Source organism: Pseudomonas paraversuta (assembly GCF_904063065.1).
GTDB lineage: Bacteria > Pseudomonadota > Gammaproteobacteria > Pseudomonadales > Pseudomonadaceae > Aquipseudomonas > Aquipseudomonas paraversuta.
Genome location: NZ_CAJFCL010000002.1, coordinates 288,358 through 344,550 on the forward strand (window position 1 = coordinate 288,358; position 56,193 = coordinate 344,550).

Here is a 56,193-nt window from a genome sequence, read left to right on the forward strand (position 1 = left end):
TTGACGTACTAGAGGTCTTTGCCAACCTTGAAGAAATGCCCGGCCTGAGGCCCTACGGCGCTGACTTTTGATTTGAAGTCGCCCAGGGTGGCACCGCTGCCGCTATCCCCTGTGATCTGATTGAAGAAGTAGCCGACCACGCCCAACTGAGTCTGGCTTGTGATGAAGTGCGAAGCACTCCAATCCAGGTGGGCGTCGATGCCATTTTTATAATGGGTGTCCGGGTTCTTCCAGTTGTAGGTCATGCCCGCCACAACGGAAAACTCGTTGGTTTTGTCGAAGTAGGTGTAACCACCGCCGGCGTCCAGCGCGGCATGGCCGAGCCCGATGTTCACCAGGCGGTCAGGGTCATAGGCACCGACCGGCAGGTTACCCATGCTGTACGCCATGAGATTGTGCACGCCGTGGTTCCACTTCAGGGTACCCAGCAAGTAAACGTCGCTTGCACCCTTTAAACTGTCGTCCGTGCCACCGGAAAAACTTTTGCCACGGGGGCCGCTCAATGTTGCATCAACGCTGGCTTCGGACCTTCCAACGGCGGCTACCATCGAGATCGCCGCTTGAGCCCCGAGCAAAGGCTCGGCGAATGTGTAGGTGGGACTGGCAAATAACAAATCAGCTTTCGCATCCAGCCCAAGTGTGGTTCGGCCGCCCCTTGGAAATGGCTTGCTGCCGCCATCGCTGGCGTTAACGTGGTAATAGACCAGTGGCAGGCTCCAGCCCGGGGCAGTGGGCGCCGCCGCTAGTGTGCCGAATTGGCCCGGTAGCCAGAAACTGATGCCACCGTCATCAGCGTGGGCGGTGCAAGCAGTAAGTAGGGCAATAAAGCCAATCAGTCTGTTTGTTGTCATCAGGGGGCTCTTTCAGGCGAACGATGATGATTCTTACGAGTAGGGCAATCGAGTCAGGAGCGCACTGAGAAGTAGCGTAGGCGAATTTGCGTTTTTCGCCGCTGGCTTGCATGAAGGGCCGCAACTGGCCGACCTCTTAGATTGAGCGCTGGTTGACCCTGGCCATCAACTGTTCGGCCGACTCCTTACGCTCTGAATAGCGATCCACCAGAAACTCCTGTCGGTCGCGAAGCAGTACGGTAAATTTCACCAGCTCTTCCATCACGTCGACAACGCGGTCATAAAAAGGCGAAGGTTTCATCCGCCCCTCTTCGTCGAACTCCATGTAGGCCTTAGGTACCGAGGACTGATTGGGGATAGTGAACATACGCATCCAGCGCCCCAATACGCGCAGTTGATTGACCACGTTGAACGACTGCGAGCCTCCACACACTTGCATCACCGCCAGGGTTTTGCCCTGGGTGGGGCGAACTGCGCCGAGCTCCAGCGGAACCCAGTCGATCTGCGCCTTGAACACTGCCGACATCGCGCCGTGGCGTTCCGGAGAACACCAAACCTGGCCTTCCGACCACAACACCAGATCACGCAACTCCTGCACCTTGGGATGATCCACCGGGGCGTCATCAGGCAACGGCAACCCCGATGGGTTGAAGATGCGTGTTTCAGCGCCAAAGTGCTCAAGCAAGCGCGCGGCTTCCTCCACGAGCAAGCGGCTGAAGGAGCGTTCGCGGGTCGACCCGTAGAGCAACAAGATGCGCGGTTTGTGCGATGCCGACGTAGAAGCCCGAGAGCCGTCGAACAGAGTCAGGTCCAGATTGGGTAGATGTTCAGACATACATTTTCCTTAAAGCACGCCGATCCGATCGAGCTCGGTTTTGAGCTCGTCGCGGCTGAGGCGGTTGAGGGGCAGTTCGAGAAAGGCTTTGCAGCGTCGTTCGATATGCGCCAGCGTGGCGCGGAAGGCAGCATCAATCGCAAATTCATCACCCGTCACTTCGGACGGATCCTCCAGACCCCAATGGGACTTCAGTGCCGGGCCGAAATACACCGGGCAGCTTTCGCCTGCGGCTTTGTCGCAGACGCTGATCACGATATCCGGCGGGTGGCCTTCGAAGGCGTCGTTGCCTTTGCTGTACAAACCGTCGATCGAGATGCCGGCCTGCTGCAAGGTAGACAGGCTGCGAGGCAGCACTTGGCCCTTGGGCAAACTCCCGGAGCTCACTGCTTCGAAACCCAGCGGTGCCAGGTGATTGAACAGGGCTTCTGAAAGGATGCTGCGGCAACTGTTGGCCGTGCACATGAACAGAATTCGCATGGGTTTATCCTTCCGCTTCAGGCGGACGTCAGAGGCTGAGGCACCGAGCCAGGGCACAAAGGCTGATCAACTAAACCGGGAAGGTCAGCAGAGCACCGCCCTTGAAGTCATTACTTCAAAGCTCGAAACATATGGATAAACGAATATATGCATTTCCATATATGATGGCAATACATGAATGTATGCGCCTGCGCATCTCCAGCGCTTGAACGTCCATTTTGGTCGAACCCACACCTTCAGGAATGGCTGCTGTTGAGCAGGTATTAACGCATCAACGTTGGCCAGGATGGCGCGGCCTATCGGCAGGCGCTGTACGCCCGGGCGCACAAGGTGTTGGCGTGAAGATCGATGCGGCGAAGTGGGGCGGGGGGCTGCTGATCATCCTGGCCCTGATGGCTGGCAGCGCGTGGGCCGCATGGGCATGGCAGGCCAACGCTTATGAACGGCGACTGGCCGCCAAGGACGCCGCCCTCCAAACAGAGCGCACAAATCTGGCCAATGCCGCGTTAGTGCCGGGCGAGCAGGGCAAGCGCTTTGCCCTTGAGCAGTGGCTGGCAGCGCGTGACCAAGCACGTTACGCAATGAGCTTGCAAGGTGTCTAGAGAATACGGGGCGGTTCAGCGTCCGGATGACAACACCTGCCCAAGCAGGATGTTGTCATTCTCAGAAGTGCGTAGCTTACATGCTCCACTTCATGGTCACGGCCACGTTACGCGGGTCGCCGAAGATGTTTGCGCCCGCCGGGTTACTGATGCTCTGGTAGTAATGCTTGTCGAACACGTTGTTCAGGTTGGCTTGCACCTTGAGTTTTTTGTTCACGTTGTAGCCGGTCATCAGGTCGACGATGCTGTAGCCGCCCTGAGATACGCCGTAGGTTGTGTATGTGCTGCTCTGGCTGCGGAATGAACCGCCGATCGACCATTTTTCGAGATCGCCCGGCAATTGATAGGTGGTGGACAGCTTGAGCAGGTTGTATGGCGTGTCGCTGTCGAAGCGACCGCTGCCGCCCTTGACGTTCTTGGCGCCGGCATAGGTGTAGCCCGCCGAGGCCTGCCAGCCAAGGGCAAGCATGCCTTGCAGTTCAAGGTCAACGCCTTTGGTTTCCACTTCGCCGGAGGCCACGGAGCAGGAAGCAACACCCTCGGCACAGGCATCAAGCCCTTGGGAGAGGTTCTCCTGGTTCAGTTGGAAGTAGGCCAGGCTGGCGTTCAACGCACCTTCAAAGTACTCGCCCTTGATCCCGATTTCGCGGTTGGTGCCGGTGACCGGCGGCAGCAGGCTGCCCTGGAAGTCCACGTTCGCTTGCGGCTGGAAGATTCTGGTCCAGCTGGTGTACACCGAGTAGGTATCGTTGATGTCGTAGATCAAGCCGGCGTAGGGGGTGTATTCCCGCGTCGCCTTGTAGTCGGCGCCGAATGTGTAATCGCCGGAAATAGTGTTCTGTTCGTATTCGTACCAGTCCAGGCGTGAACCGAGGATCAGTTTTAGGTCGTCGCGCAGATGGAAGCGTACGGTGGCGTAAGTGCTGTATTGATCGACCTTGCCCTTGCGTGACCAGTTGTAGTTGATAGCCGGTTTCTCTACGCCGTGATAGTCGAAGTTTGATGGATCGAGCACGATATTCGGGTCGTTGAGGAAACCACCGCCGGGGCCATCGTCGGTTTTATCATTTCGATAACTGCCACCGAGCACCAGTTCGTGGGTCGCACCAAGCAGGGTGAAGGGGCCGGAAACGTAGCCGTCGACGCTTTTTTGCGTGTGCTGGTAGGTGTAGCGGCCCACGTTCAGGTTCAACTGATCTGCACTGGGATCCAGTCGATAGAAACTGGTGCCCAGCATGTCCAGGTCGCCTCGCAGCCACGTGGTATTGAGGCGCAGTTTCCAGTCGTTGTCGAAGCGGTGCTCAATTTCGGCAAATGCGCTGGTGTTTTTCTTGTTCCAGTAGGTCCAGTTCGGGCTCATGCGCGTCGAACGGGATATTGGCAGGAACGTGCCATCGGCACGGGTCGGAATGCCTGACCAGTCGGCCCCCGGGTTGTCCTCACGGTTGTAATACGCTCCGAGGGTCAGGGTAGTGGCTTCACTCAGGTCAAACTCGGTGATGCCGTACAACAACTGGCGCTTGCTGCTGTAGCCATCGGTAAAGCTGTCTTTGTCCTGGAAGGCACCGACTACGCGGCCCCTGATCGAACCGCTGGAATTGAGGGCACTGCTGGCATCGATTTCGGTGCGATAGTTGTCCCATGAACCGGCACCCAGGGTGACAGAAACTTGCGGCTCGACAGTGGGCCGTTTGCGGATCAGGTTAAGGGTGCCGGACGGGTTGCCGGCACCGAGCATCAGGCCCGACGCACCGCGCACAACTTCAACCCGGTCGAACATCGCCAGGGTCGAGGTGCCAAGGGTGTCGCTGTCATACGCGACTGGCAGTCCGTCGATCATAATGTTGTCGATGGCAGAACCGCGGGAATAGAACTCAGGGCGCTCACCACCGGTTTTGCGCATGGTCAGGCCTGGGGTGTATGTCGAAATGTCCTCCAGAGACTGCATGTTCTGGTCATCCATGCGTTGGCGAGTGATTACCGTGACCGATTGCGGCGTCTCGCGCATGGAGGCCGCCAGTTTGGTCGCGGTACTCATGGAGCTGGTAGTGTAGGAACCGGTGTTTTCGCTGATTGAGCCCAGGGCCTGGCCGGAGATGGTTGTAGCGCCCAATTGCAGCTCATCACTCTTGGGCACGGGCACCAGCACATAAGCACCATTAGCCTGGCGTTGAGCCTGCAAGCCACTGCCCGCGAGCAAGCGTGCCAGGCCTTCGTCGGTGCTATAAGTGCCGCTCAATCCCGGTGTGGTCATGCCTTGGGTCTGCTCGGCGTTGAACGACAGCGTGACATTGGCCGCTGTCGCGAACAGGCTCAACGCCGCGCCGAGCGAGCCCGCATTGATTTGGTAAGTGTGGGTCTGGTTTTGCGCCAGCGCATGGGTTGGCGCCAGGCTCAAGGCCGAAAATACACCAAGCGCCACAGCCAGGTGAACGGCATGCGCAAGCGGCCGGGCGGCGTTGAGGGTGAATCGTGACATACAGGTTTCCTTCCGTTGGCAGGGCAGGCAAGCAGTCGTAAACGCTGCTTTCTGTACATGGCCGAACGAAAATAGGAATCGGCAACCCGGGATGGGAATAATTCGCAAAAAACTTCAGGCCGCTTCGACACTGGCCCAGTAACGCGTCACGAAACGTACGCTGACCGGCAGGGATTGGCTGAGGTTTTCCAGAATGGTATCGGTGTCGTCGATACGGAATGCACCACTCAACCGCAGGCTGGCAACGGACGGGGCACAGCGCAGCACGCCGCGACGGTAACGGCTGAGCTCGGCGATAAAATCCCCCAGGCGCCACTCGATGACAGTCAACATGCCTTGGCTCCAGGCACCGACACCTGCCGGGGAGGGGGTCACGGCGCTGATCTGGTCGCGGTCGAAGTGGGCCTGCTGGCCGGCATTCAGGCGCTGAACCCGTGAAGGATGATTCAGAGGGCGTAGCTCTACCGCCTTATCCAGCACGCACACATCGGTGAACGTCGGCCCGCAACGCACGACAAAACGCGTGCCCAGGGCACGCACCGAGCCTTGGGGGGCTTCGACGATAAACGGGCGACTATCGCTGGCTGTGTCTACCAGGATTTCGCCGCGGTGCAGGCGGATCAGACGCAAGTCGGCGCTGAAGGCAATGTCTACGGCGCTGTCGGTATTGAGGTCCAGTTGGCTACCGTCGTCCAGACGCATGTGCCGACGCTGGCCGGTGGCGGTGCGTTGATCGGCAAGCATCGCCTGGTAGGGCAGATGCTCGGTGGCCAGCCAGCCACTGCCGCCCACGGCGAGCAACAGTCCAAGGGTCTTGAGTACAGCGCGGCGGCGGGCCTTTACCCCGGCCAGCGTCGGCAGTGACACGTCTGCGGGCAACCGAGCCCATTGGCTTTGCAGTTTTTCTACGCGTGCCCACGCTCGCGCGTGCTGTGGGTTGGCGGCCAGCCAGTGGCGCCAGGCCTGTTGATCAGCCTCTGTGGGCGGCATGCTGTTAAGGCGCACATACCAGGTGGCTGCGGCTTCGAGGGTGAGCAGATCCAGGGGCGCAGCCATCAGTCCTCCGTAAGCAGCAGGCAATGGGTCATTGCGCGGATCACGTGTTTCTTGACGGTGGTCACCGAAACGCCCAGGCGTTCGCCAGTGGCCACATAACTCAGGCCTTCCAATTGCACGGCGAGGAATATCTGCCGTGTACGCTCGCCCAGGCCATCAAGCATGGTGTCGATGGCTACCAGGGTTTCGAGAATCATCAGGCGTGTTTCAGGTGAGATATCCAGCGGTTCCGAGCGCAGGGCCAGGACTTCGAGGTAAGCCTGCTCCAAGGCGCGGCGACGGAATTTGTCGATCATCAGTGCCCGGGCGATAGCGCTCAGGTAGGTGCGCGGTTCGCGAATCTGTTCGACGTCGCGGGAAGTCAGCAGACGCACAAAGGTATCCTGGGCCAGGTCTGCTGCATCGGCGGCGTTGCCCATGCGGGCGCGCAACCAGCTTTTGAGCCAGCCGTTATGTTCGCTGTACATTAGATGCAGGGCATAATAATCGGGAGCAGGCATGAGAGGACAAACCAATAGCAACAATTGATAATGATTAGCATTATCCTTGTTGCTCCAGATTTGCGCAATGTCGGTGCTAATGGAACGCCAAGCAGGCTCCAGACCACGGCTTTAAAAGACTTCCAGCTCGGATTGCAAATCCGTTGTAGTGGACATGAGTTATTTCGGGTTTGTGTTCATTCGGCAGGACGCCAAGGGGAGGGGTAAAAAAGGAATTGCGCAGCGGTTTGAATTTTTGCGGTGCAAAACAAAGGGCCTGCACGAAGAATCTCATGCAAGCCCTTGATTTGTTTGGTGCCCGAAGCCGGAATCGAACCGGCACGTCCTTTCGAACGGGGGATTTTAAGTCCCATGCGTCTACCAATTTCGCCATTCGGGCGGTAGCGCTATAAAGCGGGTCAGGAAGGAAGGTGCTTCGGGATCAAAGTACTCAAGAGCCTGCGTGACAGGTGGACGAATATATAGAGCCTGCACCGATGAGGCAAGTTGGTTAGTGCTGATTGAGTGAGTTTTTTTTGCTCCTTGGCTTAATAAAACCGTCGAAAAATCATAGGGCTAGGTAACCAGTGGGGGTTTGAGGGAGGGATATGGCTCGTCCATTGCCAGAAAGCCGTGGGTACCAAGGGGTAATGCCAAGTGCTGCCGCTGGCTGCTGCTGATTCAGGTCGCTTTGCCTGCGCGCTGGTCTAGGCTGCTTGCACGACTGAAACAGAAGTGGATGTGATGAATACAAGTGTGATTTATGCCTTGGCGGCGGCGGCGCTGTTCGGGGCCAGTACCCCGCTGGCCAAGTTGCTGGGCACAGAAATCCCGCCAGTGCTGTTGGCCGGGCTGTTGTATCTGGGCAGCGGCACAGGCCTGGTGTTGCTGCGTTTGCTTCGCGATCGGGGCTGGAAAAGGTCCGGGCTGAGTGTCAGCGAGTGGCCGTGGCTGGTCGGGGCGGTTGTGTTCGGCGGGATTCTTGGCCCGGTCGCACTGATGGTGGGGCTGACTCTGACCAGTGCCGCCACGGCGTCATTGATGCTCAATCTGGAACCCGTGCTGACCGCCGTGCTGGCGTGGGTGGTGTTCAAGGAAAATGCAGACCGCAGGATTGTCGTGGGGATGCTGGCAATTATTGCCGGGGGCATTGTTTTGTCGTGGCCGTCCGGCCAGGCAGCGGGTGTCGCGCAATCCTGGCTTGGGCCCTTGGCCGTGGCGTTTGCCTGTTTGTGCTGGGCGGTGGACAACAATCTGACGCGCAAGGTATCGGCTTGCGATGCGCTCTTTATTGCCGGGGTAAAAGGGTTGTTTGCAGGGCTGGTCAACTGCGCGATCGGGTTGACCCTGGGGGCCAAAATCCCGCCTCTGGTGGCGCTGACGCCCACTTTATTGATCGGCTTTCTGGGCTACGGCGTGAGCCTGGTGCTGTTTGTGCTGGCCTTGCGCGGACTGGGCGCGGCGCGCACGGGGGCGTACTTCTCGACCGCGCCTTTTCTGGGCGCTGCGATTGCAATTGTGCTGCTGGGGGAATCAGTCTCGCTGCTGTTCTGGCTGGCCGCCGCGTTTATGCTGTTCGGGGTCTGGCTGCACCTCACCGAGCGGCACGAGCATATGCATCAACACCAGCCGCTGCAGCACACCCATCGCCATACCCACGATGAGCACCATCAGCATGAGCATGCCGAGGATGTACCGCCGGGTGCCGCCCACAGCCATGGGCATGTGCATTCTCCCGTTCGGCATAGCCATCCGCACTTTCCGGATATTCACCACAGGCACCGGCACTGACTGGCTGCGTGTTAGATTGCGCCGGCTGGATGCAGCAATACTCTCTTCCAATGGAGCTACAGAGTGCACATGTTTGAACACATCGATTTCAACTACTTGCTGGCGACCTATGGTTACCTGGCCATCTTTATCGGCTGTTTGCTGGAAGGTGAAACCATCCTGATTCTGGGGGGCATGGCAGCCCATCAACATGTGCTCAAGCTGTTGCCGGTCATTATGTATGCGAGTCTGGCCGGGATGCTGGGTGACCAGTTGCTGTTCTGGACCGGTCGCTACTTCGGTGCCCGGCTGTTGCCCAAACTGCACAAGCATCAAGCCGCCATCGAGCGGGTGACGCAGTTGATCAACAAGTACCCTACGGCGTCGATTTTCTCCGTGCGCTTTCTGTATGGCATGCGTCTGGTGGGGCCGATGGTCATTGGTGCAAGCCAGGTTTCACCGGTCAAGTTTACCTGCATCAACCTGGTGGGCGCGGCGGTATGGGCGACGCTGTTCGTCAGCGGCGGGTACTGGGCCGGAGAGTTTCTCGAGGGCTTGCTGGGGGATCTCAAACCCTATCGTTTGCCGATTGCCCTGGGCGTTATCGTATTGATGGTGGTGGTAGCCCTGGTGCGTCACTTCAGGGCGAAAAACCGGTCGCCGGCCAAATCGCTTTGAGCCTTGGGGCGCCAGGTTTCTGGTTGCCGGGCATGGCTTGTGATGAGCATTTCGCCATGGGCGACAGATCCGGATGCTGTTGCAAAAAACAGGCTTGAAAGGCAAAGTCCGGGTACCCGGTTGCGTGATCAAGCCCGTGGCCTACGCTTTGAATGACAAGCTCAACGCCACGGGTTTCAAGGTATTGGCAGCACACCCACGAACCCGGTCCGCTAATAAAAGGAGTTCTGGATGTTTATCCGTTTATTGATCCTTACCGGCCTGCTGGTGACTGGCATGGCGCAGGCTGTTGAAGTTCCAAGCCCCCTTGAACAGGATCGCGGCAAATTTCGCCCATTGATCATCGTTGCTCGTACAGAAGTCGATCCAACCCTGACCACACTCAAGCAAGCGCTGGCCGATCCGGCCAATCAGAAGGGCTTCGAAGAGCGCAACATGGTGCTCTATACGATTGTCGGCATTACCGGCAAACGTGATGGCAAAGACCTTGAACCCCAGAGCACCATGTCGCTGATTCGCGGACTCAAGCCGGGGATGATTATCGACAAGGCCAAAGTGATTCTGATTGGCAAGGATGGCGAAAAGAAGCTCGAAACCGAGGGTGATGCAAACCTCGCTGAGTTGTTCAAAACCGTAGACGCCTTGCCCGCTGCCGAAAACCAGATTCAGGCCCAGGCCGAGGTGGTGACGCCGGATAAAACAGCGCCGGCCGGCAAGCCGGGCAAGGCTGCAAAACCGGTCAAGGCTCCTGCACAGCTGGATGATTGAGGCCTGTTAAATCAGGGCCAAAAAAAGGCCCGCTGAGGGGAGCGGGCCAAATGGGATTCACAAAAGGAGTGGATCCAATTTAGGCCAGTCGATGTGAAAGTGGCGTGAAAAGCATGTAGGCAAAACGCTATTAATTCTCAATTTATGACGATTTCAGATCCGGCCTGCACGGCCCTGATGATGGCCCGGGCTCAGCCCCCGGCCTGTTCGTTCATGACTCCTCAGCGCCCGCATCATTAAGCCATTCCTGGCTCAGGGTGGGCGTGTCCCCCAAATATTCCAGCAACCAGTTCATCGCCGGAGAATGATTGTTCTGTACCCAGGCTAAGCATGACGGGCTGGCCGGGAAAGGGCGTTGCAAATGCAGCGCCTGCAATCGGCCTTGCTCGATCAGGGGCTGGGCCAGGTGGGCAGGCACCATGCCCACGCACAGTCCATCGCTAAGGCAGGCCAGCCCTGTAGTCCAGTCGGGCACCATCATCCGGCGCTGGTTATCCAGGGTCCAGGTGTCACGTTTGGGCAGGTTGCGCGAGGTATCGTCCATGCACAGTGAAGGGTAGGGGCGCAGTTGCTCATCGCCGAGCAAGCCGTCAACCCGGGCCAGTGGATGCTGCGGGCTGACCACGCACAGCCAGTGCAGAAAGCCCATGTCGCGAAAGGCAAAACTGCCTGCCACCGGCACTGCCCTGGTGGCGCCGATGACCAGGTCGGTACGGCCATCCACCAGCGCATCCCACACTCCGTTGTATACCTCGTACTGAACAATCAGCTCCACATCGGGAAAGTGCCGATAGAAGTCGATCACCATTTGCCGGCAGCGCGGGTGTTTGATGATCGAGTCCACGCTCACCCGCAACTGGCCGCTCCAGCCATTGGCGACCTGTTGGCACAGGCGCCGGGTGCCGAGCATTTTCTTCATCACATCACGGGCTTCTTTGACAAACACCTGTCCGGCCGGGGTCAGTTCGACATCGCGATGGCGACGCACAAACAGGGGTACGGCCAGCCACTGCTCCAGTTGGCGCACTGTGTAGCTGATGGCCGAAGGCACACGGTGCAGCTCCTGGGCGGCACCGCTGAAGCTGCCGTGGCGGGCGACGGCATCGATTACGTCCAGCGAGTATTCAGACCACATGGTTTGCCTTCAAAATAATTGATGTCATTAGGCAATTATTATCGCTTCACAAGCAAATGTGCAGCTGGATAATGCACGCCAGTCAACAAATTGTTTGATGGCAAGTTTTGGAAGCCCATGAAGAACTCTTTTGGTTTTACCTGTTACCTCGCGGGGCTCAGCATGCTGGGCTACCTGGCCATGGATATGTACTTGCCGGCCTTCGGCACGTTGCGCAGCGAGCTGGGGCTGTCTTCCGGCGCGGTTGGCGCCAGTCTCAGCATCTTTCTGGCCGGTTTTGCCTTTGGCCAATTGCTCTGGGGACCGCTGTCTGACCGCCTGGGTCGCAAGCCGGTGCTGCTGGCGGGGCTGTCGATGTTTGCCCTGGGGTGCCTGGGGATGTTGTGGGTCGATAACAGTGTGTTGCTCCTGAGCCTGCGGTTTATCCAGGCGATCGGCATCTGCGCGGCGGCTGTGACCTGGCAAGCATTGGTAATCGATCGCTTCCCGGCCGATAAAGCCAATCGGGTGTTTGCCAGCATCATGCCGTTGATGGCCTTGTCGCCTGCGCTGGCACCGCTGTTGGGGGCTGTGGTGCTGAGCCATTTGGGCTGGCAGGCGATTTTCAGTGTGTTGCTCGGTTTGGCGGTGCTGTTGATAGTGCCGACCCTGTTGCTCAAAGAAAAAGCCCGCGCCCCGGCAACAATCGTCACCTCTAAAGTGAGCTATTGGCAGCTGCTGCGCTCGCCCGGTTTCAGCGGCAACGTGATGATCTTTGCCGCCTGCTCGGCCAGTTTCTTTGCCTGGTTGACGGCTTCTCCTTTCATCCTTGGCGATATGGGCTACAGCCCCAGTGATATCGGCTTGAGCTACGCGTTTCCGACCCTGGCCTTCATGATCGGCGGTTACAGCTGCCGCAGTGCCTTGCAGCGGATCAAGGGCCACACGCTATTGCCGTGGCTGTTGCTGGCGTATTGCATCAGCATGGTGGGCCTGTACTGCGTTGCCACAATGACCGAGCCCACCTTGACCACGTTGCTGATCCCGTTTTGTTTGATGGCATTGGTCAACGGCGCGAGCTACCCCATCGTCGTGGCCCATGCTCTGATGCCGTTTTCGGAAAACTCGGGCAAGGCCGCCGCTTTGCAAAACACCCTGCAACTGGGTCTGTGTTTTCTCGGTAGCCTGCTGGTGTCGGGTTTTATCACCGAGCCCCTGCAGATCACCGTTGAGGTGATGTTGGCCACGGCTCCCCTGGCTGTGTTGGGGTATCTGATCCAGCGCCGCAAATCACCTGCAGCGAGCTGTGTCACAGGCTGAACTTTGTAATGGACGGGTCTATCCAACAGTGTTCGAGACATTGCCCGGGCGCTGCGGATGAACAAAATAATTACGTCGCACAGTGAGTTACAGATTCAGAGCGAGCACGATGCCAAAATGTTCGGCTCGCCCAAGGACCGGCTGGATTTCTACCGGCGTGAAATCCAGTACGAGACCAGCATCCTGTCCCACCGTACTGATGCGTATCTGGCGGCCCAGTCATTTCTGGTGATCGCCTTTGCATCCTGCATGGCTAACCTCAACCCGGAGTGGGGCAAGTTTTTCACCCTCACAGTACCGCCCATGCTGGCGGTGCTCGGGATACTGATCTCACTTAATGCGTGGCCGGGGATCCGGGCGGCCTACGACATCATCGATCACTGGCACTTCAAACAGAGCGAACTGCTCAGCAGTCAGCCGGTCATGGGCATGGCCTACGATGAATCACCGTTGTTTTGCGAGATGGAGTCCACCCACAAGGGTTATAAAAAATCCTTGATGTTTTCCGTGCGCTCGCCTTGGTTGTTCGCCTGTTTCTGGCTGGTGCTGGGTGCATTTTCTCTCTACATCCAGATCGACAATCCCCTGAGCTGAAGCCTGTCGCCGGAACGGCCGACGCAAGCGTGCAGGCTATAAAAAAGGCCGGACACCCGTGAAGGTGCCGGCCTTTTTTCAAGTTATCAATCAGGCGATATCCACCAGCACGATCTCACTGTCTTCAATGGCCGTGACTCGCAACCGGGTCTCATCAACCACGGCCACTCCATCCCGGGCGCCGGCGCGCAAGCCGTTGACTTCAATCATCCCGGTGGCAGGCACCAGATACGCCCGGCGGCCGCTGTCCAGTGCATACTCCGCTGTTTCCCCGGCCTTCAGGTTGGCCGCCACCAGGCGTGCATCGGCGCGGATGCGCAAGCTTTGGTCATCGCCGTCCTTGCCACTGGCCAGGGTTACAAAGCCTTCGCGCCGGCCTTTGGGGAAGGGTCTGGCGCCCCAGGCCGGTGCGTCACCTTGCTGATTGGGAATGATCCAGATCTGGAAGATTTTGCTCGGCGTCGACTCCATGTTGTATTCGCTGTGGGCAATCCCGGTGCCTGCGCTCATGACTTGCACATCACCGGCTTCAGTCCGGCCTTTGTTGCCCAGGTTGTCTTCATGGCTGATGGCGCCTTCGCGGACATAGGTAATGATCTCCATGTCGCGGTGGGGGTGTTTCGGGAAACCTGTGCCGGGGGCAATCACATCGTCGTTCCACACCCGCAGGTTGCCCCAGTTCATCCGGGTCGGATCGTAGTATTCGGCGAACGAAAAGTGATGGTGAGCGTCCAGCCAGCCGTGGTTTGCGCCGCCCAGGGTGTTGAAGGGTCTGAGTTCAAGCATGATGCTTCTCCTGTTCAGGTGGCCCGTGCGCTGTGGACGGTTACCCGGTTGCTGATGGGGTGATTTTCCATCAAGAACATATCGATAAAAAGCTGAAAATATGCTTTAAAACTATCTATTTGTTAGATGTATATTTCCGTCAACACATCCGTGCCTACTTTCATAAAATGCTCTAAAGAGCTGATGCTCCTAGATATCTTGGCGCAATGCAGCGACCATAGCCCATCCGCCCGGACAGCCTCACACCCTGGAGTCAGCGTGCCGCAACACATTCCCGATTTGCCTGAAGAACTCGCCCCTCTAACCCGATTACCCTTGCTCAAGCGCCTGGCCGCCAGACTCTTTGGCAGCGGCCTGAACCATTTGCGTGCGCAACATGCCGCCTCCTGGTTGCAGGGGCAGGCCGACGGGTTTCGCAGCGGGCACAGCGCCGGGGTGGATTACGGCTTTGAGGAAGGGCATGCCGAGGGGCTGGAACAAGGCCGGCAAGTATTGTTCATCAGTGATACCCGCCCGCAGGTGCTGCGTGCGCCGGGCATCGACGACAACCTGTTCGATGACTGGCGCCTGCCGCTGACCGCCGAGCTGAAAAAGCGGATCAAGGCCGATGTTGCGGCGATCCTGCCCGAACAGGCACAGCCCAGTGCCGCCCAGTGGAAGATGATCCTCAGCGATACACCTTCGACCTCGGTGGTTGCCGGGGCCGGGGCTGGCAAGTCGACATCGCTGGTGCTGCGTATTCTGCTGCTCAGCCATTACCTGGGTTTTGAACTCGGTTCGATGACGGTGGTGACCTTCACCCGCGAGTCGCGCAAGGACTTCATCAGCAAACTGCAATCCATTTTTGCCTTGTGGGGCCGCACCCTGAGCCTCAAGGAAGCGCGGGATGTGGTGCGCACTTTCCATTCGCGGATCTTGCCCATGGTTCGCAGCTTGCCCGGCTACAGCCAGTTGCAGGCATTCGAGACCCTGAGCACGCGCACTTTGCTCAATGATGATGACAGCGACAGCAACCCGTTTGACCTGCGGATCAATGATGCCCAGCGCCAGCAACTGAATGCCTGCTATCACGGGCTTTACACCCGGGATCAGCGTTTTCGCGAGACCCTGGCACCCCTCTGCCGGCATGCCCTGCAACTCAAGGAGCTGGAACGCGATCACCCGGATGTGCAAAAACGCATGGCAGTGACCGAGCTGGCCGCCAAGCGCGACGAAGAGCTGTGCGACACCCTCGAAGACCTGTGGTTTGCCGCGGGCGCCTGGCCGATCCAGGGCATTGAGCCGAGCCGGGAAACCGTGCAAATCAATGGTGCGCAGTTCCATTGCCACGGGTATGTGCCACAACTGGATGCGTGGGTGGTGCTCGGGTTTGATCCGCGGGAAAACCCGCAAATCTGCAGGCCGGGGGCCAAGTTGAGCGTGCGCGCCGAATGGGCAGTAAAGCGCACTCTGTTTCGAGCTTTTTGCAGTAAGCCTTTGATTTGGCTGGAAAGCTATGATGCTGCAAAGCGTGTTATTACCTCGCTGGCGGGTGATGCCAGTGCGGGGCCGGGTTTTGATTACAAGCTCAAGGGCGAACTGAGTTCGGCGCCGTTGCTGGACTGTTTTGTCGCGGCTGCCAGCTTTATAGAGAACCTGGGGCTGGACGTTGCCGCGGCCGTGGGGGACATGGCATTTGCCGCCGATGATCCGGACCGGTTTTTCTTCGAGGCCCTGAGCCTGTACTGGCGCGCGCTGGAAGATCACTTGCTGGCACAGTCGCCGCCGGTGATGACCTATAACCGCATGTTTTCGCTGTTCGGCGAGAACACCCCGCAAAACTTCAAATTGCTGAGCCATGAGCAACTGCGCCCGCTGTCGCATTTGATGATCGATGAGTTCCAGGACGTTTCGCCGCAAATCGTTTCCTGGTTAAGGGCCAGCCTGCGGGAAATCCGCAGTCGAGGCCCGGCGATGCATGTCGGGCGTGGTGCCCAGCGTTCATCGTTACTCTGTGTGGGTGATGACTGGCAGTCAATCTATGGCTGGCGCGGCAGTTCGCCCAAGTACTTCATGGAGTTCAACAAGGAATTCCCGTCGCCCGCCACCACCCGGGTGATGCTCAGCGACAACTTTCGTAGCCATCAGCACATCATCGATGCTGCCGAGCATATCGTGCGTGCAGCCCCTTCGATTGCCGGCAAACGGGCCAAAGCCAGTGGTGAGCCCAAGGTGCCAGTACCGGTGAATGTATTGAGCCGCGATGACCAGGCTTTGGCAGCGCGGTTGATCGAACATTACAACGCTGGGGATAGCGTCTTAATGTTGTATCGAAAAAGCAGCGATAAGTTATTGATTGAGAAGGATATTCAGTCGGTAGTTAATGTGGATTCCAGGTTGGCGCCTGAAGACCGTCGGCTCAAGCAACTGACCTATCACAGCTCCAAGGGCTTGCAGGCTGACGCGGTGTTCCTGTTGGGTGACTGTCAGCACCTGACGTCTTCGCCGTATAAAAACCAGGTCTATCGCATGGCGGGCCTGGGCAAGGATGGCGACCCGGACCCTTACGACACGGCGCAGAAGGATGAAATCCTGCGCCTGGCCTATGTGGGCATTACCCGGGCGGTGACGCATTGTTACTGGTATCTGGAAAACCCGGATGCCCAGGGTCCGAACATCCCCAGGGCCTCAGACCGCATCCCTCGGGGCAAGGTGTTCTTTGAGGATCTGCGCAAGGTATCTGAGCCCGCCGGATAAACCTTTTGCAGGAACTGGCTTGCAGATTCATGGGCCGGTGAGATTTATTGTGGGAGCTGGCTTGCCCACTCCCAAAGAGTCATGCACCGGTCAGATTTCTTGTGGGAGCTGGCTTGCCAGCGATTCAGGCGGCAAGGTCAGGCTGGTAGACCGGGTCGATGCCATCGCGGGCAAGCCCGCTCCCACAGGTGGCAGGTGCCACTCTGATTTACTGTAGGAGCTGGCAAGCCCACTCCCATAGAGTCATGCACCGGTCAGATTTCTTGTGGGAGCTGGCTTGCCAGCGATTCAGGCGGCAAGGTCAGGTGGGTAGACCGGGTCGATGCCATCGCGGGCAAGCCCGCTCCCACAGGTGGCAGGCGCCACTCAGATTTACTTCAGGAGCTGGCAAGTCCAGCCCCAAAAAGTCATGCGCCGCTCAGATTTACTGTAGGAGCAGGCAAGCCCACTCCCATAGAGTCATGCGCCGCTCAGATTTACTGCAGGAGCTGGCAAGTCCAGCCCCAAAAAGTCATGCGCCGCTCAGATTTACTGTAGGAGCAGGCAAGCCCACTCCCAAAGAGTCATGCACCGGTCAGATTTCTTGTGGGAGCTGGCTTGCCAGCGATTCAGGCGGCAAGGTCAGGCGGGTAGACCGGGTCGATGCCATCGCGGGCAAGCCCACTCCCACAAAGTCACGCGCCATTCAGATTTACTGCAGGGGCAAGTCCAGCCCCACAAAGTCATGTGCCACTCAGATTTACTGTAGGAGCAGGCAAGCCCACTCCCATAGAGTCATGCACCGGTCAGATTTCTTGTGGGAGCTGGCTTGCCAGCGATGCAGGCGGCGCGGTCAGGCCTGCGCCTGCCAGGTCATCGGCGGGACGAAGCTTTCGAGTTCGTCTTCCACCGCCTGGATGATATTGCTCACCTGACCCGGGGTCATGGTGGTTGCGCAGGGGATGCCGGCGATGGCGATCAGGGTTTCGCCACTGGCACGATCAAACAGGCGGGCAACCAGGCTCCCCGGCGCATCCATGGTCGCCTCGAAGCCCATTGGATGAAAATGCCAGCGCATCAGCTGGCAGGCATTAGGGAAGGTAACCTTGTGCATGTCGCGTGTTTTGTTCATGGAGCACTTCCTTTTGCTCTGAATTTAAACAGCCAGAGAACAATCTCCGGCAGATGTTTTAGCGAGTGTTTCGTGTTTAAACCTATCATCCATATTCTGTGGCGCTAAGCCTTTTGTTACATACCGATAGACTGTTTAATCCGGTTTTGATGCACATCAAGCCCTGAAGCGTTTTTTTAGCCGTTTACCCCTGCACCTGGCCATTGCTGCCAACGCACAAACTCGGCACTCTCTGCTCTTTTTGCCTACGAGCGTTCCATGTCAGACCCCGATGACGGCCCCGAACAGACCCGCGCTACCGGTCAGACCGTGATGCGTTACCACTTGTGCTGGAAGCACCGTGACCTGGACGGGGTGATGGCGCTTTATCACCCGGACGTGTGCTATCACGATTTTTTTCAGAATCGGGTCATGGCCCTCGACGAACTGCGCGAGTACGTGCGTCTGTCCATGCCAAGGGAGCCGGATGAAGCGCTGGAGCATAGCGATCGTATCCGTCTGGATGGCAATACGGCGTTCATTCAATATCGCATGACCCTGCGTGGCAGCCAGGGGCTGGTGTCATTCCGCGCCAGTGAGGCGATTACGGTGCGCGACGGGCTGATCTGGCGGGTCAATGAGTACGCATCCCTGGTCCATGAAACCGCGATCAATCCGGCGCTCAAACCCTCATTGAGACCGGCCGTCAGCCGTCTTGGGCTCTCGGCGCGGCAATTGAGTTTCATGGCCCGGGACCTGCAAAGCTACTTCGAGCGTCAACAACCCTATCTCGACCCTGAGCTCGATCTGCAGCAAGTGGCCAGTGCCTGCGGCTATACACGTAACCAGATGTCGTATTTGCTCAACCAGGTATTGGGACAAAGCTTTTACCGCTATGTGAATCAGGCACGGCTGCGGCATGTACTGGCGGCAATGGATGCTGCGGTGTCGCCGGTCAAAGTCGATGAGGTGGCGTTCTCGGCCGGGTTTAATTCGATCTCGGCGTTCTACAGCTGTTTTCGCCAGCACACCGGCCAGTCACCCAAGGCTTACGCCAGACAAATTTCTTTGCGGGCACGCGCGCAAGACTTTTCCTGACGCCAGGAGGTAGGGTCGACCCATTCTTTGAAGCAGTGTGGAGTCGGTGATGCCAGCATGGCGCTCAATCAGTTTATGGATGGACCAGCTCGGGGATGAGCTTGCTCCCCGACCGGCGCTCGAACAAGACCTGGATGTAGATGTGGCCATCATCGGCGCCGGTTACACCGGGCTCTGGACCGCGTACTACCTCAAGCGCCATGCGCCGCAACTGAACATTGCCATTGTTGAAGCGCAAACGGCGGGCTTTGGCGCCTCCGGTCGCAACGGCGGCTGGCTGATGGGCAATTTGCTGGGCGAGGACCGGTTGCTGGCGGGCTTGTCTGCCGAGCAGCGTCGGGCCTCCTTCGATTTGCTGCACGGCATACCTGATGAAGTGAAAAACGTCATCGATCGTGAAGGCATCGACTGCGATTACCGCAAAGGGGGCGCTTTATATTGCGCGGCCCGTTACCCCGAGCAAGAAGCCAGTCTGCGCAGTTATCTGGCCAGCCTCTACGCCCAGGGCTTGAACGAATCCGACTACCGCTGGCTGAACCCGGGCGAACTGGCGCAACAGATCCGCGTCGCCAGGCCCTATGGCGGCATCTTCACTCCCCATGTTGCAACCATTCACCCGGCCAGACTGGTACGCGGCCTGGCCCGCGCCGTTGAGCGCATGGGGGTGCAGATATTCGAGCAAAGCCCGGTCACGCAATGGCAGTCGGGCCAGGTGGTCACAGCCAAAGCCCGGGTGCGCAGCCGTTGGGTGGTGCCGGCCGTGGAAGGCTACGCCAATACCCTGCCAACCCTGGGCCGCTATCAACTGCCGGTACAGAGCCTGCTGGTGGCCACAGAGCCTTTGTCCCAGGCCGTGTGGGACGAGATCGGACTGTCCCGGGGCCAGGCCTTCAGCGAGAGCAGCCGTCAGGTCACTTACGGCCAGCGCACGGTGGATAACCGCCTGGTGTTCGGTGCGCGGGGCGGTTATCAGTTTGGCGGACGCCTGCGAGGCAATTTCGACCTCAGCGAAAGCGAAATTGAACTGCGCCGTTATTTGTTTGGCGAACTGTTCCCGCAGCTTAAAGACGTGCGTATCAGCCATGCCTGGGGCGGCAATCTGGGCATGTCGCGGCGGTTTCAGCCACACATGCTCTGTGATCGCCAGCAAGGCATCGCACTGGCCGGCGGGTATGGCGGCGAAGGGGTAGGCGCCAGTCATCTGGGCGGCCGCACCCTGGCCGACCTGATTTTGCAACGCGACACCCTCGAGGTGACACAGCCCTGGGTGTTGACCGAAGGCGGACTCGCTGCGCTCAAGGCCTGGGAGCCGGAGCCCTGCCGCTGGCTGGGTTACAACGCAATTATCCGCAGCTTCGTCTACGAAGACCAAACCCTGGCCAACCCCCACAGCTCGCCCTTGCGTCGGCGCCTGGCCAGCCGCGTGGCCGGGTTTATGGAAGGTTTCATGCAGTAATTAAACGTCGTCTTGATCAGGAAGCATTTCATGAGCATCACTCAATTCAAAAACACGGCCCTGGTACCGCTACAAGAGTCCTTCCCGGTGGCCGTGCCGCTGGGTACGCCGGTGGCTATCACCTCGGTCACCTGTGTCGAGCGTAACGACGGGGTCGAAACCGGCATCTGGGAATGCACGCCGGGTCGCTGGCGCCGACAGATTGTGGCGCAAGAGTTTTGTCACTTCATTCAAGGGCGCTGCACCTTCACTCCGGATGACGGAGAAACCCTGACCATAGAAGCAGGGGATGCACTGATGTTGCCTGCCAACAGCACAGGCATCTGGGACATTCAGGAGACCGTGCGCAAGACCTATGTCCTGATCCTGTAAGCCTTTGCTCACTTAAAACTGCCGATACCTGCCTATAAAAAAGCTGCCAGAACATGCAAGGAATCGAATCATGATCCGTATGACCCTGTTGCCCCTGATGTTGGCCGGGACTTTGTGTCAGGCCGCCGAGACCGTGAAGGTCTATAACTGGTCCGACTACATCGCACCCGACACGATGAAGAACTTTTCCCGTGATTCCGGAGTTGCGTTTACCTACGACCTGTTTGACAGCAACGAGACCCTGGACGGCAGGTTGATGACCGGCAATTCCGGGTATGACGTGGTGTTTCCATCCAACCACTTTATGGCCCGGCAGATTCAGGGCGGGGCCCTGAAGAAGCTCGACAGAAGCCAGTTGCCCAACTGGAAAAACCTCAACCCGGTGCTGCTCAAGGCGCTGGAGGTCAACGATCCGGGGAACCAGCACGGTTTTCCGTACCTGTGGGGCAGTACCGGTATCGGCTACAACGTGGCCAAGGTCAAAGCGGTGCTGGGCGAGAATGCCCCGGTGGATTCCTGGGACCTGATTTTCAAGCCTGAAAACATGGAAAAGCTCAGTAAATGCGGGGTCGCGATACTGGACAACGGTCCGGAAGTGCTGCCCGCGGCGCTGAATTACCTGGGCTTGCCCCATCACAGCAAGAACCCGCAGGACTACAAAAAAGCCGAAGCGCTGCTGATGAAAGTACGGCCCTATATCAGCTACTTTCACTCGTCCAAGTACACCAGCGACCTGGCCAACGGCAATATTTGTGTGGCGGTAGGCTTTTCGGGAGACATTCTGCAGGCCGAAACCCGGGCCAAAGAGGCCAGTAACGGGGTGGATATCGGTTATTCGATACCTAAGGAAGGTGCGGCGATCTGGTTTGATATGGTGGCCATGCCCGTCGACGCGCCGGACGAGAAGGCCGCTTACAGCTTCATGAACTACTTGCTGCGCCCGGACGTGATGGCCGGTATCACCAACTATGTGCATTACGCCAATGGCAACGAACAGGCCGATGCCCTGGTCAGCCCCGAGATCAAGGCTGACACCAAGGTCTATCCAACGGCGGCGATGATGGACAAGCTGTTTGCCCTCCAGGCCATGCCGTTGAATATCGACCGCATCCGCACGCGGCTATGGACCAAAATCAAGGCCGGTGAATGATCAGCCCAGTGCTTGTGGGTTAACCAGGTTGGCCGGGCGTTCACCGGCCAGTGCTGCCAACAGATTATCGACCGCACAGCGGGCCATGGCTTCGCGGGTTTCGTGGGTGGCCGAACCTATGTGGGGGGTGGCCACCACGTTATCCAGCTGCCGTAGCGGCGAGGTCAGCTCCAGCGGTTCGCGCTCGAACACATCCAGCCCGGCTGCGCGAATCTGGCCCTCTTGCAAGGCCTGAATCAGTGCCGCTTCGTCCACCACCTTGCCCCGGGAGATATTGATAAAGATGCTCTCGGGGCGCATCAGGGCAAATTGCTCTGCGCCGATCAAGCCTTCGGTTTGCGCGGTCAGGGGCAGGGTCAGGCAGATAAAGTCGGCTTGCTGCAACAGTTCATCGAGGCTGCGGTACTGCGCGTTGAAGCGTGCCTCTACTGCAGGTTTTGGCGAATTGCTGTGGTAGATCACCGGCATGCCGAAGCCAAAGTGGCCGCGCTGGGCCAGGGCTTCGCCGATGCGGCCCATGCCAATGATGCCCAGGGTTTTGCCATGCACGTCGGTGCCGAACTGCTCGGGGCCGACGTTTTTTTGCCACTGGCCATTGCGCACCAGGTTGGCCAGCTCCACCACGCGCCGGGCGCTGGCCAGAATCAGGGCGAAACCGGTGTCGGCCGTGGTTTCGGTGAGCACGTCGGGGGTGTTGGTGAGCAGGACTTTGCGCTCGGTCAGGTAGTCGATGTCGTAGTTATCAACCCCCACCGAAACGCTGGCCACGGCCTCCAGTGCCGGTGCCAGATCCAGCAGCTGCGCATCCAGCCTGAGGCTGGCCCCCAGCAATCCCTGGGCCTGGGGCAGGGCCGCCCGCAGTTGCTCCAGGCCCTGGGCATCAAGGCGCTTGATCAGGGTGACATTGACCTGATCTTCCAGGCGTTGCATCAGGGGCGCGGACAGTTCTTTGTACAGCACGACATTCTTTTTCAAGGTATTCACCGACGTTGAAATCAAGAGTGGGCCAGACCCTGCGTAGCCAATTGCTTGGGCGCAGGGGTGTCATTGACCGTGGGTTTGAGCATCAGGGTCAGCAGCACGGAAATCATCAGCGCGCCGCTCATCAACAGGAAGGAAGCTCCCGGTGAACCGGTCTCGCTGTTCAGGTATCCGACCAGATAGGAGCCGGCAAACGAACCCAGGGCCCCCATGCTGTTAATCAGCGCCATGGCGCCCCCGGCCACGTTGGACGGCAGTATTTCCGGGATGATGGCGAAAAACGGACCGTAGGGTGCATACATGCAGGCACCGGCAATCACCAGCAGGCTGTAGGACCACCAGAAGTGTTCCGCACCCAGCACGTAGGAGCCGTAGAAGGCGATGGAGGCGATCAGCAGCGGCGGCCAGACGAAGCGTTTGCGTTTTTGCAGTTTGTCCGAGCCCCACGACACCACGAGCATCGCGATCACTGCAGCCAGATAGGGTAGGGCCGAGAGCCAGCCGGCCTCGATCATGTCCATCTGCGCGCCGTGTTTGAGAATCGACGGCAGCCACAGGACAAAACCGTACACCCCGATGCTCCAGCAGAAGAACTGCAAGGACAGCAGGATCACTTTCGGCGAGCGGAAGGCCGCAGCATAGTTTTTTACTGGTTTCATTCCGACCTGTTCGGCATCCAGCGCGCTTTGCAGGTCGTGTTTCTCTTGAGTGCTGAGCCATTTGGCTTCGCTTGGACGGTCATCGGCCAGGCGCCACCAGATAAATGCCCAGAGCACAGCAGGCAGGCCCTCGACGATAAACATCCAGCGCCAGCTGTAATGCTGCACCAGGTAGCCCGAGACCACCGACATCCAGAGCATGGTGACCGGGTTGCCGAGAATCAGGAAGGTGTTGGCGCGCGAGCGTTCGGCACGGGTGAACCAGTGGCACAGGTACACCAGCATTGCCGGCATGACTGCGGCTTCAACCACTCCGAGCATGAAGCGAATGGCAATCAGGCTGTAGGCGTTGGACACCACGCCGGTCAGGGTCGCCAGGCTGCCCCAGAGGATCAGGCTGACGAATATCAGTTTCTTGACGCTGTTTTTCTGCGCATAAATCGCCCCCGGGACCTGGAAGAAGAAATACCCGAGGAAGAACAGGGCGCCGAGCAACGACGACAGCCCGGGAGTGATGTTGAGGTCTTCGGCCATGCCGGAGGCCGCAGCGAACCCGTAGTTAGCCCGGTCCAGGTAGGCCAGGCTGTAGGTGATAAATACGATCGGCATGATGTACCACCAACGACGGGCGGCGAGTTTTAACGAGTGCATGGTGGTGCTCCTGAGCTTGTTTTTTTTGTCGCAGCAGGTAACGGGTGCAGCAAAATCACGGTGTTTATTCGGGCGCAGTCTGCGCGTTGTGGTGCGACAGTTCGGCCCGGGTCGGTAGCCCTTCCATATCGCCACGGCTTTGCACGGCACGGCTGCCAACCCAGTTGCCACGCTGCACGGCTTCGGCAAAGTCGAGGTTTTCCAGCAAGGCACTGATGACGCCCACAGCAAAGCCATCGCCAGCGCCAACGGTGTCGATCACCTGGGCAACCGGTACGGCGGGCACGAATTGTTCAAGCTCGGCGGTGCGCCAGTAAGCGCCCTTGGCTCCCAGCTTGATGATCACCGCTTCTGCCCCTTGGTCGAGGTAGAACGCAGCGATGTCGCCCGGATCGTCGTAGCCGGTCAGCAACCGGCCCTCGCTCAGCCCTGGCAGTACCCAGTCGGCGTGGGCGGCGAGGGCGTTGATGTCGCGAATCATTTGCTGCTCGCTGGCCCATAGCGACGGTCGCAGGTTGGGATCGAACGACACGCTGTTGCCGGCTTTGCGCATGGACTTCATCAGCTCAAAGGACAGTTCATTGCAACTGGCCGAGAGGGCTGGAGGAATGCCGGTGGCGTGCAAATGACGGGCATCGAGCAATTGCGGGGTAATGGCGTCGAGGCCCAGATGACTGGCGGCCGAACCGCGGCGGAAATACTCCACTTGCGGATCGCTGCCGTCATCTACCCGTGACTTGAGTTGAAAACCGGTGGGGTGCTGCGGATCGATGGCCACGTGCTGGCAGTCCAGCCCTTCGGCTTGCAGGGTGTTGCGCACGAAACGGCCGAGGGAATCGTTGCCTACGCGGCTCAGCCATTTAACATTGAAACCCAGGCGTGCCAGGCCGATGGCGACGTTGCTGTCGGCCCCGGCAATGCGTTTGTGAAACAGCTCGACCTGGTCCAGATCGCCGCAGTGTTCAGCCACCCACATGGCCATGGTTTCGCCAAACGACAACACATCAAACTTAGACATGGCTCAGCTCCTGTTGCTGTTGGCTCAGTTTGGCCAGTACCGCGACATGCTCTTTGGTCAGCCGGTCGAGGTCGCTGCCCTGCAGCGGATATTCGACGGCGCGGGTCAGGCCATGGGGCATGTGGGTCATCAGTTGCTGCCACATTTGCAGGTCGGTGGCGGTTGGCGCTATTGCAATCAGCTTGCCGTCCGGGCGCCGGGCCACGCCTTTGCAGTGCAGGTAGCTGACGTAACGGCCGAGCAGGCGGGCGGCGGTGCCGGCTGACTGGTCCTGCCACTGCCAGTTACCAATGTCGAAGGTCATGCTGATCGGAGCCTGCTGTTGATCGACCTTGTCGAAGAAACGCTGCATCGGCTCGATCCGCCCGCCCTGGGACGTCTGGTCGTTTTCTACCAGCAATTTCACGGACTGCTGGTTCAGGCAGGCAGCCAGGTTTTGCAGATCGCAGTGTTCGGTGAAATAGCCCAGTGAGACTTTCAGCCATTTCGCACCGAAGGCATGGGCCCGCTGCAGGGTGGTGATCAATTGTGGATTGGGGCGCGACTGCCCGGCTTCCCACAGCTCCATTGGCGAAGAGAACACGCACTCAAGTCCATGCAGCTGCACGGCCTGGCTGAAGGCTACCGGGTCTTCGCCGGTGAGCAATTCTTCCCGCAGCTCGATGCGGGTTGCACCGGCATTGGCCAGTACCTCGATGAAGCTGTGTTGTCCGCGCTGGCGAACCAGGTCGGCGCCGTAGCTCGACAGGCTGATGGATACGGGAAATGTGGTCATTGTCATTAATCTCTGAAACCGGTTTCATTTTGTTGTTAGGAAGTGCCGCAGGCTTAAACAGGCAACCGGCGGCAATAAAGCGTCAGGTAGCAGGGCGTTGAGTGGAGCCGCGCTTGATCAGGCTTGCAGCAAAATCCAGGACCCGGGCGGGTGCCTTGTCGCCCTTGAGGCGTCTGAGCAGGCAGTCAAAAGCGCTGGCGCCAATCTGTTGCGTGGGTTGGGCGAGGGCTGTGATACCGCTGCCGACCAGAGGGAACCATTCCAGGTCATCCAGGGCGATCAGGCCGGCATCCTCGAACAAGCGACAGTTCAACTCGCGCAAGATATGGGTGCAGGCCAGCGCGGCCACGCCATTGGCACAAAACAGTGCCTTGGGGCCGTTGCCGGGGGTTTGCAGGAAGGACTGGATGTCGGCCCGCAGTTGCGTACCGGTTTGCACCACGGCACCACGCAGTGCCGGGCGTGCAGCCAGTTGCGTGGTGAAGCTGTGAATGCGCTCGATCCGTGAGCTGGTGCCATCGACGGGCTCGCTGACCAGCAACAGATCGCGGTAGCCCTGTTGCTCAAGGTGATCAAGGGCAATGCGCACGGCATGGGCGTTATCGAGGCCGACCAGATCGGTTTGCAGTTGCTCGACCTTGCGATCGATCAGGACGATGGGCATTTCCTGATGCAACTGTTGCAGGGCCACAGGATCATGGCCGAGGGTGTTAAGGATCAGGCCTTCGATATTGTAAGAGCGCAGGGCAGCGAGATGCTGGCGCTCCTGTTCATCGTTGCGGTCGGTGTTGCACACCACCAGGTTGTAACCGTGCTGCCGGCAGGCGGTTTCGACCCCATGCATCACTGCAATCGAGTAGGGGTTGCGGATATCGGCCACCAGCATGCCGATCAGCCGGGTGCGTCCGCGTTTCAAGCCGCGGGCCATTTGATTGGGCCGGTAGCCCAGCTCGTTGATTGCCCGTTCGATACGCTGGCTGATGGCTTCGGACAGCAAGGCGCGGTCTTCGCCGATAAAACGCGACACGCTGGCCTTGGATACACCGGCAAGTCGGGCAACATCAAGCATGGTCACGCGGGTGCGCTGGGCGGCAGAAAAACTGTTCACGGCCTGAAACCTTTTATTTGAGTTATCGCAGGCGATTTCGCGTGAGGGCGCTGAAACCGGTTTCAGGAAAACTCAAATCACCGGTTCGAGTCAAGTGCCGTTTGTAATATCGGTGCCCTGGACCAGGGTTACAGGGAGCGATTTTGCCTCGCGATGCAGGCGACGGGGGCATACCTGCAGGATCGCGCTGATGCCATCGCGGGCAAGCCCGCTCCCACAGTGGTGGGGTGTGGGTGTGGGGTGTCTGCTGTAGGAGCGAGCTTGCCTCGCGATGCAGGCGATGGGGTATACCTGCAGGATCGCGCTGATGCCATCGCGGGCAAGCCCGCTCACACAGTGCTGGGGTGTGGGTGTGGGGTGTCTGCTGTAGGAGCGAGCTTGCCTCGCGATACAGGCGGCGGGGCATACCTGCAGGATCGCGCTGATGCCATCGCGGGCAAGCCCGCTCCCACAGTGGTGGGGGGTGGGTGTGGGTATGGGGTGTCTGCTGTAGGAGCGAGCTTGCCTCGCGATGCAGGCGACGGGGTATAGCTGCAGGATCGCGCTGATGCCATCGCGGGCAAGCCCGCTCTCACAGTGGTGGGGTGTGGATGTGGGGTGCCTGCTGTATTTTTGGTTAATTAAAAACCCTATATAAAGACGAACTGGCGACAGGTTTATTTAAATAAAAAAGTGCTGACCGGTCAGTCGTGTTGCAAAAGGCCATTATCGATAAAATCGCTATTGTTATTCCTCAAGTGAATATGATGATTCTAATATTCGATGACTGAAAAAAATATTTCCCGGGGTGTTCAATGTTTGCTGTTGTTTATCCGGCTCTGGAGTTTTGATGGCAAAAAAACACTGGACTAAATATTTCGATTTGTGTCAGTTTCGCCCGGCCATAAACGGCGAGTGATAGGACGATCTCGCCATGGGGTCGTCGTGGTCTGTCAAAATTTTCTACTGTTAAACAAGGAAGTGTTTACATGTCGAAACTTAAAGAGAAAGCGTTACTGTCGGTTGGCCAGAGTCAGGCCGCAATCAGCAGCAGTTCCGCTTTTACCCAGATTGATAACTTCAGTCACTTCTATGACCGCGGCGATCATCTGGTCAACGGCAAGCCTTCGTTGACCACCGATCAGGCGGCTGATCAGCTGACGCGTTCCGGTGCCAGTTGGCATGACCTTAACGGCGACGGTGTGATCAACCTCAGCTACAGCTTCCTCACGGCGCCACCTGTGGGCTATGCCACCCGTGGCCTGGGCACGTTCGGCCAATTCTCGGCGCTGCAAAAGGAACAGGCCAAGCTGTCGCTGGAATCCTGGGCCGACGTGGCCAAAGTGACCTTCACCGAAGGGCCGGCTGCCCGTGGCGATGACGGCCATATGACCTTCGCCAATTTCAGTGCCAGCAATGGCGGCGCGGCCTTTGCCTACCTGCCAAACAGCGCCCGCAAAGGCGAGTCGTGGTATCTGATCAACAAGGACTATGAGGTCAACAAGACACCGGGCGAGGGCAACTACGGCCGTCAAACCCTGACCCATGAAATCGGGCACACCCTGGGGTTGTCGCACCCGGGTGACTACAACGCGGGTAATGGCAACCCCACCTATCGCGATGCGGTCTATGGCGAAGACACCCGTGCCTACAGCGTGATGAGCTACTGGAGTGAAAGTAAAACCGGTCAGCACTTCACCAACAGCGGTGAAGGTGCCTACGCATCAGCACCGCAGATGGATGATATTGCAGCCATCCAGAAGCTGTACGGTGCCAACCTGCAAACCCGTGCCGAGGACACCGTCTATGGCTTCAACTCCACGGCGGACCGTGATCACTACAGCGCAACTTCAGCCAGCGACAAGCTGATTTTCTCGGTGTGGGATGGCGGCGGCAACGACACCCTGGACTTCTCGGGTTTCAGCCAGAACCTGAAGATCAACCTCACTGCCGGTTCGTTCTCCGACATCGGTGGCATGACCGGTAACGTCTCGATTGCCCAGGGCGTAATTATCGAAAACGCCATTGGCGGCGCGGGCAACGACCTGTTGATCGGTAACAGCGCCGATAACGTGCTCAAGGGCGGTGCCGGTAACGACATCATCTACGGCGCCGGTGGTGCCGACACCTTGTGGGGCGGCACAGGGGCCGATGTGTTTGTGTTCGCAGCGGTGTCAGACTCAGCGCCGCAGGCAGCCGATATCATCATGGACTTCCAGTCCGGTATCGACAAAATTGACGTCTCGGCCATCAGCAACCTGGCCGCTCTGAATTTTGTCGATACCTTCACCGGCCATGCCGGTGAAGCGATCGTCAGCTACGACCAGGCCAGTAATCTGGGGCACTTTGCCGTCGACTTCAGCGGTCACGCTGTGGCCGATTTCCTGGTGAACACCGTGGGCCAAATGGCAACGTACGACATCGTCGTTTAAGTCAGCCGCTGGATGGGCAGCGCGCAAGCGCTGCCTTTTGCCTGGAATTCCACACCCATGCACAACACGCGAAGAGCATTCAGGTTTTTCAAGGCAACGGGCTATGTCGCCGCATTGCTGACCTTCACCATAGAGAGCGCCATGGCCAATTCCCTGTTGTTACTGAGCCCCGCGCAACTGGCGGGCAGCTGGACCTTTTACCCCCAGGATGACGTCACACAGGCCTGTCAGGTGCAACTGGTTGCCGACAAAACCTTCAGCCCTGAAATCAAATGTCTTGAAGTCTGGCTGGGGCAAGCGCCCGTGAGCTGGTCTGCGACTCCGGACGGGATATTTCTGATGGGCAAGGACGGCACGGATCTGGTGCATATGGATCGTATTGAACCCGGTCTTTATGAAGCGCAACTGGCGGGGAGCAAAGTTCTGATGATGAAACGGTTGCCTGAATAAACCGGGCACAAGCATTTATTTAAAATCGTAAAGCGCTGCGTGGGCAGATCAGTGGCTGGTTTAATCTGCGTAGCAGTTTTACGTGTTTGGGTACTACCTGATTTATTCATCAAGGAAGATGCATGAAGCGGCTGAACAATACGCCTGTCGCACCGTTAATACATGTGCTGGCTGACTATAAAAGTATTTTGATCAGCGTCGGCTGTTTCACGGCCTTGATCAATATATTAATGCTGGTGCCGTCCATTTATATGTTGCAGGTGTATGACCGGGTTTTGTCTTCGCAAAACACCACGACACTGGCCATGTTGTCATTAATGGTCGTGGGTTTTTTTATCTTTATCGGGATGCTTGAAACGGTCCGTAGTTTTATTGTTATCCGCATCGGTAGTCAGTTGGAGCGCCGCTTCAACCAACAGGTGTATCGGGCGGCATTCGAGCGCAACCTGCTCAACGGTCAGGCCCAGGCCGGCCAGGCGCTGGGCGATCTGACCCTGATTCGTCAATTTGTCACTGGCCCTGCGCTGTTTGCGTTCTTCGATGCGCCGTGGTTTCCGATTTATCTGTTTGTGATCTATGGGTTCAATCTCTGGCTTGGGGTGCTGGCCACGGCCGGTGCCGTGCTGTTAATTGGCCTGGCGTGCATCAACGAACTCATGACCCGCCAGTCTCTGGCCCGGGCCAGCGTCTACTCCCAGCAATCCAGCCAACTGGCCAGCAGCCATCTGCACAACGCCGAGACCATTCAGGCAATGGGCATGCTGAGTGTGTTGCGCAAGCGCTGGTTCAACCTGCATTCGCGGTTTCTGGCTGAACAGAACAAGGCCAGTGACACCGGGGCCGTGATCGGCTCCATCAGCAAAACCTTGCGTTTATGCCTGCAATCGCTGGTGCTCGGCCTGGGCGCCTGGCTGGTGATTGAGGGCCAGATGAGCGCCGGGATGATGATTGCCGGTTCCATCCTGATGGGCCGGGTATTGAGCCCCATCGATCAGTTGATTGGCGTGTGGAAACAATGGAGTTCGGCACGACTTGCCTACCAGCGACTGGACAGCCTGCTTGGCCAGCATCCGGTCACCCAGGACAACATGACATTGCCTGTGCCCAAGGGGCAGGTGAGCTTCGAGCAGGTCAGTGCCGCGCCGCCGGGCAAGCGGCTGGCGACCTTGCAGCAGGTCAGTTTCAGCCTCAACCCCGGGGAAGTGCTGGGCGTGCTGGGAGCTTCCGGTTCCGGCAAGTCGACGCTGGCCCGGGTGCTGGTGGGTGTATGGCCAACGCTGGCCGGCACCGTGCGCCTGGACGCTGCCGATATCCATCAGTGGAATCGCGACCAGCTCGGCCCCCACCTCGGTTATTTGCCCCAGGACATCGAGCTGTTCAGTGGCAGCATTGCCGAAAACATCGCGCGTTTCCGCGAGGCCGATGCGCAGCTAGTGGTTGAAGCGGCGCGCCAGGCCGGGGTGCACGAAATGATCCTGCGCCTGCCCCAGGGGTACGACACGCTGCTGGGGGATGCAGGCAGTGGTCTGTCCGGCGGTCAGAAACAACGGGTGGCGCTGGCCCGGGCCTTGTATGGCAGCCCCTGCCTGGTGGTGCTGGACGAACCCAATTCCAATCTCGATACGGTGGGCGATGCAGCGCTGAGCCGTGCCATTGCCCAACTCAAGGCTGACGGGCGCACGGTGGTGCTGGTGACCCATCGTTCCTCATCGTTGGCCCAGACCGACAAATTGCTGGTCCTCAATGAAGGCCGGACCCAGGCGTTCGGGCCCACGGCCGAGGTGCTCAAGGCATTGGCCGGTGCCCAGAAACCCACCAGCCTTAACCGCCAGAGTGCAGGCGCATGAGCAAGGACGCTCCGATCATGAGTGATAACCATCAGCCAGCACGGGGTGCAGGCTTTTACGTACGAATGGGCTGGGTCCTGACCATCGTCGGTGCGGGCAGTTTCTTTCTGTGGGCCAGCCTGGCGCCGCTGGACGAGGGGCTTGCCGTGCAAGGCACGGTGGTGGTGTCGGGCAAGCGCAAGGCCGTGCAGTCATTGGGGGCCGGGGTGGTGACTCAGATTCTGGTGCACGAAGGGCAGGCGGTGCATCAGGGGCAACCGTTGTTTCAACTGGACCCCACCCAGGTCGAGGCCGATGTGCAATCGCTGCGCGCGCAATACCGCATGGCCCGGGCCAGCGTGGCCCGCTGGCAAAGCGAGCGCGACAACTTGCAGCGGGTGAATTTCGGCCCCGAGTTGAGTCTCGATCCCGACCCGCGACTGGCCCTGGTGCTCGAAGGTCAGCAGCAATTGTTCAGCAGCCGTCGGGAGGCCTTTGCCCGCGAGCAGGCGGGGCTCAAGGCCAGCATTGAAGGGGCTGCGCAGCAGCTGTCGGGCATGCGCCGGGCACGGGGAGATCAATTGGCCCAGGCCGACTCCTTGCGTCAACAGTTGAGCAATCTGCGACCGCTGGCAGAAAACGGCTACATCCCGCGTAACCGCTTGCTGGAGTACGAACGGCAGCTGTCGCAGATTCAGCAGGATCTTGCGCAAAACAGCGGCGAAAGCGGACGCATCGAGCAGGGCATTCTGGAGTCACGGCTCAAACTGGCGCAGCACATTGATGAGTACCAGAAGGAGGTCCGCAGCCAGTTGGCCGATGCCCGGCTCAAAAGTCTGACCCTGGAGCAGCAACTGGCGTCGGCCAGCTTTGATCTGCAACACAGTGAAATCACCGCACCGGCGGATGGCATTGCGGTCAACCTGGGGGTGCATACCGAGGGCGCCGTGGTGCGGGCAGGGGAAACCTTGCTGGAAATTGTGCCCCAGGACGCACGTCTGGAGGTGGAAGGGCGTCTGCCGGTGAACCTGGTGGACCGAGTGGGTAGCGCACTGGCGGTGGACATTCTGTTTACCGCGTTCAATCAGAGCACTACGCCGCGGGTATCGGGTGAAGTCAGCCTGGTGTCGGCCGACCAGATGCTCGACGAGAAAACCGGCATGCCGTACTACGTGCTGCGCAGTACGGTCAGTGACCAGGCGCTGGAAAAGCTCAACGGGCTGGTGATCAAACCCGGGATGCCGGCCGAGATGTTTGTGCGCACCGGTGAACGCTCGCTGCTCAACTACTTGTTCAAACCGCTGCTGGATCGCGCAGGTTCTGCGTTGACTGAGCGATAGGATGCTGCGACCGATGAAAACAGTTTTTAAAGTGAGCCTGGCTGCTGCGCTGTGGTTAAGCCTGGGTGCCAGCGCCCAGGCGATGGGACCTTTTGAGGTATACGAACAGGCGCTGCGCAATGATCCGACCTTTCTTGGGGCCATGAAGGAGCGCGACGCGGGGCTGGAAAACCGGGTTATTGGCCGCGCCGGCCTGCTACCCAGGTTGTCCTATAGCTACAACAAGGGGCGCAACAACTCCCAGGCCACTTATTTGAACGAACGCGGTAACACCCATGAGGACCGCAACTACAACAGCTATGGCTCGACCTTTATGGTGCAGCAGCCACTGATCGACTACGAGGCCTACGCCAACTACCGCAAAGGTGTGGCCCAGGCCCTGTTTGCCGATGAAAGTTTTCGCAGCAAGAGTCAGGAGTTGTTGGTGCGTGTGCTGACGCACTACACCCAGGCCCTGTTTGCCCAGGATCAGATCGATATCGCCCGCGCCAAGAAAAAAGCCTACGAACAGCAGTTCCGGCAAAACCAGCAGATGTTTCAACAGGGCGAGGGCACCCGCACCGATATCCTTGAAGCCGAGTCGCGCTACGAACTGGCCACTGCCGAGGAGATCCAGGCCATTGATGAGCAGGACGCCGCCTTGCGCGAGCTGGGGGCGTTGATTGGCACTGAGTCGGTGAGCATCGAGCAGTTGCAGCCGCTGGCGGCGGCCTTCAACCCGTTACCGCTGGAGCCGGCCAACTTCGCCACCTGGCATGCCATGGCCCTGGCCAACAACCCGGAGCTGGCGTCGCAACGCGAGGCACTGGAGGTGGCGCGCTATGAGGTCGAGCGCAACCGCGCCGGCCATCTGCCCAAACTCAATGCCTATGCCAGCGTGCGCAAGATGGAGTCCGACAGCGGCAACACCTATAACCAGCGCTATGACACCAACACCATCGGCATTGAAGTCAGCCTGCCGCTCTATTCAGGGGGCGGGGTGTCGGCGTCGGTGCGTCAGGCCGGCAGCAATCTGGCCCGGGTGGAATATGAACTGGAAGGTAAAACCCGGGAAACCCTGATCGAACTGAGGCGCCAGTTCAACGCCTGTCTGTCGGGGGGGAACAAGTTGCGTGCCTATCAAAAAGCCCTGACCTCGGCGCAAGCGCTGGTGGTCTCTACCCGGCAAAGCATTCTGGGGGGCGAGCGGGTCAATCTTGATGCCTTGAACGCCGAGCAACAGCTCTACACCACGCGCCGGGATCTGGCACAAACCCGCTACGACTATTTATTGGCGTGGACCAAATTGCACTTTTACGCCGGCACGCTGGGCGAGCAGGATCTGGCACGGGTCGATGAGGCCTTTGTGCGTCCGTTTGATTAATCAGGAGAGTAAAACCATGGCAGTTTTTGACTACAAGGATGTAGGGTCAAACGTGTCTGCGGCACTGTTTAAAGATGCATTGGCGATCACGCTTTATAGCTACCACAACCTCGATAATGGCTTTGCCGTGGGCTACCAGAAAAATGGCATGGGTACCGGTCTGCCCGCCACCCTGGTCAAGGCCGTGCTTGGTGGCGTGGATTCTCAGGGGGTGGTGCCGGGTATCCCGTGGAACCCGGACTCGGAAAAACTGGCCCGGGAAGCGGTGGAAAAAGCCGGCTGGAGCCCCATCAGCGCGCAGCAGCTGGGTTATGCAGGCAAAGTCGATCAGCGCGGCACATTCTTCGGTGAAAAGCCGGGCTATGACAGCGCCCAAGTGGAGATCCTCGGCAAGTACGACGCCGATGGGCAACTGACCGCTATCGGTATCGGTTTTCGCGGCACCAGCGGGCCACGGGAATCCTTGATTAGTGATTCCATCGGTGATGCCATCAGTGATTTGCTGGCCGCCATCGGGCCTGCCGATTACGCCAAAAATTACACCGGTAACGCCTTTGACAGCTTATTGGGCAAGGTCGCGGCCTTTGCCGGCAGCCACGGCCTGGCAGGCAAGGATGTGCTGGTCAGCGGCCATAGCCTGGGCGGGCTGGCCGTCAATAGCCTGGCTGACTTGAGTGGCGATCATTGGTCAGGGTTTTATCGTGATGCCAGCTACATTGCCTTTGCCTCGCCGACGCAAAGTACCGTTACCTCCAATGTGCTGAATATCGGCTATGAGAACGATCCGGTGTTCCGCGCCCTCAACGGGTCGGACTTCAGCCTGTCATCCCTGGGAGTGCATGACGCCAATCAAGCGTCTGCCACCAACAACATTGTGAGCTTCAACGATCACTACGCATCTGTGGCGTGGAACCTGATGCCGTTTTCCATCGCCAATGTCTCGACCTGGGTCACTCACTTGCCCAGCGGCTACGAAAGCGGGATGAACCGTATTCTTGATTCGGCCTTCTATGACCTGACGCACAAGGACTCGACCATCGTGGTGGCCAACCTGTCCAACCCGGCGCGGGAAAATAACTGGGTACAGGATCTGAACCGCAATGCCGAGAAGCACACGGGCACTACCTTGATCATCGGCAGTGAGGGTAACGACCTGATCCAGGGCGGGCGCGGCAATGACTTTCTCGAAGGTCGCGATGGCAATGACAGCTTTCGCGACAGCGGTGGTTACAACATCATTCTGGGGGGCAAGGGGGTCAATACTCTGGACCTGCAGCAGTCCCTGAACCGGGTAGATGTAGTCAATGACGGACAGGGCACTTTGTATGTGCGCGACAACCATGGCGGTATCACCCTTGCCCGGGATATCAGCCTGTTAGTCAGCGATGAGCCCGGCTGGCTGGGGCTGAGCAAGGCGGTCAGCCATCGGGTTGCCGATGACGGTCTATGGGCCGGCAATAGCCGCACGGACTACACCCATTCGGTGAACGCAGGACCGGGCGACAGCACCCTCAAGGCCGGTGATCACGGTGACTGGCTGCTGGGTCAGGGCGGCAACGATCATTTGCTTGGATCGGCGGGTAATGATGTGTTTATCGGTGGCGCTGGTGATGACCTGCTGGAATCGGTGGGTGGTAGCAATACCTTTGTCTTCAGCGGGCATTTTGGCAACGACACCTTGCTGGGCTATCAGCCCGCCGACCGCCTGGTTTTCCTGGGCGTGGAGGGTGGCCATGAGGCCGATTACCGGGCCCATGCCAGTGTGTCCGGGAATGACACCGTGCTGAGTTTTGGCAGTGACTCGGTGACCTTGGTCGGTGTGGGACTGGCCTCGCTGGTGGGTAGCGATATCGTTATCGCCTAGGGCCGAGCCTGTTCCCGGTAGCAGCCACACAGGTACATATCCGTTTTATGTATCACGGCTTTTTACGGGTTTCGACCTTACGGCGAGGCACTTTTGGCAAACGCCCCAAAAGGGACTCGCTGTAAGAGCGAAACCGATATTTCAGTTAAACGTCTGTAACGGATATGTACGCGGTACCGCAGTTAAAACTGAGCGTACATATCCGTTCTATGTATCACGGCTTTTTACGGGTTTCGCCCTTACGGCGAGTCCCTTTTGGCAAACGCCGAGTGTCGGACCATCCCAAAAAGAACCAAAAGGTCTGCGCCCTACCATACGGCCGAGCTCGCCTAGGCTCGCCCGGTGCCCTCACTCCGGCGCTGTTGTGGGGGCACGCCGTGACGGGCCATCCATGGCCCGGCACGGCTGGCTCGGCGTCCTGCCTCGCCACCCCCACATCAGCACCTGCGTTCGGCCTCCTGTGATGGGCATCCGCGTCGTTCCGGCTATCGAGTGGCGGCAGATGCCTCGTTTTTAAAAGCAAAAAGCAAAAAGCAAAACAGCGCCTACGAGGTCGTTTTTGAGCTGCTTTTGATCTGCTTTTGATTTGTTTTTGATCTTGATCTACTGGCCCCTTCGGGAGGCCGAGAGGAGGTTCTGCGTAGTGGTCCTCCCGGCATGGATGCCGGGAGAGCTGTGTTGGGCCATGGATGGCCCGTCACGGCGTGGCCACGGAGCAGGGCCGGAGCGAGGGAACCTGAGCGCAGCGAAGGCCGTACGCTGGGGCAAGGCCTTTTTGCTTATTTTTGTGGTGGTCCGACACTCGGCTGTTTGACAAAAGTGAGCCGCCGTAAGGGCGGAACCCGTAGAGAGCCGTGATACATCAAACGGATATGTACACGGTATTCCAGTTGCTTGAACTAGGTACATATCCGTTCAATGCGCAACGGCGATTTACGGGTTTCGCCCTTACGGCGAGTCCCTTTTGGCAAACGCCCCAAAAGGAACCAAAAGGTCTGCGCCCTACCATACGGCCGTGCTCGCCTAGGCTCGCCCGGTACCCTCACTCCGGCACTGTTGTGGGGGCACGCCGTGACGGGCCATCCATGGCCCGGCACGGCTGGCTCGGCGTCCTGCCTCGCCACCCCCACAACAGCACCTGCGTTCGGCCTCCTGTGATGGGCATCTGCGTCGTTCCGGCTATCGAGTGGCGGCAGGGGCATCGTCTTTAAAAGCAAAAAGCAAAACAGCGACTACTGGATCGTTTTGATCTGGCCCCCCTCTCGATGTCATAGCAGCCAAACTGGAACGCGTCTGATAGGATCTCGGCCGGAATTCCAACGCCGGATATTTGTTGATTTCCGACAGTTATTTCACTTCACCTTGGTGAAAATGACACGGCTGTAACCCACCCCCGCGGCAGCGGTTGCACTCACATCTCGATTTTTGACTAATCCGCTCTGCAAGACGCAGGGCCTTATGGGGGAACGATGGATCTTTGGACTGCCGCACAGGCGTTGATACTGGGTGTAGTAGAAGGCCTTACGGAATTCTTGCCGATCTCGAGTACCGGCCACCAAATCATTGTGGCGGACTTGCTGAACTTCGGCGGCGAACGCGCCATGGCATTCAATATCATTATTCAGCTGGGTGCGATTCTGGCCGTGGTCTGGGAATTTCGCCGCAAGATCATCGATGTTGTCGTCGGTCTGCCAACTCAACCACAAGCCCGGCGCTTTACTGTCAACCTGATCATCGCGGTAATGCCGGCGGTGGTGCTGGGGGTGATTTTTGCCGACGTGATTCATGAGTACCTGTTCAACCCCATTACTGTGGCCACGGCATTGGTGGTAGGCGGTGTGATCATGCTCTGGGCCGAACGTCGCCAGCATGTGATCCGTGCTGAAACCGTAGACGACATGACCTGGAAAGACGCAGTGAAAATCGGTTTTGCGCAATGTCTGGCCATGATCCCCGGCACGTCGCGTTCGGGTTCCACAATTATCGGCGGCCTGCTGTTTGGCCTGTCGCGCAAGGCGGCTACCGAGTTCTCGTTCTTCCTGGCAATGCCGACCATGGTCGGTGCGGCGGTGTATTCGGGTTATAAATACCGTCACCTGTTCCAGCCGGACGATTTGCCGGTGTTCGCGATTGGTTTTGTGACCTCGTTTATCTTCGCGATGATCGCAGTACGGGCCTTGCTCAAGTTCATTTCGAACCATAGTTATGCCGCGTTCGCCTGGTACCGGATTGCATTCGGTCTGCTGATTCTGGCGACCTGGCAGTTTGGCTGGATCAACTGGTCGGCAGCTTCTGCGTGAGAAAAGCAGCGAAGGAGGGGGCGGGCCATGGAGGGATGCCCGATAAAAACGGCGCGCCGATTCGTGGCCTGAAGATCAAGCTGCTGGTGTTTGTAGCAGTCTGCGCGTTGCCCTTGGGCGGTTCGGTGAGTCTGTTGCTCACCGGCATCAGCCGCGTACCGTTACTGGTCTATGGCCTGGCAAGCTGCCTGGCGTTTGCTCTGTACTGGTACGACAAGCAACAGGCCAAAGCCGGTCAGTGGCGCACCCCGGAGAAGGTCTTGCACGGGGTCGAGTTGCTGGGCGGCTGGCCCGGGGCGCTGGTGGCGCAACAGCTGTTTCGCCATAAAACCCGCAAACTCTCCTATCAGCTGTGGTTCTGGCTGATCGTGGCCGTGCATCAGGCACTGTGGATTGATGTGCTGTTCCTGAAGCTGACCTTCGCGGATCTGTAAGCCATCAGAGGAGCAAGCCGATCTGCCGTTTTTTCGGCAGTTTGCCGACCACCAGCTGGTGGGAGCGGCGCAGCAGGTCTTGTAACTCTGCGGCGCCCATGGGGTAGGGCGCCTGCATATTGATCCAGTACGCCCGCGCCAGATACGGTGACGGGCGTATCCCCGGGCGGTCCACGTAGCCCAGGAACAAGTCTTTCTCGACCTTGAACGACAGCCCGTTGCTGTTGAGGTTGAACAGGGCAAACATCTTGCTCTGGTCGATGTAGAACACCTCGACCCCGCCCCATTTCACATCCTCCTTGACCCCGGGCAAGCTGCGGCAGAAGTCGGCTACCTGTTGCTTGGTCATGGCCTGGTTCATAGCAATTTGTCTCCACAACGGTTGAACGTTTCGGCCAGGTGATCGATCCAGGCCCGCACGGCCGGCATCACCCCGCGTCGATGGGGATATACGGCATGCAGCCAGCCGCCGGGCAGTGACCACTTGGGCAGTAACTGTACCAGCTGGCCACTTTGCAGTTCCTGTTCGCAATACATCATGGGCAGCACGGTAAAACCAAGACCAGACAGTGCGCAGGCTTTGCGTACCACAAAATCATCAATGCCAAGCCGTGCTTCCAGTACCAGGTCGCTGGCTTTTCCCTGTTCATCGAGCATCCGCAGATGGACCATGCGGTCAGCTTCAAGTGCGCCCAGCAGTGGCACGTTTTTCAGGTCGTGAGGACTATTGATCGGCCACTGGCGGGCAAATTCCGGGCTGGCAACCATTACCGTCTGGGCCTGACGTAAGCGGCGGGTGACCAGCAACGGGTCTTCATCCCCCAGTTCGCGCACGCGCAAGGCCACATCAATGCCCTCGGTGATCAGGTCGACGCGCCGGTTGAGCAAAATCACTTCCAGCTGTACGTGAGGGTAGGCACTCAGAAAGGAGCTGATGACTCCGGGCATGAATTCATGGGCCAGCCCCACCGGGCAGGACACCCGCAAGCGCCCCCGCGGCTCGCTGGACATGCTGGCGACAGCCTCGTCTGCCATCTCGGCCTGCAGCAACATGGCCTGGCAATGGCTCAGGTAGCGCTCGCCGACGGCGGTCAGCTTCAACTGACGCGTGGTCCGCTGCAGCAGGCGCGCCCCGAGACGTTCCTCAAGTTCGGCCACACGTCGCGACAAACGCGATTTTGGAATGCCGAGCAAACGGCCGGCAGCAGCGAAACCACCGGCTTCGACCACCTTGGCAAAGTAATAGAGATCGTTAAGGTCTTGCATGGCTGGGCTCACTGTCCTACAGGTGGGACGAACTATCGCATGTTGGCAGCCTTATCGTCGATTGCATTCATTGGTAGCATCTACCTCACTTGATCGCCCAGTGGCGGTCCTCACTTGGAGATCACCATGAAACTATTGCATATCGATTCGAGCATTCTGGGCGACAACTCGGCTTCGCGTCAGTTGAGCCGCGAAGTGGTCAAGGCCTGGCAAGCGGCAGAGCCAGGGGTTGAAGTGAGTTATCGTGACCTGGCCAGCGAGGCCATTAATCACTTCTCGGCAGCGACTCTGGTAGCTGCCGGTACCCCGGCCGAATTGCGCGATGCGGCGCAAAAGCACGAAGCCGAGTTGAGCGCTGCAACCCTGGCACAATTTCTGGAAGCGGACGCAGTGGTGATTGCTGCTCCGATGTACAACTTCACTATTCCAACTCAGCTCAAGGCCTGGATCGACCGGATCGCAGTGGCCGGCCAGACGTTCCGCTACACCGAAGCCGGCCCCCAGGGCCTGTGCGGCAACAAGAAAGTCATCGTGGTTTCGACTTCCGGCGGCATGCACGCCGGGCAAGCCACTGGCGCAGCCCACGACGACTATCTGAAGGTGCTGTTGGGCTTTCTGGGGATCACCGATGTTGAGTTCGTACGGGCCCATGGCCTTGCCTATGGTGATGAAGTTCGCAGCAAAGCCATGAACGATGCACAGGCGCAAATTAAGCAGGATCTGTTCAGCGCGGCGTAAGTTATCTAAATCGTTACACCTACTAAACTCTGTATTCTGGGCGCTTGAAGTGGCCAGGGTACGGAGTTTTTTACGTCTGGCCTTAGCCTCTGGCTCGGGTTATGCAAAGCCTCTGGATCAAGGTCCTGGCAGCGCTGGCATTAACCGGGCGTCATTCAAGGTGAGCATCGATGATGCGTCTGTGGGCAGTACTGGTTTTGTTGTTGGCAACTTGCCCCGTCATGGCGCTGGCCGAGCCCGCGGTGCACTGGAGTGCGGGTTTTCATCGCCTGAGTTTTCTCGATCCGCTGGATGAACAGCCGATGCATGCCATTGCCTTTTATCCGTCCACTGATGCCGAAGGCATAAGCAAAATCGGCGGTTATGAGATCGAGGCCACCGAAGAGGCCAAAATCGCCATGGGTCATTACCCGCTGCTGCTGTTGTCCCATGGCAACACGGGGACGCCGTTGGCCCTGCACGATCTGGCTACATCGCTGGCGCGCAAGGGGTTTGTGGTGGTGGCGGTACTGCACCCCGGAGATAACTATAAGGACCATAGCCGTTTGGGCACCTTGAGTAATCTTTACGGCCGCCCGATGCAGATTTCGGCGGCCATCAGCGCTGTGCTGGCCGACCCCGAACTCTCGGCCTATGTGCATGACGATGAGGTGGGAGTCATCGGTTATTCCGCAGGCGGCGAAACGGCTCTGATCCTGGCCGGAGCCCAGCCCGATCTGGACCGCCTGCGCCGTTACTGTCAGGAACGCCCGGATGATCATGATGCGTGCACCACCAAGGGCGAGTTGACCGCCGACCGCGATGATCTGGTGCCGGTAGCCGATCCACGGGTGCGTGCGCTGTTATTGATGGCGCCGTTGAGCCTGATGTTCGGGCGTGAAACCCTGGCGCAAGTGCATGTGCCCGTGCTGCTCTACAGCGGCGATAACGACAAGCTGGTGTACCCCGATAAAAACGCCGATGCCCTGGCGCGCAAACTGCCGGTGGAGCCTGAGTTCAAGGTGATCCCCGGTGCCGGGCATTTTGTGTTCATGGCGCCCTGTACCGATGCACAAAAGGCGGTAATGCCCGGTTTGTGTACGGATGCCCTGGGGGTCGATCGCGAGAATGTCCATCGCGATCTGATTTACGAGGCCGGGCGGTTTTTCAGCAAAACCCTGGGCTCATCGCCAACCACGAGTACGGTCGCAACAGGTCCGTAAGGGCTGTTGGTCGAGGCGCTAGCGGGCTTTGCGCAGGGATAGCCCGACCGTCAGGGTCAAGCCCAGAACACTCAAAAGTGCTGCACTGAAAAAGATCCATGGGTAGCCCATGTTCAACGCAATGGCGCCCATGATCGGCCCGGCAATGGCCAGCGCCAGATCGAAGAACACGGCATAGGCGCTTAACCCCGCGCCGCGGCTGGTGAGGGGCACCTGTTTGACGGCTTCTACGCCAAGGGCCGGGTACACCAGGGACAGGCCAAACCCCGCCAGTCCCGCACCCGCAAGGGCATAGCCGGTTGAGGGGGCCAGCCACAGCAATCCAAGACCGACGGTTTCGATGGTCATGCAGGCGATCGCCACGCTGTAGCCGCCAAAGCGATTGATGCTGTTAGTGAATAACAGCCGCGCCAGGATAAAGCACACCCCGAATACCGATAGGCAATAGGCTGCGCCGAACCAGCCGCGGTCGATATAAAACAGGGTGATGAATGTGGTGAGGGTGCCATAGCCAATGGAGGCCAGAGTCAGGCTGATGCCGTACGGGGCAATCAGGCTGAACACTGACCAGAAGGGCAGTGGGACGCCGCGAACCACCGGGATCGAAGGCTTGTTGCGTATCAGCAGCAGTGCCAGCACCGCCAGCACGAGCAGGGCGATGCCCAGGCTGAGGAAGCCAAGGCGGTCGATCATCACCACCCCCAGCGGCGCACCTATGGCAATGGCACCGTAGGACGCGATGCCGTTCCAGCCGATTGCCCGGGCAGTGTGCTCGGCGCCAACCTGGCCAATACCCCAGACAATAGTGCCGACACCTATCAGTCCCTGGGCGATGCCCAGGAAAATCCGCCCGACAATCAAGACCCCCAGGCTCAGCAATGGCCAGTCCTGGAGCATCACTGCCAGCAACGTCAGAGCGCCACTGATGGCGATTCCAGTCAGGCCATAAACGATGGCGGGCTTGGTCCCGCGGCTGTCCACCAGACGTCCGGCCCCGGGTCGGCTGAGTAAGGTGGCCAGGTACTGCGACGCTATGGCCAGGCCTGCAACCACGGCGCTGAAACCCAGCTGGTCATGGACATAGCCCGGTAATACGGCAATCGGCAGGCCGATGCAGATGAAGGCGATGAAGGTGTAGAACACGATTGACAGAATTTGCAGCGTGACCGACAGCGAGCTCGCGGGGGAGGGATGTTGCGCAGGCATAAGCAGAGTGTCCGGCTGTCAGTCGTAGACCGGCATCATGGCGTGGCCCCGGGACAAAAGAAAGCAGGCTAACGATATTCGTGGTCTGGCAGAAACGAAAAACCCCGTCAGCGGGCGCAATGCCGGTCACGTAAACGACTGCTGTCTCAACGGTGGGAGCGAGCTTGTATCGCGATGTGCTCGAGGGTGCTGTGTTCAATCTGTAACACGCATTCTCGTTAACAATCATCGCGAGACAAGCTCGCTCCTGCAAAGGCAGGGTTTGCTTATGTGAACAGCATTGCGTCAGTGTGACGGGGTTTTCGTTATGACGCTTTGTTCAGCGATGCGCAGTGTCCGATATCAGAACACAACGCCCTGGCTGCGCAGGTAGTCATCGTAAGTACCGCTGAAGTCGATCACGCCGCTTGGGCTCAGCTCGATAATACGAGTGGCCAGCGAGGATACGAATTCACGGTCATGGCTGACGAAGACCAGGGTGCCAGGGTAGTTCTCGAGCGCCAGGTTCAGTGCTTCGATGGATTCCATGTCAAGGTGGTTGGTCGGTTCGTCCATGATCAACACGTTCGGCTTTTGCAGGATCAGCTTGCCGAACAGCATGCGACCTTGCTCACCACCGGAAATCACTTTCACCGACTTGAGGATGTCATCGTTGGAGAACAGCATGCGGCCCAGAGTGCCACGTACCATTTGCTCGCCCTGGGTCCACTGGCCCATCCAGTCGAACAGGGTGTAGTCGTCTTCGAAGTCGTGGGCGTGATCCTGGGCGTAGTAGCCCAGTTCTGCCGCTTCAGTCCACTTGACCGTACCTGCATCCGGGGTCAGTTCATTGACCAGGGTGCGCAACAGTGTGGTTTTGCCGATACCGTTCGGACCAATGATCGCTACGCGCTCACCGGCTTCAACGGTAAAGCTGAAGTCCTTGAACAGGGTCTTGCCGTCGAAGCCCTTGGCCATATTCTCGACGATGACCGCCTGGCGGTGCAGCTTTTTGTTCTGTTCGAAACGAATGAACGGGCTGACACGGCTCGAAGGCTTGACCTCGGCCAGGGTGATCTTGTCGATTTGCTTGGCACGGGAGCTGGCTTGCTTGGATTTCGAGGCGTTGGCCGAGAAACGGCTGACGAACGATTGCAGCTCGTTGATCTGAGCCTTTTTCTTGGCGTTTTCCGACAGCAGTTGCTCGCGCGACTGGGTCGCAACCGTCATGTACTCGTCATAGTTGCCCGGGAACAGGCGCAGCTCGCCGTAGTCAAGGTCAGCCATGTGGGTACAGACACTGTTCAGGAAGTGCCGGTCGTGGGAGATGATGATCATCAGGCTGTTGCGCTGGGTCAGAATGTTTTCCAGCCAGCGGATGGTGTTGATATCCAGGTGGTTGGTCGGTTCGTCGAGCAGCAGTACTTCAGGATCGGAAAACAGTGCCTGCGCCAGCAATACCCGCAACTTCCAGCCTGGGGACACTTCGCTCATCGGGCCGTTGTGTTGCTCGATACCGATACCCAGGCCCAGCAGCAATTCGCCGGCACGGGATTCAGCGGTGTAGCCGTCCATTTCGGCGAACTCGGTTTCGAGTTCGGCCACGGCCATACCGTCTTCTTCGGTCATTTCCGGCAGGGAATAGATGCGGTCGCGCTCAGCCTTGACCTTCCACAGCTCTTCGTGGCCCATGATCACGGTATCGATCACGGTAAATTCTTCGTAGGCGAACTGGTCCTGACGCAATTTACCCAGACGTACGTTCGGCTCCAGCATGACCTGACCGCCGGACGGCTCAAGGTCTCCGCCGAGGATTTTCATGAAGGTGGACTTGCCGCAACCGTTGGCGCCGATCAAACCATAACGGTTACCGGCGCTGAATTTTACGGATACGTTCTCGAATAGCGGCTTTGCGCCGAACTGCATCGTGATATTTGCTGTGGAGATCAATTACTTTACCTATCAATAGCTTAGAGAGCGCGTATTTGGGCTGGGACCAATTTGGGACCAATTTGGAGTTTTTCAAGCTCACTCCAATCTGAGCTTGAGTTGATCCATCGCGCATAAGTCGACAGCAACATTTGGACGCTATGGCCAAGCTGCTGAGAGATGAATGCGGGGTTCATGCCAGACATAATGCATATTGTCGCATAGGTGTGACGACAGTTGTATGGTGGTCTGTATCGCAACCCCAGTGTTTTCAGGGTGGGCTTCCACTGTTTGTGTAGGTCAGACGTCTGTCTCACGTACTCGCTGTTCTTTGATGGAGGGAAAATGAAAGGCGTTTCAAGGATCTTTCCTACCCCTGTTTTCCGACGTTCTGCATATCTTTTGGCGAACGACAGAGCGTGCAATGCTCGCTCGTTGAGTAGAACAAAGCGATCACCGCCAGTTTTTGTGCGCTCCACCACTTCCCCCAAGGCAATCCCACGACAGACGTGGGCAGTCCTTTTCTCAATGCTCACTGCATCCCACCGCAAGGCCAGGGCTTCAGATAGACGCATACCCGTAAAAAACACAAACTCGAAAAAAGCCGCATAAATAGTGCTGGGCCAGTGGTCGTGCTGGTACAGCTTCTCGATGATGGTGTTGGCTTCCTCCAGAGTGAAGGGGTCAATTTCTTTCCTGCTTCGCTTCGGAAGCTCAAGTGGTGCTGCCGGGTTCTTCGCCATTAGCTCCTCTGAAACCGCGGACTTGAGGATCGTCGAAAGCTTGACCAAGGCATTGCGCTTCACTGCCGGCGACGACCATTTGATGCTCGCCATTGTGCGGCGCAGAAGTGTGGTGGTGATCAAATCGATCCGCACCAATGCAAGGGTCGGCATCCAGTACAGGTTCAGCGCTCCCGTATACCCAAGCTTTGTACCGCCGACAATTTCGCGGCTATCCAGCCAGAGCTGGGCATACTCTCCAAAATTGATTTTTCCGCCGGATACGTTTGTAGAGCCAGGGAACAGCTCGACGTACTTATCGTCGTCGAGCAACCCCAGCTTGATCAGGCTGTTTACCTGATCACTAGTCTGTGCGGCTGATTTGATGCCTTTCTGTGTCGGGGGATAGGGGAGCGTTTCACTGCGCCTGCAGCCGTTCCACATAAATCGGATGCGGATTGAACCGTGGTGGATGTCCATTCCTGCGGGCATACCCACTGACTTTCGAGCCATTCGTGATATCTCCTAATGCTGTAGAGGATCCTGCTGCCATGCTTGTTCCAAACTCCGAGGGGAATTTGATTCCGTGCACGCTTCGAGCGTAAGGCGGCGATTGTGGTACCGAGGATCTCGGCCATTTTCGCTTCGGGCACCTTGTCGCCCATGACGTTTTCATCAAGCTGTTCTGCTGCTGCCATGGTGATGCTCCATGCCGCGCTTGGCGGCAGAAGGTGGTTTAGATAGAGACTTAGGCCTAACGCTTGAAGTCGGTGCACCGCACGATGACCGTGCTGGCATCGCGCTGTATCGGCGGCATATCTATGAAGGGAAGGGCGCTGCAATCTCGGCGGGCGTGCTGGCAAGCGCAGCACATGCCGCCTTTGGGGTGGTCATGGCATTACCTGCCGACCCCAAATGCAGACCGGCCCATCTTCAGCATCATGAATCGAAAGAATGAACCAGCCCGGCTCTGCCGGATGCTGGATCTCCCAGGCTGAGCAATTGACCTGCCCGTCACTCATGTAGGTGTCGAAGATTTCGGGTTCTACATCGGATTCCATGTAGGTGATCTTCGTTTCCACCTGGTGGCGCTCGCACCAATCGTTGAACTGCGCTTCGGTGATTTCGTCGTCGAACTCTGACAGGTAATCGGGATGCGACCACCAACCATCAGCATCGCGATTGACGGGGAGCGGTTGAGTAAAAACATTTTGTTCAGGCATGACTTCGTCCTTGTCGCTATAGCGGCTGACTTTGAATTGAAGGGAGGGCGAACTGACAGGGCTAGTAATGTGAATGTATTTTGTTATGTTGGATCGCTACACCTAGAAGGAATGTATCACCATGAGTTACAGAATATTTTCGGTGCTCGGGGGCGCTTTTTTAATGTCAGTGTTGACGGCATGTCACCAGCCTCAACCTGTTGGCGATGTAGCTGAATTCCAAACATTCAAGGCAGGCTCACCCCAAAAAATTGAGTCGAACGAAACCGTTAAAAAGTTTTTCGCAAGAGGTAATGAGCCGTTCTGGACGATCCAAGCCAATGAAGAGACATTGACTTGGATAACGCCTGAAAACTTACAGGGCAGACAGCTCAAAGTTGACAAGCTTATTTCTGCAGATAACGTTAAATACATCGGTGTAGACGGTAATAATGACTTTAGTTTGCTCATCATCCAAGCAACCTGTGTCGACACGATGTCGGGTGAAGTCTTCGACTTCGAATCTGTCTGGACTCATGGCCGGGAAAGGAATGTGGGCTGCGCTGCTAGTGGTAGTTGAGCGATAACTGCCTTGCCTTGGGCGCCTGCGCCTTAGGGGTGGTGAGTTATATATTCTCTCGTGCGCGACGCTCAGCCGCTTCGGTCTGGCGCAACTTGCTGCATTCGGTGTGGTTGACGTGGGCGCGTGATCTGTCGCATTTATCGCAGATGGTTTGCAGGTCCTGCGGCCGCATGAGGGCGCCACGAATCTTTACTGTTCGTCGGAGGGCTTTCATGTTGCCTCCGTTATGGCCTGTCGGAAGACGGGTAGGGCTCCGGCTTGCTCGCGTACAGCGTGCATCCCCTCAATGTCGTATCCCCAGATGTTGCTGTCATCAAACCGCTCAGGCCCGAGATAGCCAGGGTGCATTGGCTCGCCGGTGCGGATGTAATCTCTGAACCCTTCAACGAGTGACCGAAGCGTGCCGCCATGGCTGAAGCCACGCCACCGTCCACCCCAGTTTGTTTTATGAGTGAAGATCCGCTGGGAGCTGTGGTCATCGATAAACCAGACCTTGCCGCGCTGATCCACTTCCATACTGGCGTAGCGGTTTGCCGCTTGATTGAAAAAGAAACGCCGGCCGTGACTGCCAATGATTCGAATCACTTGGTTAATCTGCTCGGTGCGCTGTTGCTTTAAGGTGAGTTTGCTTTCTGTAGGCATGGGGAGTCCTTGCCGGGCCATACCCGGGAGGTGGAGTGGGTAAATATCGGCTACAGTTGGTCGATCAATGTGGGGAGGCGTATATGCTTTGCTTCATTTGCGGAACCGAATCAGTCGATTACGACACGGCATACGGCGGTAGGGACGTTGGTTGCCCAAAGTGCGGCCGGCACATCATCAGTGGGAACTTGATAGCGGCTATGGCGGGTGGCTATGCGCCCGATGTCGAGGACGCACGTGCAGTGCTGAATCGCATGCGTGACCGTAGTGAAGTTCCGATCCTTTCGACTGCGGATATACAACTTCATCGGCTTCCCAATTGAGCCAGTAAACGCTGGCCAATCCAGCGAACCACTGTGACGGCTTTAGAGTTGCCAATCGCCTTGTAGCGGAGACCGTCGGGGCATTCGCTGGCAGGCTTGCCGCGCCAAGAGATCTGCGTGTAGTTGTCTGGAAAGCCTTGGCATCGTTCCCACTCAATCACGCTGGTGCGGCGAACGCCTTCGGGCTCCAATACATAGGCCTCTCTGTCATCGAGAGCGCCTCCCCCTTTAGCCGTGAGAGTAGGATGAAGTGACAACTCCTCCGGCCGTCGCGGCGGGCTATCCCGGCGAGTGCCTTCTGACTCAAAAAGTACCTTGATGGGATCGAACCCGTCTCGAGCACTTGCGATAACGAACACACGACGGCGTCGTTGGGCCAAGCCGAAATATTGGGCGTCCAAGACCCTCCACGCGATTGTTCTTTTGGGTCCATACACACAACCAGCGTCCGACCACCTTTTCCCTGAAGGCTGCAATTCGCAGTCTTCCCCAGCAAGCGCGCCAAGAAAGCATCCGAAGGCGTTCCCTTTGTCGCTGAGGACGCCTGGGACGTTCTCCCAGACGATGACGCTGGCGGGCTTTCGCTGGCCGGCGCGAACATAGTCAACTGCATCTGCAAGCTCCACGTATTTGATGGTTAGGGCGCCGCGCGGGTCTGTGAGGCCTTCGCGCATACCAGCGACCGAGAAGGCCTGGCACGGGGTGCCGCCGACTAGTACGTCCGGCGCCGGGATCTTTCCGGCAAGCACCATAGCAGCCAGCTTGGTCATGTCGCCGTGGTTCGGCACGTAGGGGTATTGGTGGGCTAGGACCGCCGAGGGGAACGGCTCAATCTCGGCGAACCAGGAAGGCACCATGCCCAGCGGGTGCCAGGCATGTGTCGCGGCTTCGATGCCGCTGCACACAGAGCCATAGGTGATATTGGGCATATGGGATCCTCGCCGGCTGGCGTGATTCGTTTATATGGGGTATTGGTTCTCCAAAGAAATGCTTCGGAGGCATGTGTTGAATGGTTACGTTTTGGGTGCCGCTTGTTTTGGCAATAGTGGGCACAGCAGTAGGTGCCTATTTTGCGATTGTCAGAACCAAAAGAGAAAAACTATGGACGGAGCGATATAGTCGGATTGGTTCAGCGCTGGAAAAAACTGATTTGATCCATCGCTTTCTTGATAGCGAAGTTAATGGCGATCATCAGATTCACGGATTGACCACCCATGAAAAACAAGAACTCGAAACCAACTGGCCTATAGCAAGATACAAACTTGCGACAGACATTATTATGCTGGAAATGCTCTTCAAGGCAGATGAGTTTAATGAAACCTCTAGGCGTTGGATCGGGCTTCAGAAGAAAATTTTCGCGCTTATCGAAGACTCATCACCACACGATCGTCACGAGTACATAGCGGATGCGCGTACAAAAGCAGAGAAGCTTCGAGCTGCTTTGATTGATCTATCCAGGCGGAACTGCTTGGGTTGGTTTTAACAATGGGCCTTGTCCGTCTCTTTCCAATTTGGCTGTGGGTGGAAATTTTAATTTGGCTTGGGTATTACGGGTCACCGGCATAGGGCCGGATCAGGGGGTAAAAATGTCATTCGATAAACGCACCCGCCGATTCATGAGTGGACTCGATACAGCAAAGTCTCAAGCTGCAGCAGATGGCATAGAGCTAACGCCGGACGAAGCTGCGAAGGCGGCGATGAAAAGAGCTCTAGGGGCGAAGAAAGGGAAAGCCCGCAAGAAAAAGAAGGGTCGCGGCGGATCGCCGTTTTTGCCAGGCAGCTTCGAAAGCTCTTCCAGGTGAGCGTTGCCCTCCGTAACCTGTGATGGCAATTTGGTTCCTGTTGGGGTAATACGGATGGCGGCATGGAGCCGGATCAAGGAGAAATACGTGAATAAAAGTGAAGCAAATTTGGCTGACGCTGCGGTAGCAATAATTCTGGCTGCCAGAAAACAGAACATTGATTTAAATTTGCTGGAAATTGATGCGGAATCAGTCGTCATGGATAGTGGCCGTATGGCCGTGAGCCACGATGATATTAAGAATGTCCACGCAATAATTAGACAAGTGATGGAAGAAGCAAAAAAACGCTAATTAGTCATCCCGACCAATCCTCAAAGCCTCACGCTGGTAAGCAAGCTCCAGTTTGCGCGACACGCTTTCATTGATCGAGATTTTGTGTCGCGGAGGCTTTAGGAGTTGCGCAGATCCAGCAGGACCGAGGGCATGCAGGTGATGAATCATCAGCGTCATGGCCTCGCCCTGTTCCTCGATGCCGTGCCAGGCCATCAAGTCAGCCAGCGCTTGCCTGGTGCCGGCCATGGCATGCATTCGCAACTCTTCCTCGCCGCGGGCTTTTCGCTTCGCCGCAGTCTTTGCTGATCGTTCTTTCTGCTGGGCAGCCATTGCCTACCTCTTCAATTCCGCTGGCCGGCAGTGCCAGCCATGTTTGACGTTTGCGTTGCTGGATGCGGGCTATGCGTTTCATGCCGCAACCTTTTGCTGGTTCCAGGCGCCGACCGCTTCAAAGATCCGTGCTGCGTGATTTTCTTCGAGCGATATCGACTCAGGAATGGCGATCCACCCCGAGGCCACCATCTGGTTTTGGTTGGCTGCGTCGCGCAGTTGCTTGTAGCAATGCTCGATCACGTCCTCCAGATGGTCGGAGAGATAGACGCCATCGGGCGCAATCTCTACTGACTTGCTGTAGCGGTCACCGCGAGCATCAATACAAAGAACGCTGAGGTAGATCGTCCAGCGGTGGGCAATGCTGCACACTGCCTGCCCAATCTTCCCGGGCGCGATGTTCTTCAGCGATTTGTAGTTGATCATTCCCTGGTAACCACTAGGGTCGATGTTAACCACTGCCACATGGTTGGTGGCCAGCAGTGCTCTGCATGATCGGTCGATACGGGCCTTGAGGTTATGCGGTTTACGTTTACTCATTATGCGGCCACCTTCACCAGCCTCACACCGGCCATGCTGAACTTGGTGCCCAGGTCCGCGACAAGGGCGTCGAGATTTTCCCAATCCACTTTCAGCATCGAGATTGGGGCTTGGCCGTAGGCGACAGCCTTGATCAAAGCTTCTAAGTCGTAGACGTCAGCCTGCATCGCTACCGTTTGAGTGGTTTGCGTTGCGGTAGGCTTCTGGGCTTCCTGTGATACCGGCGCGGCTCTGGTCGGGGCCGACGTCGCGACAGGTGCAGACTGAACTACAGGTTCGACGACAGCCTTGGTTTTCGCTTCATCCTCGATCCGCTGCAGCTCTTCGTTTCTAATCCTCGTCCGGGTGGCTTCTGCTGTCACTTCTTCGGATTTCTGATGGTCAGAGATTCGCACCTTGATCAGCGCCACCAGGTCGTCGTTAGCCTTCAGAACAAGCTGCTGGAGGTCATTGAACAAAAACGTGTGGTCTACGGCGAGCTCGCCATAGCTAGCCAGGTTGGCGAGAATGCTGTCACCGATCTGACTGGCGGTGATCTTGGCCCGCGCCAACTCCGAGTCGGCAGCGTCGCGCAGGCTGCTGATCGATTTCTTACCCTTGATGGCGCCGGCGAAGTCGGCAGGAACGGCCGGCATGCGGGCCTTACCGCGCAGCGAGGTGTTGATTTGGTCTATGTGCGCCTGCAACGCTTTCGCGGCATCCATGACAATATCTTCGCGGATGCTCACCTTGCGGGCCTTCACCAGCTTGTCGAGCATAAGGCGCTTTGCGCGCGCCTCGGCGCTGATCTCGTCGATGGTTCGGAAAAGGGCGTCGATGCTTTCGGTCTGGCTCAGCGCATGTTGTTTGGCCGCGGCCAACCGCTCTTCGACGTCTCCGCACCATTTGACGGTCTTCTCGGCGTCGGCGAAGTGCTGGTCTGTTTCCAGCTCGGTGTTGATCGACGCGAAGACAGCCAGCGAGTGAACCTTGAACTGCTCCAGGTTACTGGAGGTGACCATGCCGGTGACTTCGATGCGTAGCGCTGGAAGGCTATTTGGCGTCTTGCCGAGCGCTTCGGGCACGACCTCGGTCGGAGTGAAGTCGAGTAAATCGGCTTGGAACTGCTTCCAGCCGGCAACGAGTGTCGCGGCGCGGCCGGGCACTGGCGTGTATTCCATCGACACGAATTTGTCTTCTGTGCCGTCGGAGCAAACGAAGATCACTTTCTCGGCGCCGCTCACCAGCAGCTGCTGCTCGAGCTGCCAGTAATAGTGCGGATCAAGGTTCCCGGCCAGCACATCGGCGGCGAGCTGCTCGTTCCACATTTTGTGCTCGAACAGCGTTTCGCCGAGCATGGTGCAGCCGTCGAGCGAGGCGAGCAGGTCGCCGTGGGTACCGACGATGGGGAACAGGTCTTCGCCGATCCGACCTTCCAGAATTGGGCGAGCCATCGCTTCAGCTTCGTGGCCTTTGTCGAACAGGTATTTCTGCACCCACCACGACACATCGCGGTCGAGGCCGGTCTTTTTGGCGCTGAGTAGTTCGGTACGCTTCATCTGCTTCGAAGCACCCATCATGGCCGGGGCCTCGGAGGCGGTGAAGTAGTTGGCGCGGAGCGCATGCCAGGCTTCGGAGCCCTGAGCGACGTTATGGATTTTCATTCTTGCTCTCCTTCAATGGGGGCGAGCGCTTTGATCTTTGCGATCTGCTCTTCGCTCAGGGTGAATTTGCTGCTGACGGTTGCAATCAGGTGGTCAGGTGCTGACCTTCCGGAGTCGACCGCTACGCGCCACTTGGGCAGGTTCTCGGCAAACTTGTCGTCGGGGTAGGGTGGAAGCTCTGCGGTGGCCCGGCCCTTAGGCGGCGAGACATCGCGGATAACCGGGGCGGCTTCTTCGAGCTCGTCCGGGCTGTACACGCCGAGAATCACATCAGGACAATAAAGGCGCGACCAGCGTTTGGTGGCGAGGTAGGCCAACTGCTGGCGAGGATCATCAGCCCACAGCGTGCTGTTGCGGGTGCGGGCCTGGGCCAGCAGTAACTCAAGAACGCGGGGCTCATCTTCGCCGCGGAAGGTGGCCCAGACTTTGACACCCAGGCCTTCCTCATCTTCGAGTTTCCAGCCTGGCTGACGGTATTGTTTGCCTTCGCTATTGGTCTTGATGTCGAACTTGCCGATCACTTTTTCCCAGGCGCCGTACCACTCGTAGTGCAGGCGATCCAGAACCGGTGCGCAGGTGGTGATGACTGCATTCACAAGCTGGGCTTCGTAGCCGAGAACGCCATTCACCAGGTGCGTTTTCTGCGCAACCGCGAAGGGGTTCATTTTCCACTGCATTGATTGCATTACGACCGCCAGGCAATCCGCCGAGTTACCGTTGAAATGCTTCGGCACCGTGGCGCGGCCGGTGGCCATGACGTCGGCCAGGCGCATCATCTTGTCCAGGCTGTCGCCATCGAGCACCAGGGCGCTGGTACTGGTCGCAGCATGAGGGAGGACGTGCAGGGTTTGTTCGTGCGCCACCGGCGCCACGCTTTGTGCGGACATAACAATTCCTTGCCGCGCACTGGCGCAGCTTTTGAAAGGTGTGTGCTATTGAGGGACTGGCGCTGAGAGGGCGCTGAACAACATGAGCGCGGTGCAGGTGCCGAGGGCGAAGAAAGAGCTGCGCCAGAATACGAAGCGTCTGGTGCGTTGTTGGCCTGTCATGCTGCCTCTGCCTTGCGCTGCTCCGCCGGATCCGCTGCTCGATCTACCTCCAGTTCTTCGGCCCGGGCCAGGCCGTACTCGTTGGCGTGTGGCCGTATCAGAGCCTCGGCTACATCATGCAGCGCGGTGGGGTGATGCTTGGCCTTGGGCTGGCCCAGAGCCTTGCAAGCCAAGTCGTAGGCGTTGCCGTGTATGCGGCGCCCGTCGGCAACTATCTCGCAAAGCAATTGTTCTATTGGATACTCACGGCTGTCAGTCAGCAGCGGAGCGATGTGCTCCTGTGCGCCAAGGTGTTCGGCCAGCGCTTCCCACAACGACTGCGGAGTGACCAAGACAACCGGTTTTCTATGGGCTCGGGGCGCCGTGACATTGTCGCCGCAGATCAGCGAGTTGATTGCATCGTGGAGCCAATCTGGCCCTTCTGGCGTATCGAGAAAATCAGTCATGACTCGCCTCCTTCCAGGCGTCTAGCAAGTGCGCAGGCTTCGTTGTGGTTGCGGCGAAAGCCCATGACCTTTCCGGTACGGTTGTCCACCACATGGAAGAAGTCGCGTCCCGCCGGCTTCACTGTCATCCGGTAGGTGACCACCGGTGCCGGCCGCCCAATCAGCCTGTAGAAATCGGCAGTGGCAATACGGGAGCGCTGATGCAAGCCGTCGACGATGTCGCGGCGCGATTGAATGCTGTGATGCATGGTCGCCTCCAGAATGGCGGGTATGGGTTCAACAAAATTCGGTTGCACTCTTTTGTTCCGCTGGTTGCCGTTAGGCGCGGAGGGGAGTGCATGCGGGTAAATTGCAGGACGAGAGAGCCTGTGATCAGGCTTTAAACGTAGTATTGGCCAATGAATCATTGAGCCGTTTTGTAGTCGTATCCGTGACCTTAATTTTCAGGACGCTCAAATGAAGCGCACAGCCATAATGATCTTGGCCTTATCAGGCTCTCTCTTGCTGGGTGGCTGCATGCCTATCTGGGATGACGGAGGAAGACATGGTCATGACCGTGATCGACGCTACGACAATGGCCGTGGGTACGACCGAGGTCATGATGATCGGGGTTATGACCGAGGGTATGATCGTGGTGACAATTATCGACGGTATGACCGCGATCGTGACGATAGGGACGACTGATCCTTTCAGGCCTTATCTCTGAGCACGTTTAATACGTGCTCTTTGCGGCTTTATCCTGCTGCCACTAGTGAGTGCGCAGAAGTGACACTTTCTAATCAAGCCGCCCTTACTGACTCGCGCTCTGCCTGAATCCGCAGGTAAATCTCTTCCCGGTGCACAGCCACATCATCCGGGGCAGTGATTCCGATCTTCACTTGCTGCCCGCTAACACTCAGCACCTGAATGCTGATGTCGTCGTTGATGCGGATGGTTTCGCCTACGCGGCGGGTGAGTATCAACATGGTCCTACTCCTTGGTTGTTTTCCCAATGCACCCGGGTTACCAGGTGCATCAGTGAAAAATTCCGTTCTCTTGCACAGGCCAACGTTCGCTTTCACGTCAACTCCCATCAGGCCTTTGGCCGTCAAGTCATCACGCGCTTCTCCAGCGCGCCCTCCGAATGAGGTCTCCTGTGCCCAGCGCCGACATAAGGTCGAATCGCTGCCTACCGTTACGCGGTAGGTCTGCTGGCTATGCATCGGCCAGCTCGGCGTCCATCAGGTTGTTAAAGAGCGGGTCGCTGCGGTGTGTTGCTGCGATGGGTTAAAGTTACCTCATGGTAATAATTTAAGTCAATACCGTTTGGTAATTGATTTTCTCTGGGCACAAAAAAACCCGCTCAGTGGCGGGCTGGAAGACGGATCGGCTTATCAGGATTGCGGCTTGCAATCCTTAACGTTTTCAAACGAGAAGCTTACGAC

At 58.0% G+C, this 56,193-nt stretch carries 56 protein-coding genes and 1 tRNA gene (1 of these 57 only partly in view); 26 read left to right on the plus strand and 31 right to left on the minus strand.

Features of this window, described 5'->3' with window-relative positions:
• Positions 1–8: 8 nt before the first annotated feature.
• The 3 genes from JQ845_RS04360 to JQ845_RS04370 form a co-directional block, all read right to left on the minus strand.
• Positions 9–851, minus strand: a complete 843-nt coding sequence (locus JQ845_RS04360) for a SphA family protein (protein ID WP_236010181.1) — start codon at positions 849–851, stop codon at positions 9–11.
• Between the two features lie 136 nt (positions 852–987).
• Complete coding sequence (gene arsH, locus JQ845_RS04365; protein ID WP_203008480.1) at positions 988–1,686, minus strand: arsenical resistance protein ArsH; 699 nt, start codon at positions 1,684–1,686, stop codon at positions 988–990.
• Positions 1,687–1,695: 9 nt separating this feature from the next.
• Entirely contained in the window at positions 1,696–2,166 is a 471-nt protein-coding gene (locus JQ845_RS04370; RefSeq protein ID WP_203008483.1) for an arsenate reductase ArsC, read from the minus strand.
• A 338-nt stretch (positions 2,167–2,504) separates the two neighbouring features.
• Between JQ845_RS04370 and JQ845_RS04375 the strand changes: the two genes are divergently transcribed.
• A complete protein-coding gene (locus tag JQ845_RS04375) occupies positions 2,505–2,768 on the plus strand; it encodes a hypothetical protein (protein ID WP_003445874.1) in 264 nt (87 codons plus the stop codon).
• A 76-nt stretch (positions 2,769–2,844) separates the two neighbouring features.
• On the opposite strand, the gene JQ845_RS04380 is transcribed toward JQ845_RS04375, so the two are convergent.
• From JQ845_RS04380 to JQ845_RS04395, 4 genes are all read right to left on the minus strand, one after another.
• Positions 2,845–5,247 carry a TonB-dependent siderophore receptor gene (locus JQ845_RS04380; RefSeq protein ID WP_203008485.1) on the minus strand — a complete coding sequence of 801 codons (2,403 nt, stop codon included), beginning with the start codon at positions 5,245–5,247 and terminating at the stop codon, positions 2,845–2,847.
• A 114-nt stretch (positions 5,248–5,361) separates the two neighbouring features.
• Positions 5,362–6,303 (minus strand): FecR domain-containing protein, encoded by a 942-nt coding sequence (locus tag JQ845_RS04385; protein WP_161719385.1) that lies wholly within the window; start codon positions 6,301–6,303, stop codon positions 5,362–5,364.
• On the minus strand, positions 6,303–6,803 hold the full coding sequence (locus JQ845_RS04390; protein ID WP_003445866.1) for a sigma-70 family RNA polymerase sigma factor: 501 nt from the start codon (positions 6,801–6,803) through the stop codon (positions 6,303–6,305). Before JQ845_RS04390 ends, JQ845_RS04385 begins: the two co-directional genes overlap by 1 nt.
• A 292-nt stretch (positions 6,804–7,095) precedes the next feature.
• Positions 7,096–7,182 (minus strand) — tRNA-Leu (locus JQ845_RS04395).
• Positions 7,183–7,526: 344 nt separating this feature from the next.
• Here JQ845_RS04395 and JQ845_RS04400 point away from each other — a divergent pair.
• From JQ845_RS04400 to JQ845_RS04410, 3 genes are all read left to right on the plus strand, one after another.
• Positions 7,527–8,573, plus strand: a complete 1,047-nt coding sequence (locus JQ845_RS04400; RefSeq protein ID WP_003445865.1) for a DMT family transporter — start codon at positions 7,527–7,529, stop codon at positions 8,571–8,573.
• Between the two features lie 69 nt (positions 8,574–8,642).
• Entirely contained in the window at positions 8,643–9,230 is a 588-nt protein-coding gene (locus tag JQ845_RS04405) for a DedA family protein (RefSeq protein ID WP_203008487.1), read from the plus strand.
• Positions 9,231–9,461: 231 nt separating this feature from the next.
• Positions 9,462–9,998, plus strand: a complete 537-nt coding sequence (locus JQ845_RS04410; RefSeq protein WP_003445863.1) for a DUF4174 domain-containing protein — start codon at positions 9,462–9,464, stop codon at positions 9,996–9,998.
• Between the two features lie 211 nt (positions 9,999–10,209).
• On the opposite strand, the gene punR is transcribed toward JQ845_RS04410, so the two are convergent.
• Positions 10,210–11,133 (minus strand): DNA-binding transcriptional activator PunR, encoded by a 924-nt coding sequence (gene punR / locus JQ845_RS04415; RefSeq protein WP_003445862.1) that lies wholly within the window; start codon positions 11,131–11,133, stop codon positions 10,210–10,212.
• A gap of 117 nt (positions 11,134–11,250) precedes the next feature.
• Between punR and punC the strand changes: the two genes are divergently transcribed.
• Both punC and JQ845_RS04425 read left to right on the plus strand, forming a co-directional pair.
• On the plus strand, positions 11,251–12,432 hold the full coding sequence (gene punC, locus JQ845_RS04420; protein WP_010657170.1) for a purine nucleoside transporter PunC: 1,182 nt from the start codon (positions 11,251–11,253) through the stop codon (positions 12,430–12,432).
• Positions 12,433–12,489: 57 nt separating this feature from the next.
• Complete coding sequence (locus JQ845_RS04425) at positions 12,490–13,026, plus strand: hypothetical protein (protein WP_161719381.1); 537 nt, start codon at positions 12,490–12,492, stop codon at positions 13,024–13,026.
• A 90-nt stretch (positions 13,027–13,116) separates the two neighbouring features.
• Here the strand turns inward: JQ845_RS04425 and JQ845_RS04430 are convergent, their stop codons facing one another.
• A complete protein-coding gene (locus tag JQ845_RS04430; RefSeq protein ID WP_127195335.1) occupies positions 13,117–13,812 on the minus strand; it encodes a pirin family protein in 696 nt (231 codons plus the stop codon).
• A gap of 258 nt (positions 13,813–14,070) precedes the next feature.
• On the opposite strand from JQ845_RS04430, the gene JQ845_RS04435 reads away from it, so the two are divergent.
• Positions 14,071–16,548: a UvrD-helicase domain-containing protein gene (locus JQ845_RS04435; RefSeq protein WP_003445857.1), complete on the plus strand. Its 2,478-nt coding sequence runs from the start codon at positions 14,071–14,073 to the stop codon at positions 16,546–16,548.
• A gap of 832 nt (positions 16,549–17,380) precedes the next feature.
• Here the strand turns inward: JQ845_RS04435 and JQ845_RS04440 are convergent.
• A complete protein-coding gene (locus JQ845_RS04440; RefSeq protein WP_003445856.1) occupies positions 17,381–17,659 on the minus strand; it encodes a DUF1652 domain-containing protein in 279 nt (92 codons plus the stop codon).
• A 258-nt stretch (positions 17,660–17,917) separates the two neighbouring features.
• Here JQ845_RS04440 and JQ845_RS04445 point away from each other — a divergent pair, with 258 nt between their 5' ends.
• The 4 genes from JQ845_RS04445 to JQ845_RS04460 all read left to right on the plus strand — a co-directional run bounded on the left by JQ845_RS04445 (position 17,918) and on the right by JQ845_RS04460 (position 21,714).
• Complete coding sequence (locus JQ845_RS04445) at positions 17,918–18,736, plus strand: helix-turn-helix domain-containing protein (RefSeq protein WP_003445855.1); 819 nt, start codon at positions 17,918–17,920, stop codon at positions 18,734–18,736.
• 49 nt (positions 18,737–18,785) lie between these two features.
• The gene (locus tag JQ845_RS04450) at positions 18,786–20,192 is read left to right on the plus strand and encodes an NAD(P)/FAD-dependent oxidoreductase (protein ID WP_203008489.1); all 1,407 of its coding nucleotides are present in this window, start codon (positions 18,786–18,788) and stop codon (positions 20,190–20,192) included.
• A gap of 30 nt (positions 20,193–20,222) precedes the next feature.
• On the plus strand, positions 20,223–20,564 hold the full coding sequence (locus tag JQ845_RS04455; RefSeq protein ID WP_010657167.1) for a cupin domain-containing protein: 342 nt from the start codon (positions 20,223–20,225) through the stop codon (positions 20,562–20,564).
• Positions 20,565–20,634: 70 nt separating this feature from the next.
• Positions 20,635–21,714 (plus strand): polyamine ABC transporter substrate-binding protein, encoded by a 1,080-nt coding sequence (locus tag JQ845_RS04460; protein ID WP_003445852.1) that lies wholly within the window; start codon positions 20,635–20,637, stop codon positions 21,712–21,714.
• Here the strand turns inward: JQ845_RS04460 and JQ845_RS04465 are convergent, their stop codons facing one another.
• The 5 genes from JQ845_RS04465 to JQ845_RS04485 all read right to left on the minus strand — a co-directional run bounded on the left by JQ845_RS04465 (position 21,715) and on the right by JQ845_RS04485 (position 26,906).
• Complete coding sequence (locus JQ845_RS04465; RefSeq protein WP_037001812.1) at positions 21,715–22,689, minus strand: NAD(P)-dependent oxidoreductase; 975 nt, start codon at positions 22,687–22,689, stop codon at positions 21,715–21,717. It lies immediately after the preceding gene.
• Positions 22,690–22,709: 20 nt separating this feature from the next.
• Positions 22,710–24,005, minus strand: coding sequence for an MFS transporter (locus JQ845_RS04470; protein WP_003445850.1), 1,296 nt, complete (start codon positions 24,003–24,005; stop codon positions 22,710–22,712).
• A 64-nt stretch (positions 24,006–24,069) separates the two neighbouring features.
• Positions 24,070–25,023, minus strand: a complete 954-nt coding sequence (locus tag JQ845_RS04475) for a sugar kinase (protein ID WP_203008491.1) — start codon at positions 25,021–25,023, stop codon at positions 24,070–24,072.
• Positions 25,016–25,798, minus strand: coding sequence for a sugar phosphate isomerase/epimerase family protein (locus JQ845_RS04480; RefSeq protein ID WP_161719369.1), 783 nt, complete (start codon positions 25,796–25,798; stop codon positions 25,016–25,018). Before JQ845_RS04480 ends, JQ845_RS04475 begins: the two co-directional genes overlap by 8 nt.
• Before the next feature lie 82 nt (positions 25,799–25,880).
• Positions 25,881–26,906 carry a LacI family DNA-binding transcriptional regulator gene (locus JQ845_RS04485; protein WP_003445845.1) on the minus strand — a complete coding sequence of 342 codons (1,026 nt, stop codon included), beginning with the start codon at positions 26,904–26,906 and terminating at the stop codon, positions 25,881–25,883.
• 968 nt (positions 26,907–27,874) lie between these two features.
• Here JQ845_RS04485 and JQ845_RS04490 point away from each other — a divergent pair.
• From JQ845_RS04490 to JQ845_RS04525, 8 genes are all read left to right on the plus strand, one after another.
• Complete coding sequence (locus JQ845_RS04490) at positions 27,875–29,317, plus strand: serralysin family metalloprotease (protein ID WP_203008493.1); 1,443 nt, start codon at positions 27,875–27,877, stop codon at positions 29,315–29,317.
• A 57-nt stretch (positions 29,318–29,374) separates the two neighbouring features.
• Positions 29,375–29,767 (plus strand): AprI/Inh family metalloprotease inhibitor, encoded by a 393-nt coding sequence (locus tag JQ845_RS04495; protein ID WP_010657162.1) that lies wholly within the window; start codon positions 29,375–29,377, stop codon positions 29,765–29,767.
• A 122-nt stretch (positions 29,768–29,889) separates the two neighbouring features.
• Entirely contained in the window at positions 29,890–31,614 is a 1,725-nt protein-coding gene (locus JQ845_RS04500) for a type I secretion system permease/ATPase (RefSeq protein WP_202210779.1), read from the plus strand.
• Positions 31,611–32,933, plus strand: a complete 1,323-nt coding sequence (locus JQ845_RS04505) for an HlyD family type I secretion periplasmic adaptor subunit (RefSeq protein WP_003445839.1) — start codon at positions 31,611–31,613, stop codon at positions 32,931–32,933. The genes JQ845_RS04500 and JQ845_RS04505 overlap by 4 nt, the downstream gene beginning before the upstream one ends.
• Before the next feature lie 13 nt (positions 32,934–32,946).
• On the plus strand, positions 32,947–34,296 hold the full coding sequence (locus JQ845_RS04510; RefSeq protein WP_236010182.1) for a TolC family outer membrane protein: 1,350 nt from the start codon (positions 32,947–32,949) through the stop codon (positions 34,294–34,296).
• Positions 34,297–34,312: 16 nt separating this feature from the next.
• Positions 34,313–36,160 (plus strand): polyurethane esterase, encoded by a 1,848-nt coding sequence (locus JQ845_RS04515; RefSeq protein WP_203008495.1) that lies wholly within the window; start codon positions 34,313–34,315, stop codon positions 36,158–36,160.
• A 1,469-nt stretch (positions 36,161–37,629) separates the two neighbouring features.
• The gene (locus tag JQ845_RS04520) at positions 37,630–38,460 is read left to right on the plus strand and encodes an undecaprenyl-diphosphate phosphatase (RefSeq protein WP_003445828.1); all 831 of its coding nucleotides are present in this window, start codon (positions 37,630–37,632) and stop codon (positions 38,458–38,460) included.
• Between the two features lie 35 nt (positions 38,461–38,495).
• A complete protein-coding gene (locus JQ845_RS04525) occupies positions 38,496–38,894 on the plus strand; it encodes a DUF1294 domain-containing protein (RefSeq protein ID WP_003445827.1) in 399 nt (132 codons plus the stop codon).
• A 4-nt stretch (positions 38,895–38,898) separates the two neighbouring features.
• On the opposite strand, the gene JQ845_RS04530 is transcribed toward JQ845_RS04525, so the two are convergent.
• Together JQ845_RS04530 and JQ845_RS04535 are read right to left on the minus strand one after the other, a co-directional pair.
• Positions 38,899–39,243 carry an MmcQ/YjbR family DNA-binding protein gene (locus tag JQ845_RS04530; protein WP_003445826.1) on the minus strand — a complete coding sequence of 115 codons (345 nt, stop codon included), beginning with the start codon at positions 39,241–39,243 and terminating at the stop codon, positions 38,899–38,901.
• A gap of 8 nt (positions 39,244–39,251) precedes the next feature.
• Positions 39,252–40,160, minus strand: coding sequence for a LysR substrate-binding domain-containing protein (locus tag JQ845_RS04535; protein ID WP_203008497.1), 909 nt, complete (start codon positions 40,158–40,160; stop codon positions 39,252–39,254).
• Positions 40,161–40,286: 126 nt separating this feature from the next.
• Between JQ845_RS04535 and JQ845_RS04540 the strand changes: the two genes are divergently transcribed.
• Complete coding sequence (locus JQ845_RS04540) at positions 40,287–40,898, plus strand: FMN-dependent NADH-azoreductase (RefSeq protein WP_003445824.1); 612 nt, start codon at positions 40,287–40,289, stop codon at positions 40,896–40,898.
• A gap of 170 nt (positions 40,899–41,068) precedes the next feature.
• Entirely contained in the window at positions 41,069–42,100 is a 1,032-nt protein-coding gene (locus JQ845_RS04545) for an alpha/beta hydrolase family protein (RefSeq protein WP_010657155.1), read from the plus strand.
• 18 nt (positions 42,101–42,118) lie between these two features.
• Here JQ845_RS04545 and JQ845_RS04550 read toward each other — a convergent pair whose 3' ends face one another.
• The 4 genes from JQ845_RS04550 to JQ845_RS04565 form a co-directional block, all read right to left on the minus strand.
• Entirely contained in the window at positions 42,119–43,306 is a 1,188-nt protein-coding gene (locus JQ845_RS04550) for an MFS transporter (protein ID WP_003445815.1), read from the minus strand.
• Positions 43,307–43,648: 342 nt separating this feature from the next.
• Positions 43,649–45,235 (minus strand): ABC-F family ATPase, encoded by a 1,587-nt coding sequence (locus JQ845_RS04555; RefSeq protein WP_003445814.1) that lies wholly within the window; start codon positions 45,233–45,235, stop codon positions 43,649–43,651.
• A 20-nt stretch (positions 45,236–45,255) separates the two neighbouring features.
• Positions 45,256–46,449, minus strand: coding sequence for a tyrosine-type recombinase/integrase (locus JQ845_RS04560; protein WP_203008500.1), 1,194 nt, complete (start codon positions 46,447–46,449; stop codon positions 45,256–45,258).
• Positions 46,450–46,826: 377 nt separating this feature from the next.
• Positions 46,827–47,159: a hypothetical protein gene (locus JQ845_RS04565; protein ID WP_203008503.1), complete on the minus strand. Its 333-nt coding sequence runs from the start codon at positions 47,157–47,159 to the stop codon at positions 46,827–46,829.
• A 121-nt stretch (positions 47,160–47,280) separates the two neighbouring features.
• Here JQ845_RS04565 and JQ845_RS04570 point away from each other — a divergent pair, with 121 nt between their 5' ends.
• Positions 47,281–47,718: a hypothetical protein gene (locus tag JQ845_RS04570; protein ID WP_203008506.1), complete on the plus strand. Its 438-nt coding sequence runs from the start codon at positions 47,281–47,283 to the stop codon at positions 47,716–47,718.
• A gap of 213 nt (positions 47,719–47,931) precedes the next feature.
• On the opposite strand, the gene JQ845_RS04575 is transcribed toward JQ845_RS04570, so the two are convergent.
• On the minus strand, positions 47,932–48,363 hold the full coding sequence (locus JQ845_RS04575; protein WP_203008510.1) for a hypothetical protein: 432 nt from the start codon (positions 48,361–48,363) through the stop codon (positions 47,932–47,934).
• 304 nt (positions 48,364–48,667) lie between these two features.
• Entirely contained in the window at positions 48,668–49,615 is a 948-nt protein-coding gene (locus JQ845_RS04580) for a DNA cytosine methyltransferase (protein ID WP_203008513.1), read from the minus strand.
• An 80-nt stretch (positions 49,616–49,695) separates the two neighbouring features.
• On the opposite strand from JQ845_RS04580, the gene JQ845_RS04585 reads away from it, so the two are divergent.
• The 3 genes from JQ845_RS04585 (at position 49,696) to JQ845_RS04595 (ending at position 50,779) form a co-directional block, all read left to right on the plus strand.
• Positions 49,696–50,169 carry a hypothetical protein gene (locus JQ845_RS04585; protein ID WP_203008515.1) on the plus strand — a complete coding sequence of 158 codons (474 nt, stop codon included), beginning with the start codon at positions 49,696–49,698 and terminating at the stop codon, positions 50,167–50,169.
• A gap of 103 nt (positions 50,170–50,272) precedes the next feature.
• Entirely contained in the window at positions 50,273–50,488 is a 216-nt protein-coding gene (locus tag JQ845_RS04590; RefSeq protein ID WP_203008517.1) for a hypothetical protein, read from the plus strand.
• 87 nt (positions 50,489–50,575) lie between these two features.
• Positions 50,576–50,779: a hypothetical protein gene (locus JQ845_RS04595; protein WP_203008519.1), complete on the plus strand. Its 204-nt coding sequence runs from the start codon at positions 50,576–50,578 to the stop codon at positions 50,777–50,779.
• On the opposite strand, the gene JQ845_RS04600 is transcribed toward JQ845_RS04595, so the two are convergent.
• From JQ845_RS04600 to JQ845_RS04625, 6 genes are all read right to left on the minus strand, one after another.
• On the minus strand, positions 50,780–51,091 hold the full coding sequence (locus tag JQ845_RS04600; protein WP_203008521.1) for a hypothetical protein: 312 nt from the start codon (positions 51,089–51,091) through the stop codon (positions 50,780–50,782).
• Positions 51,092–51,169: 78 nt separating this feature from the next.
• Positions 51,170–51,631, minus strand: coding sequence for a hypothetical protein (locus JQ845_RS04605; RefSeq protein WP_203008523.1), 462 nt, complete (start codon positions 51,629–51,631; stop codon positions 51,170–51,172).
• Positions 51,631–53,274 (minus strand): YqaJ viral recombinase family protein, encoded by a 1,644-nt coding sequence (locus tag JQ845_RS04610; protein ID WP_203008525.1) that lies wholly within the window; start codon positions 53,272–53,274, stop codon positions 51,631–51,633. Before JQ845_RS04610 ends, JQ845_RS04605 begins: the two co-directional genes overlap by 1 nt.
• Positions 53,271–54,161 carry a RecT family recombinase gene (locus JQ845_RS04615; RefSeq protein ID WP_203008527.1) on the minus strand — a complete coding sequence of 297 codons (891 nt, stop codon included), beginning with the start codon at positions 54,159–54,161 and terminating at the stop codon, positions 53,271–53,273. Before JQ845_RS04615 ends, JQ845_RS04610 begins: the two co-directional genes overlap by 4 nt.
• Positions 54,162–54,319: 158 nt before the next feature.
• On the minus strand, positions 54,320–54,769 hold the full coding sequence (locus JQ845_RS04620; RefSeq protein WP_203008529.1) for a hypothetical protein: 450 nt from the start codon (positions 54,767–54,769) through the stop codon (positions 54,320–54,322).
• Positions 54,766–55,017, minus strand: coding sequence for a hypothetical protein (locus JQ845_RS04625; protein WP_203008765.1), 252 nt, complete (start codon positions 55,015–55,017; stop codon positions 54,766–54,768). Before JQ845_RS04625 ends, JQ845_RS04620 begins: the two co-directional genes overlap by 4 nt.
• A 302-nt stretch (positions 55,018–55,319) precedes the next feature.
• Here JQ845_RS04625 and JQ845_RS04630 point away from each other — a divergent pair, with 302 nt between their 5' ends.
• The gene (locus JQ845_RS04630; protein WP_203008533.1) at positions 55,320–55,475 is read left to right on the plus strand and encodes a hypothetical protein; all 156 of its coding nucleotides are present in this window, start codon (positions 55,320–55,322) and stop codon (positions 55,473–55,475) included.
• A gap of 73 nt (positions 55,476–55,548) precedes the next feature.
• Here JQ845_RS04630 and csrA read toward each other — a convergent pair whose 3' ends face one another.
• Complete coding sequence (gene csrA, locus JQ845_RS04635; RefSeq protein ID WP_203008536.1) at positions 55,549–55,734, minus strand: carbon storage regulator CsrA; 186 nt, start codon at positions 55,732–55,734, stop codon at positions 55,549–55,551.
• Positions 55,735–56,142: 408 nt separating this feature from the next.
• Positions 56,143–56,193, minus strand: partial view of a hypothetical protein gene (locus JQ845_RS04640; RefSeq protein WP_203008539.1) — the final stretch only. 447 nt of this gene lie beyond the right edge of the window; 51 of the gene's 498 nt are visible here — the last part of the coding sequence; its start codon lies beyond the right edge, outside the window — the gene reads right to left on this strand; its stop codon occupies positions 56,143–56,145.

Coding starts and splice junctions, on each gene's coding strand:
- JQ845_RS04360 (WP_236010181.1), bottom strand. CDS start 851: ATGACAACAAACAGACTGATTGGCTTTATTGCCCTACTTACTGCTTGC.
- arsH (WP_203008480.1), bottom strand. CDS start 1,686: ATGTCTGAACATCTACCCAATCTGGACCTGACTCTGTTCGACGGCTCT.
- JQ845_RS04370 (WP_203008483.1), bottom strand. CDS start 2,166: ATGCGAATTCTGTTCATGTGCACGGCCAACAGTTGCCGCAGCATCCTT.
- JQ845_RS04380 (WP_203008485.1), bottom strand. CDS start 5,247: ATGTCACGATTCACCCTCAACGCCGCCCGGCCGCTTGCGCATGCCGTT.
- JQ845_RS04385 (WP_161719385.1), bottom strand. CDS start 6,303: ATGGCTGCGCCCCTGGATCTGCTCACCCTCGAAGCCGCAGCCACCTGG.
- JQ845_RS04390 (WP_003445866.1), bottom strand. CDS start 6,803: ATGCCTGCTCCCGATTATTATGCCCTGCATCTAATGTACAGCGAACAT.
- JQ845_RS04400 (WP_003445865.1), top strand. CDS start 7,527: ATGAATACAAGTGTGATTTATGCCTTGGCGGCGGCGGCGCTGTTCGGG.
- JQ845_RS04405 (WP_203008487.1), top strand. CDS start 8,643: ATGTTTGAACACATCGATTTCAACTACTTGCTGGCGACCTATGGTTAC.
- JQ845_RS04410 (WP_003445863.1), top strand. CDS start 9,462: ATGTTTATCCGTTTATTGATCCTTACCGGCCTGCTGGTGACTGGCATG.
- punR (WP_003445862.1), bottom strand. CDS start 11,133: ATGTGGTCTGAATACTCGCTGGACGTAATCGATGCCGTCGCCCGCCAC.
- punC (WP_010657170.1), top strand. CDS start 11,251: ATGAAGAACTCTTTTGGTTTTACCTGTTACCTCGCGGGGCTCAGCATG.
- JQ845_RS04425 (WP_161719381.1), top strand. CDS start 12,490: ATGAACAAAATAATTACGTCGCACAGTGAGTTACAGATTCAGAGCGAG.
- JQ845_RS04430 (WP_127195335.1), bottom strand. CDS start 13,812: ATGCTTGAACTCAGACCCTTCAACACCCTGGGCGGCGCAAACCACGGC.
- JQ845_RS04440 (WP_003445856.1), bottom strand. CDS start 17,659: ATGAACAAAACACGCGACATGCACAAGGTTACCTTCCCTAATGCCTGC.
- JQ845_RS04445 (WP_003445855.1), top strand. CDS start 17,918: ATGTCAGACCCCGATGACGGCCCCGAACAGACCCGCGCTACCGGTCAG.
- JQ845_RS04450 (WP_203008489.1), top strand. CDS start 18,786: ATGCCAGCATGGCGCTCAATCAGTTTATGGATGGACCAGCTCGGGGAT.
- JQ845_RS04455 (WP_010657167.1), top strand. CDS start 20,223: ATGAGCATCACTCAATTCAAAAACACGGCCCTGGTACCGCTACAAGAG.
- JQ845_RS04460 (WP_003445852.1), top strand. CDS start 20,635: ATGATCCGTATGACCCTGTTGCCCCTGATGTTGGCCGGGACTTTGTGT.
- JQ845_RS04470 (WP_003445850.1), bottom strand. CDS start 24,005: ATGCACTCGTTAAAACTCGCCGCCCGTCGTTGGTGGTACATCATGCCG.
- JQ845_RS04475 (WP_203008491.1), bottom strand. CDS start 25,023: ATGTCTAAGTTTGATGTGTTGTCGTTTGGCGAAACCATGGCCATGTGG.
- JQ845_RS04480 (WP_161719369.1), bottom strand. CDS start 25,798: ATGACCACATTTCCCGTATCCATCAGCCTGTCGAGCTACGGCGCCGAC.
- JQ845_RS04490 (WP_203008493.1), top strand. CDS start 27,875: ATGTCGAAACTTAAAGAGAAAGCGTTACTGTCGGTTGGCCAGAGTCAG.
- JQ845_RS04495 (WP_010657162.1), top strand. CDS start 29,375: ATGCACAACACGCGAAGAGCATTCAGGTTTTTCAAGGCAACGGGCTAT.
- JQ845_RS04500 (WP_202210779.1), top strand. CDS start 29,890: ATGAAGCGGCTGAACAATACGCCTGTCGCACCGTTAATACATGTGCTG.
- JQ845_RS04505 (WP_003445839.1), top strand. CDS start 31,611: ATGAGCAAGGACGCTCCGATCATGAGTGATAACCATCAGCCAGCACGG.
- JQ845_RS04510 (WP_236010182.1), top strand. CDS start 32,947: ATGAAAACAGTTTTTAAAGTGAGCCTGGCTGCTGCGCTGTGGTTAAGC.
- JQ845_RS04515 (WP_203008495.1), top strand. CDS start 34,313: ATGGCAGTTTTTGACTACAAGGATGTAGGGTCAAACGTGTCTGCGGCA.
- JQ845_RS04520 (WP_003445828.1), top strand. CDS start 37,630: ATGGATCTTTGGACTGCCGCACAGGCGTTGATACTGGGTGTAGTAGAA.
- JQ845_RS04525 (WP_003445827.1), top strand. CDS start 38,496: ATGCCCGATAAAAACGGCGCGCCGATTCGTGGCCTGAAGATCAAGCTG.
- JQ845_RS04530 (WP_003445826.1), bottom strand. CDS start 39,243: ATGACCAAGCAACAGGTAGCCGACTTCTGCCGCAGCTTGCCCGGGGTC.
- JQ845_RS04535 (WP_203008497.1), bottom strand. CDS start 40,160: ATGCAAGACCTTAACGATCTCTATTACTTTGCCAAGGTGGTCGAAGCC.
- JQ845_RS04540 (WP_003445824.1), top strand. CDS start 40,287: ATGAAACTATTGCATATCGATTCGAGCATTCTGGGCGACAACTCGGCT.
- JQ845_RS04545 (WP_010657155.1), top strand. CDS start 41,069: ATGATGCGTCTGTGGGCAGTACTGGTTTTGTTGTTGGCAACTTGCCCC.
- JQ845_RS04550 (WP_003445815.1), bottom strand. CDS start 43,306: ATGCCTGCGCAACATCCCTCCCCCGCGAGCTCGCTGTCGGTCACGCTG.
- JQ845_RS04560 (WP_203008500.1), bottom strand. CDS start 46,449: ATGGCTCGAAAGTCAGTGGGTATGCCCGCAGGAATGGACATCCACCAC.
- JQ845_RS04565 (WP_203008503.1), bottom strand. CDS start 47,159: ATGCCTGAACAAAATGTTTTTACTCAACCGCTCCCCGTCAATCGCGAT.
- JQ845_RS04570 (WP_203008506.1), top strand. CDS start 47,281: ATGAGTTACAGAATATTTTCGGTGCTCGGGGGCGCTTTTTTAATGTCA.
- JQ845_RS04575 (WP_203008510.1), bottom strand. CDS start 48,363: ATGCCTACAGAAAGCAAACTCACCTTAAAGCAACAGCGCACCGAGCAG.
- JQ845_RS04580 (WP_203008513.1), bottom strand. CDS start 49,615: ATGCCCAATATCACCTATGGCTCTGTGTGCAGCGGCATCGAAGCCGCG.
- JQ845_RS04585 (WP_203008515.1), top strand. CDS start 49,696: ATGGTTACGTTTTGGGTGCCGCTTGTTTTGGCAATAGTGGGCACAGCA.
- JQ845_RS04590 (WP_203008517.1), top strand. CDS start 50,273: ATGTCATTCGATAAACGCACCCGCCGATTCATGAGTGGACTCGATACA.
- JQ845_RS04600 (WP_203008521.1), bottom strand. CDS start 51,091: ATGGCTGCCCAGCAGAAAGAACGATCAGCAAAGACTGCGGCGAAGCGA.
- JQ845_RS04605 (WP_203008523.1), bottom strand. CDS start 51,631: ATGAGTAAACGTAAACCGCATAACCTCAAGGCCCGTATCGACCGATCA.
- JQ845_RS04610 (WP_203008525.1), bottom strand. CDS start 53,274: ATGAAAATCCATAACGTCGCTCAGGGCTCCGAAGCCTGGCATGCGCTC.
- JQ845_RS04615 (WP_203008527.1), bottom strand. CDS start 54,161: ATGTCCGCACAAAGCGTGGCGCCGGTGGCGCACGAACAAACCCTGCAC.
- JQ845_RS04620 (WP_203008529.1), bottom strand. CDS start 54,769: ATGACTGATTTTCTCGATACGCCAGAAGGGCCAGATTGGCTCCACGAT.
- JQ845_RS04625 (WP_203008765.1), bottom strand. CDS start 55,017: ATGCATCACAGCATTCAATCGCGCCGCGACATCGTCGACGGCTTGCAT.
- JQ845_RS04630 (WP_203008533.1), top strand. CDS start 55,320: ATGACCGTGATCGACGCTACGACAATGGCCGTGGGTACGACCGAGGTC.
- csrA (WP_203008536.1), bottom strand. CDS start 55,734: ATGTTGATACTCACCCGCCGCGTAGGCGAAACCATCCGCATCAACGAC.